Consider the following 57671-nt stretch of genomic DNA (forward strand, 5'->3'; position numbering starts at 1 on the left):
GGAGCGGCTGGTCATCGCCGGCCCCAACGGCGCGGGCAAATCCACCCTGATGCAGGTGCTGGCCGGACGGCGCAAGCCCAGCGGGGGAATGGTGCGTCTGGGCGCCGGGGCAAAGGTGAGCGTGTTCGAACAGCAGCAGCTGCGCCGGGGCGGCCGGGCCATCGATGCCGTGTGGGACAAATGGCCCCGCATGACCGAGTTGGAAGTGCGCAGTCATCTGGCTCGCTTCGGATTCAAGGGTGAGGACGTGTTCAAGCCCTGCACGGCTCTGTCCGGCGGTGAGCTTGCACGCCTGCGCCTTTCTGAGATCGTGCTGGAACGGCCCAACCTTCTGTTCATGGACGAGCCCACCAACCACCTGGACATCTATACCCGTGACAGCCTTTCCGAGGCGCTTGCCGCTTACGAAGGAGCGCTTCTGCTCATCACGCACGACCGGTTCTTGATGAACAGCCTGGCCTGCCCCATCCTCTACATCGAGGACGGAAAAGCCACCTTGTATGAAAGCTATGAGAAGATGATGGGCCGCGGTCAGGCGGCGCCCGAACCGGCCCCTGCAGCACAGAACGGTACCGGAGGAAAAGCGTCCTACGGCAAGGAACAGCGCCGCCGCCGCGCGGAGCTGCGGGCCCGCATCAAAGCCGTGGAAGACGAGCTCGAGGTCATCGGTGCGCGGGTGGTGGAGCTGGAAAACTCCATCAACGACCCGGAAGTTCTGCGGGATCATATCCTTCTGCGAGACACCTGTGACGAACTGGAGGACACCCGATTCCACCAGCAGGAGCTGTTTGACGAATGGGAAAAGCTGCTGGAAGAGCAGGAGCAGTACGAGCAGGAAGAAGAGTAAAAAATCCCCCGGCAAGCAGTTTGGCTTGCCGGGGGATTTTTGCGTTTAGAGGGCGGCGTTTCTGGGGAAGATGATGCGAATGGTGGTGCCCTTGTCCGGCACGCTTTCCAGTTCGACCTGCGCGTGGTGGAACGCGGCGCCGTGCTTCACGATGGAAAGGCCCAGGCCGGTGCCGCCGATCTCTTTGGAATGGCTCTTGTCCACCCGGTAGAACCGCTCAAACACCCGGCTGTGATGTTCCGGGGCGATGCCGATGCCGGTGTCAGCTACTTCCAGCGTGACATGGGAAGCGTCCGGACGCACGGTCACGGTGACGCTTCCGCCGGGACGGTTGTACTTCACCGCATTCTCGCAGAGATTGTACACCATCTCGTCCAGAATGGCGGGGACAGCCTGGATGACGGCTTCTTCGCCTTCCAGATGCAGGGTGACGTCGGCGGCGTCGGCGGCGCTCTCCAGGAGAGAAAGGGTGCGGGAAGCACATTCCTTCAGTTCCACCGGCACCGGGGTGTCGTGGATGTTGTTTTCATCCAGCTGAGAGATACGGATGATGTCCCGCACCAGCTGAATGAGTCGCTGGGATTCATCATAGATTTTGCCGGCGAAGTGGGGGATATCGGCGGAAGCGATCATGCCGCTTTTCATGATCTCGGCGATGCCGGCAATGGAGGTCAGAGGTGTTTTCAACTCGTGGGACACATTGGCGCTGAACTCACGCCGCAGGCCCTCTCGTTCCTGCTGCTCGGTCACGTCCAGCAGCACCAGCACAATGCCGGTGAGGGTGCTTTCCTGATAGACGGGGTTGGCAAACAACTGGCAGATGCGGCCGTGCAGCGGCACAAGGCACTCCACATGCTCGCCTTCCTGCGCGCCGTGCAGACCTTCCAGAAAGTCCGGCTCGTCGGTCAGTTCATTGATGTTGCGGCCATCCAGCGGCTTTTCCGGCTGCAGCAGACGGGTGGCACTGGAGTTGTAGGAGAGCACGGTTCCATCCGCATCCAGCACCAGAAAGCCTTCCCGCATATTGTCAGTGATGGCGGTGAACTGACGCTTTTGCGCCTGCAGCTGCTGGATCTGCTCCCGGATCTGGCGATTCTGATGATGCAGGCGGCGCAACAGGGGCTTGAGTTCATCGTAAGGCGCCTGATTCACCTGCGGATGCTCCAGGTCGATCTCATTCAGAGGACGGGTGAGTCGCTGGCTCAGCTTGTAGGCGATGGACACGGCCACCAGCGCCGCAAAAATCAGAACGAGAAGAAGCGACGGGGTGAGGCTGACCAGCAGCGCCATGCTGGAATATTGGGTGCTGGAAATCCGCAGGATCTGACTGTTTTCCAGAAGAACGGCACAGTTGATGGTCTTTTTTGCCAGTGTTTCAGAATACCGGCAGCTCTCACCGAAGCCTGTGGCAATGGCCTGAATGACTTCCGGCCGGTCGGAGTGGTTTTCCATCTTCGCGGGGTCGGCGTCGCTGTCGAACAGCACGGTGCCGTCGGCGTCAATGAGCGTCAGACGGTTCTGACCGTCGGGAAGACGCTCCAGATAGGAAAGACCGTCCCGCTCCACATTGGGGGCGAGGTATTCCAGCTCGTTTCTCAATTCGTTGGAGAGCTGTGTTTCAAAATAGGGAAAGAGGATGGCAATGAACAGCGCCATGCACACCAAAAGTGTGGTGAGGGTAACGGCCATCATTGCCTTGAAGATCCGTTTGCTCATTGGTCATTCTCCCGAATGCGGTAGCCGGAGCCCCGCACAGTCTCGATGCAGCTGCCGCATTCGCCCAGCTTTTGACGCAGCGTGCGCACATGCACGTCCAACGTGCGGCTCTCGGCATCAAAGGTGTAGCCCCAGACTTCCCGCAGCAGCTGTTCCCGGGTGAACACGATGCCGGGCGATTGAATGAGCAGGCTTAACAGTTCGAATTCTTTGTGGGTCAGAGTGACCGGCTGGCCGTTGGCCAGCACCTGATGACGGGCAGGGCAGACGGAAAGCCCGCCGGCTTTGTATTCCACAGCCTGTTCGCCGGGGGCCGTACGGCGCAGCAGCGCGTTGACCCGAGCCACCAGCTCCATCATGCCAAAGGGCTTGGGGATATAATCGTCGGCACCGCTGTCCAGCCCCAGCACCCGGTCATACTCGCTGCCTTTAGCGGTGAGCATGATCACCGGCAGCTTTCGGGTGGCGGGCTGAGAACGCAGCTGCTTGAGGATGTCGATGCCGTCCTGCTCGGGCAGCATGATGTCCAAAAGGAGAAGATCGGGCGTGGATTTTGCCATCTGTGCCCAGAACTGGCTGGGCAGGCCGAAGCCCTGGGCTTCGTGTCCCGAGTGGTTCAGCGTATACACCACCAGCTCGCGGATGCTGTTGTCGTCTTCCAAAACGTAGATCACGGACATGGACGCTCTCCCTTCAAAACCGGTCTGAACCGCTTCGATATGCCGCCATAAAAGGCCGGCACCGGCGATGAGACCGGACAAATCTCATTCGATTCAAGTATAAAGCATTTGCGCCGATTTTCCCACCCCGCAATGTAAAATGTCCGTAAAAAGTGGGCTCTTTCCGGGAAAAATCGAAGCCCCCGCACGGCTTATGCAGGGGCTTCGGTGTGTCAATCGGCGCTGGCCGAGGCAGCCAGATAGCTGGCAATGTTGGTAGTGGAATAGGTCTGGAAGCTGAACAGCAGCAGCACCTGGTCGAACTGTTCCCGCTGCATCAAAGCGTCGATGCTGTTGCGGTAGCTGCGGGGATCGACCATACAGATCTCGGCGTAGTTCGACGTGAGATAGGGCACAAAGCTGTTGGCGTAGCTGTCCTTCACCACCAGCACCCGGCCCTCGCCGTTGCCCTCGATTGTGGTGTAGCCCTGGTTGCCGTAGAGGAACATGGCGTATTTGTCGGCCGTCTCAGCCTTCTCCATCTCATACAGGCCGCTGGTGAACTTGGGCTCCGAGGGCTCGCCCACGGCATTCGTCTGCCACACGGTCAGCTGGTTGGGAATATCCAGGTAGGCGATGGTGTCCGGCGTCTGGTCCCATCGCAGGCATTTGGAGTAGGTGGTGCCCCAGAAGTCCTCCACATGCTTGAAATCCTCTTTGCTCACCTCCATGGGGGTGAGGCCAAGGCTGCGGCAGTATTCCTGGTAGGCCAGATAAGCGCCACCGTCGGTGGTCCAGTGGTGGTCGGTCTTGTAGTAGAGCTGTGTGTCTTCTGCGGCTGCGCCGAAAGTCTCCCGCAGATCAATGCAGTTGGTACCCTCGTGCATCTCAAAAATAGTGTCCAACAGGGCATTTTCGTCCAACATAGGGGCGTTGGCGGGCAGCAGATCCGGGTAGATCGTACTGGCAGAGGGCGTGAGCATCAGCGTCACCTGCCCGGGATACCGCATGGCAAACAGGGAGGTCTGCTGGATGTTGCCCTTCAAGATGCGTTCTTCGGTGGGTTTCAGCGCCAGCGTCTGGGTGAAGAGCATTTCATCGTCGCCCAGCAGCGCGCCGCCGATCTCCTCTTTCTGGAACACGAGGCTCTCGCTACGGCTCTGCAGGCGCAGCCACATGTCGCGGCCCGCCACCTGATCCTTGGTGTATTTATCGTATTCGCTGGTCCACACGTTTTCGAAGAGTTTTGTCAGGCTGAAATCGGGCACCTGTGCAAGATCGCGGCGCTCCAGGTCACTGTAAGCCCGCTTGGGCCAGGCCATGTCCAAAAACATGAACCCGAACAGGAACACGAAAAACAGAACCAGCAGGGGATACTTTTTGAGTTCATTCCATTTTTCTTTCATCAGTCTCGCACCCCCTTAGAAACGGAAATAGAGGAACGGCGTGTTGGTGGACGCCACGATATACGCGATGCACAGGATCAGCAGCAGGCCTACCAGCGCGATGCGCATGAAGGTGTTCTCTTTGATCTTGTCGTAGATCTTCAGCGGCAAGGGAGTGCAGCAGGCGATGCACACCGCCAGCAGCACACCGTAATTGCGCAGGAAATACAAGCAGCCCACGCCGCCGCTGGGGATGAACAGCTTCTGGAACAGCAGAGAAAGGCCCACGCCGCTTTCATTGCCCACGAACAGCGCCCAGCCCACGGCCACCAGGAACAGGGTGTAAACGTGGGGCCAGACCTTGCCCTTTTTCAGCTTGTCCAGCAGGAATACCTTTTCGATGGTGAGAAGCACGAAGTAGTAGATGCCCCAGAGCACGAAGTTCCAGTCAGCGCCGTGCCAGATGCCGGTGAGGGCCCAGACCACGAACATGTTGAAGATCTGGCGCTTGATGCCGCGGCGGTTGCCGCCCAGAGGGATGTACACATACTCTTTGAACCAGCTGGAGAGGGTGATGTGCCACCGGCGCCAGAAGTCGGTGATGCTGGAAGCGATGTAGGGCAGGTTGAAGTTCATGGGGAAGTCGAAGCCCAGCATCTTGCCCATGCCGATGCCCATCAGCGAGTAGCCGGAGAAGTCAAAGTAGAGCTGCAGGCTGTAGGCCAGAAGACCCAGCCACACAAGGGGAGTGCTGGCGTTTTCCAGGCCGATGCCCGCAACATCCAGCGTTCCGCCGGACCACTGGCCAATGATGTCGTACCACAGCTGGCTGATCATGTCCGCCAGCAGCACCTTTTTTGCCAGACCGAACACGAACAGGCAAATGCCGTCCTGGATCTGGGCCAGGCGATAGCGGTCTTTATATACGTGTAGCTGAGCGGCCACGTCCCGGTATTTCACAATGGGGCCGGCGATCAGCTGGGGGAACATGACCACATAAGCGCCGAAGTCGATGATGTTGTGTTCGGCGGGCACGTCCCGACGGTAAACGTCGATGGAGTAGCTCATGGTCTGGAAGGTGTAGAAGCTGATGCCCAGCGGCAGTACGGTGGCCGCTTCGATGAGGCCGATGGACAAACCGAACAGGCTGTTCACGGTGCTGATGAGGAAGTTGGAGTATTTGAAGAACACCAGCATGGACAGGCTGCCCACGATGGAAAGCACCAGCAGCACCCGGCGCGCCTTGACGCTGCTGTCGAATTTCTCCATAAGGAGGCCGCAAGTGTAGTTGATGAGGATAAGCACCACCATCACGGGGAAGAACTTGACCTCGCCCCAGGAATAGAACACCAGGCTGCACAAAAACAGCGCCAGGTTCTTCAGCTTGGCCGGCGCAAGGTAATAAAGCGCCAGCGTGATGGGCAGAAAACGGAACAGAAACAGAACCGTGCTGAAGATCAAAAAACGACCCTCCCTTTCACACAAAAGGCCGGTACCTGGAAAACGCAGGTATCGGCCTTATTTTTCAAAGCTCAGCGCGATACGCCTTATTTCAGAGCCTCGTCCAGCGCGGTGTCGATCTCGGCGTAATCGGCGCCCTCGGTGTTGGCGACAACCATCACCAGATAATCGCCCTTCACAACGATGCGGGCGTCGGCAGCCATAGCCTCCATATCCGCAAACTCAGCGTACAGGCCGCCGGTGGAGATGCTGGTCTTGTAGGCGTTCAGCTCTTCCTCAACGGCGGAAGCTTTGCCCTCCACCGCCTTGATGGCCACGATCAGAGCGCTGTTGCCCTGGTCATTGCTCACCTTGCCGGCGTATTCTTCGATGTTGTCGGCGGTCAGCAGCATATCCAGCTGGATGAAGTTGTCATCCACGTCGCGGGGGTTGCTCACCGGGTTGGCCTTTTCAACCGCGGCCACGATGTCGTTCAGATTATATGCAGCAGTCTCGGAGCCGCCGCCGCAGCCGACCAGAGCGAAAACACAAAGGGAAGCTGCCAGAAGCAGCGAAACGATTTTTTTCATTTGTTGTACTCTCCTTTTTTTGAAAAGCTTATGAAAATTTTATACTATATCCCCATGGATTTCAAGCCTCAGTGCAAGTGTGTGCCAAATTTTAACACATTATTCACTGTTGCTGGCGGAGGGCAGAAATTCCGGGATGTCTTCGGCCACAACAGGTGCCGTTTCGCCCTTTTTCATGGGCGTTTGCAGCGCCTGCCAAAGAGCTTCAAAGTGCTGGGCAGACACCGTTGCGCCGCTGACGCCGTCCACTTCCAGATCCTTCGGATTTTTCAGCCCCACCAGGGCCTCGCTGTAATACTGGCGGATGGCGGCGGGGTCAGTGCCGCAGAGCGGCCGCATGCGGTTCGCATAGGCTTCGTCTTCGCTCTTGAGGCCGCCTGTTTCATTTACTCCGTCGAACTGGGCGTCGGTGATGACGCCGTCAGTAACGGTGATCGTGAGACAGTCTTTGTAGCCGAGGCTGTCATAACTTTTGAACTGGGCGCTGTATGTTCCGTCTTTAAAGCCGCACCCTGCCAGAAAAAGGACGAGAGTGCAGCAGGCTGCTGCCGAAAAAAATCTGCGGCGCATGAGCCCACCTCCGATGCTTTGCCTCCGTAAAGAGGCGATACTTATACATATTATATGAAAAAACGACGGTCAGGTCAAACCGCAGGGCGCGTTTTTCTTGACAGAAGGGGCAAAGCGGCTTAGACTGTTAACCAGCCAGAACCTTATTATTAAGGAGAGAATACCATGCGAAACAACAAAACCCGCCAGGTGGCGCTGTCCGGCCTGCTGTTTGCGCTGGCGATGGCGCTGTCCTTCATGGAGAGCGCCATCACGCCGTTGCTTGGGCTCATCCCCGGCGTGAAGATCGGCCTGGCGAACATTGTGGTCATGTACGCGCTGTTTTTCATGGGCCTTCCCCAGGCGCTTACCCTCAACATCCTGAAAGCCTTTTTTGTAGGTCTGACCCGCGGCGTCACCGCCGGCCTTTTGTCCCTCAGCGGCGGCCTCGTCTCGCTGCTGGTGATGTGGCTGCTCTATAAGTTGCCCCGCCGCCCCACCTATTTTATCCTGTCGGTGTGCGGTGCGCTGGGGCACAACATCGGCCAGCTCATCGCCGCCAGCTTTTTGCTCAGCAGCGCGCTGGCCCTCACCTATGCGCCTATCATGATCATCTGCGGCCTCGGAATGGGCTTTGTGACCAGCTCCAGCCTGGCCGCTCTGCTGCCTGCGCTGGGGAAAATGGGCTTTTCCACCCAACCGAAAGATGAACGCAAAAATTCATAGGTTTTTCATGATTTTCCTGTTGACGAAACCAAGTGGCTGTGCTATACTGTGAGTGTAACAGAGAATGATTCCTATTTACGGGAACCGTTTCAGTGAGAAACAATATAACGATTTGGAGGAAGAGAAAATGTCTAAGTTCGTTTGCACCGTTTGTGGTTACATCGCCGAGGGCGCTGCCCCCGATTTCTGCCCTGTCTGCAAGGCCCCCAAGGACAAGTTCGTTGAGAAGACCGAGAACACCTACGTCACCGAGCATGTTGTCGGCATCGCCAAGGAGGGCGTGCCCGAGGACATCATCGAGGGCCTGCGCATGAACTTCAACGGCGAGTGCAGCGAGGTCGGTATGTACCTGGCCATGAGCCGCGTGGCTGACCGCGAGGGCTACCCCGAGATCGCCGAGGCCTGGAAGCGCTACGCCTTTGAGGAGGCCGAGCATGCTGCCAAGTTCGCCGAGCTGCTGGGCGAGGTCCTGACCGACAGCACCAAGAAGAACCTGCAGATGCGTGTGGACGCCGAGTGCGGCGCCTGCAGCGGCAAGATGGACATTGCCAAGCGCGCCAAGGAGCTGGGCCTGGACGCCATCCACGACACCGTTCACGAGATGGCCAAGGACGAAGCTCGTCATGGCCGCGGCATGCAGGGCCTGCTGGAGCGTTACTTCGGCTAAGCCGCTCAAAACACCCCCATACAGCAAGCACAAAGCCCTCCGGGTCCGCCCGGGGGGCTTTCCCGTTGAAAAATGACGAGTCCTTATACTTTCCTTAGAAACAGCTGTTACCATAGCGAAAGAACTTTGAGAGGAGAGTTTGGCTATGGAAACAACAGAAATGATGCAAAAGCGGGGCATCAGCGGAACAGGGCTGAAATGGATCGCCCTTGTCACGATGGTGCTGGATCACATCCACTACTTTTTTGGCTTTACCGGCGCTGTCCCCGAATGGTTCAGCATGGTGGGGCGGGTGAGTGCGCCGCTGTTTCTGTTCTGTCTGGTGGAGGGCTTTACCCACACCCATGATCGGCGTCGGTACTTTTTGCGTATCTGGTGCATTTCCGCCGGAATGGGTCTGCTGCAGTTCTTGATGATGTATGGCGGCATCGGTGTTCGTCCGGATGGCTTTATCCCTATGAACGCGGTGTTCATGAATTTTGTGATCCTCATTATTGTCTGGCAAGGCATTGACTGGCTGAAGAGCAAACGCATTCTGCCTGGTCTGCTGGCGGTGGTGCTTCCTCTGGCCTGGCCGTTCCTGTTCGCCTTTTTGTACAGCATGGCAGATGCCACGCCGATGGCCTGGCTGCTGGATTCCGTTCTTGCGGCGCTGGCCTATACCGCGCTGCCGGTCTGGTTCTTCATCGCGGACGGCGGCGTGTTTTTCATTCTCATCGGCATTGCGCTGTATCTGCTGCATGGCCGCCGCGGGCTTCAGGCGGCCGTCTATGTGGTCTTGACGATGGTGTTCTACTTCGTCTTGCCCTGCATACAGTTGTCTGCTGTGCCGGGCTTCCGCTTTTCACAGATGTTCACGGTGGCCTATGAATGGTTTGGCGTGTTGTCGGTGGTTCCGATGCTGTTGTATAATGGGACTCGCGGGCGTGGTATGAAAAAACTGTTCTACATTTTCTATCCCGCCCATGTCTATGTTTTCTACGCCCTTTCCTGGGGACTGTATCTCCTTTTGAATTGAGGTGGCTGCAATGGCACATATCCTTGTGGTGGACGACGAGGAAGACCTGCTCGCTCTGCTTAAAAATGCTCTGGAGCGGGACGGCCATCAGGTTTCGGCCCTTCTCAGCGGGCGGCAGGTGGATGAAGCGGCCTGCCGCTGGGCGGACTGCATTCTGTTGGATGTGATGATGCCCGGTGAGGATGGATTATCTCTTTGCCGTCGTATCCGCAATTTGGTGGACTGTCCCATCCTGTTTCTTACCGCCAAAACGCGGTAAGCAGATGTGCTCACCGGCCTTGGCGTGGGAGGCGACGATTATCTGGTCAAACCCTTCCGCATTGCGGAGCTGCGGGCAAGAGTGGCTGCGCACCTTCGCAGGCAACAGCGCACGCCCCACAGCTTTTTTCGCCGAGGCGGCCTGGATTTTGATCTGCGTCAGCGGGCGGTACTGCGGCAGGGGCGGCCCTTGAAACTGACAAAAAGTGAATACGCCATCTGCGAACATCTGGCAATGCATCCGGGGCAGACCTTTTCCAAGGAGCAGCTTTATGAAGCGGCGTTCGGTTTCGACGGTTCGGCAGACACCAGTGCTGTGACGGAACATATCAAAAATATCCGGGCCAAGCTGCGTGCGGAGGGCTCAGAACCGATTGAAACCGTATGGGGAGTGGGCTATAAATGGAAAAACGAGTGAAACGCTGCTGGGGACTCGCTGCATTGTTCTGGCGATATCTGCTCACTACCGGGACGGTGATGGTGTTGCTGGCTGCTCTGTGGTGGGGGGCGCTGACCTGGCTTATGCGGTGCGGGTTCGTTTTTTCGGCTTCCACGGCGGCAACCGGACTGGAAGTTGTGGTGCCGGCGTTGGAAAACGGTTCCCTTGCCCCGGAACAGCTCCCATATTATTATCGGTGGGCGGTCTTTGACGAAAACGGGGAACTGCTGCGTTCTGCCGGAATGGACGAGCGCCGCTTGGGCTATGCCTGCCAGGCGCTGGCAGGGGATGTGCGCCCCAAAGGGATTTTCTATTCCCAATACCACCGGGTGGTGTGGCTGCCGGAGGGAACGGCATGCGTTCTCCAGTATGATTACTCCATGCCCTATGGCACCGAAGAGCTGCAGCGCCGTCTGCCCGAGTTCCAGACTTGCGCCATCATACTGCTGCTGGCCTTCTGGTCAATCACCGGAGCGCTGATGACTCACCATTTTGCAGGTCTGCTCCGGAGAGATGCTGCTCTGCTCACCGGTGCGGCCCGGACCATCACAGAACGACGGCTGGACGTTCCTTTTGCTTCACGCGCCCGGGTGCGTGAGTTCGATGAGACATTACAGGCAATGGAAACGCTTCGCGGCAGTCTTGCCGCTTCACTGGAAGAACAGTGGGCGATGGAGCAGCAGCGCGGCCTGGAACTGGCTGCCTTGACGCATGATTTGAAAACGCCCCTCAGCGTCATCAGCGGCAACGCCGAGCTTCTGGCCGAAGACTCACTCACTGCTGCGCAGAGGGAGAGTGTTGACGCCATTCTGCGCGGAGCGCTGCGCTTGGAGGACTATATTGCCCGGCTTCGACAAATGGCGTATCCCGGCGCGCAGGAACAGGACCCCGAGGAGACTGTGGAGATGCGGCAGCTTGTATCAGACTGGCAGAGCATGGGGCGTGGACTTTGTGCTGCAAAGGGGATTACTTTGCATTGCGGCGATGCTCCTGAAGGGGGTGCCATAGTGCGCAGAGCCAGTCTGGACCGTGCGGTGGAAAATCTTTTGGATAACGCAGTACGCTATACACCGGTACATGGGGAAATATCTCTGAGCGTCTGTGCTACGGAAAATCACCTGACGATCGGGGTGGAGGATTCCGGCCCGGGTTTCTCCGCTGAGGCACTGGCCAAAGGAGAACAGGCATTTTTCACCAGCGATGCCAGTCGTTCCGGGAATGGTCATTTGGGCCTTGGCCTGTATTACGCAGCCCGGGTCGCACGATGCCACGGCGGGCAGCTGCGGCTTTCCAATACAGACCGGGGCGGACGGGCTGAGCTCGTCCTGCCTGTCTAAAAAAGAGAAGCGCTGTCTGCCTCCGAAAGGGGAGAGACGGCGCTATTTTTTGTTGGAATGGGCACGCATCTATGGTAAAATAGGCCCATAAAGACAGAAAGGGAGGAAATGAGCGTGATCAGCAAAGAGTTCCACGCATCCCGCCGAAAACTGTATGCAGAACGCATGGAGGATGACTCCGTCGCCTTCGTTTTTGCGGAAAACGAACTGCCGGACAAGGGCGACGAGCTTCATCCCTTTACGCCCTATGCCAACTTTTATTATCTAACAGGATTTGACCAGCCGAAGTCGATTTTGAAAATGACCAAGCGCGGCGGCAGGGTCCAGGAAGTGCTGTATATCCGGCGCACCGACGAGCGCATGAAACGGTGGCTTGGAGTGGTCAGCACCAAGGAGAGCGTGCAGGCCGAGACGGGCATCGAGCGGGTGGAGTATCTGGATTGTTTCCGCGACGAGATAACGCTGTTTGGTTGGCCCGGGGCCATCAAATGCGTCTATGTGGATATGGCGAACTGGTGCGGCGAGGATCATCTGACTCAGGCGCAGAAGTTTGCTGCAGAACTCCGCATGAAATATCCGGACATTCCCATCCGCAACACCTTCAATGACCTGGCGCTCATCCGGCAGGTCAAGACCGACGAGGAGATCGCCCTCCACCGCAAAGCCTGTCAGGTCACCGCCGACGGCGTCAAATGCATGCTGTCGCATCTGCGGCCGGGCCTCTATGAGTACGAAGCGCAGGCGTATTTTGACTTTATGCTCAAGCGGGCCAATGCCCGCCATGCCTTTGCCACCATCGCGGCCAGCGGCGCCAACGCCTGCGTGATGCATTACAGTGCCAACGATCGCCGGATGCAGGACGGCGAAATGATCCTGTTCGACCTCGGCGCTGAGTGCGGTTATTATGCGGCGGATGTGAGTCGGACCTATCCTGTCAACGGCCGTTTCACGGAACAGCAGAAAGCGCTGTACAATGTGGTGCTGAAAGGCCTCGAGGCCGCCATTGCCGCCGCCCGTCCCGGCCAGCCGAAAAACGAGCTGGCCGGCATCAGTAAGGACGTGATGGCACGGGAACTGGTGCGCCTCGGCATGATCGAGCGCCCGGAGGAAATTTCCAAATTCTATTTCCACGGTTCCGGTCACTACATCGGCCTGTATACCCACGACGTGGGCAACGACGACGCGCCGCTGGAAGAGAACATGATGTTCACCCTGGAGCCAGGCCTGTATTTCGACGATTTGAAGCTGGGCATCCGCATTGAGGATACTCTCCTGGTGACCCGCGACGGCTGCGAGGTGCTGTCCGCGTCTATTCCCAAGACGGTGGAGGAGATCGAGGCTTTCATGCAGGCGGGCGGCGAAGCGGCGGCCTGCGACCTGCCCTGAAGCGGGCGGAAATATTGAGTTAAGAGGCGCTGAAAATGAGACATGTGTTCATCGTCAATCCCATTTCCGGCAAAGCGGACGCCAGCGGGGTGCTGGTGCCGCAGATCATCACGGCGGCCAAAAGCCTGGGTGTGGACTATGAGATCCTTCTCACCGAATATCCGGGCCACGCGGTGGAACTGGCCGCGCAGCGGTCCGAAACAGGGGAGGAAGTGCGGTTGTACGCCTGTGGCGGCGACGGTACCTTCAACGAAGTGATCCGGGGCGCCCGGGGCCACGCCAACGCAGCGGTGGGATGCATTCCCTGCGGCAGCGGCAACGATTTTGTACGGAATTTCGGAGGCAGGGAACCTTTCCTTGATCTTCCGCGGATGATGTGTGGACAGGTGATGGAGATCGACCTGATCCAGACGGAGAACGGTGTGGCTACCACCATCTGCTCCGCCGGTTTGGACGCCCAGGTGGCTTATGGTATCCCAAAGTTTCGCCGCCTGCCTTTCTGCGGCGGCACGATGGCCTATAATCTCTCCATTGTGCAGTCCATCTGCGGGCCGCTGGGCCATCGCCTGCGAGTAAAAGCGGATGATGAAGTCATCACCGGCGAGTTTCTGATGCTCACCATCTGCAACGGAAGGGCTTATGGCGGCGGCTACATCGCCGCGCCCGAGGCGGATATGCAGGACGGTCTGCTGGACCTGGTGCTCATCCGCAAAATCGGACGCCTGGCCGTTGCACGGGTCATCGGCGGATATAAAAAAGGCGAGCACATCCAAAACGGCCAGATCGCGCCGGCCTACCGGGACATTGCGTTGTTCCGCCGGGTGCGCCGTGTGGAGGTGAAAGTGCTGGATGGCCGCCCCATCGTTGTTACCGAAGATGGCGAGTGCCGGGAATGCATGAGCCTGTCGGCGCAAGTCTGCCCCCTTGACGCTCGCATCCTTCTGCCTGCCAAAAACTGACGAAACCCGCCCGGCCACGAGGCCGGGCGGGTTTCCGTGTTTGGGCAAACGGCCCGGGGAAAACAGGCGGACTGTAAAAACTGTTCACAAAAATTTTTTAATTTACCCTCTTGATTTTTGGCAGACAAGTGGATAAAATATATATTAGCACTCGGGAGCAAAGAGTGCTAAACAATTTCTGACAATGCAAATTATTTTATAGTTCGAACAGGAGGCATTCTTATGCAGATCAAACCCTTGGCTGACCGCGTTGTGATCAAGACCGTGGAAGCCGAAGAAACCACCAAGAGCGGCATCATCCTGGCCGGCTCCGCCAAAGAGAAGCCCCAGGTGGCCGTTGTTCTGGCTGTGGGCCCGGGCGGCATGGTGGACGGCAAGGAAGTGGAGATGCTCGTCAAGGTGGGCGACAAGGTCCTCACCAGCAAGTACTCCGGCACTGAGGTCAAGGTGGACGGCGAGGAATGCACCATCGTGCGTCAGAGCGACATTCTTGCCATTGTGGAAGAATAAACTTTCTTTGTGAAACCAGATAAAAGGAGATAGAGCATTATGGCTAAACAGATCCTGCATGGCGAAGCGGCCCGCAAGGCCCTGAGCGCCGGCATTGACACCCTGGCGGATACCGTTAAGATCACCCTGGGCCCCAAGGGCCGCAACGTGGTGCTGGGCAAGAAGTTCGGCAGCCCCGTCATCACCAACGACGGTGTGACCATTGCCAAGGAGATCGAGCTGAAGGACGCCTTTGAGAACATGGGCGCCCAGCTGGTGCGCGAAGTGGCCACCAAGACCAACGACGCTGCCGGCGACGGCACCACCACTGCTACCGTTCTGGCTCAGGCTCTGGTGGGCGAGGGCATGAAGAACGTGGCTGCCGGCGCCAACCCCATGGACGTGAAGCGCGGCATGCAGAAGGCCGTGAAGGCTGCTGTGGAGGCCTTTGCCGCCAACAGCCAGAAGGTGAACGGCTCCAAGGACATCGCCCGTGTTGCCACCGTTTCCGCCGGCGACGCCGCCATTGGTGAGCTGATCGCTGAGGCGATGGAGAAGGTGAGCGCCGACGGCGTCATCACCATCGAGGAGAGCAAGACCGCCGAGACCTACTCCGAGGTCGTTGAGGGCATGCAGTTCGACCGTGGCTACATCACCCCCTACATGGTCACTGATACCGAGAAGATGGAGGCTGTCATCGACGACGCCTACATCCTGATCACCGACAAGAAGATCAGTGCCATTCAGGATCTGCTGCCCCTGCTGGAGCAGATCGTCCAGAGCGGCAAGAAGCTGGTCATCATCGCCGAGGACATCGAGGGCGAGGCTCTGTCCACCCTGATCGTCAACCGTCTGCGCGGTACTTTCACCTGCGTGGCTGTCAAGGCTCCCGGCTTTGGCGACCGCCGCAAGGAGATGCTGCAGGACATCGCCATCCTCACCGGCGGCCAGGTCGTCAGCGAGGAGCTGGGCTATGAGCTGAAGGATGCCACCGTGGCGATGCTGGGTCGTGCCCGCCAGGTGAAGGTCACCAAGGAGACCACCACCATCGTGGACGGCAGCGGCGACAAGAACGCCATCAAGGACCGTGTGGCTCAGATCCGCGCTCAGATGGAAGTCTCCACCAGCGACTTCGACAAGGAGAAGCTGCAGGAGCGTCTGGCCAAGCTGGCCGGCGGCGTGGCCGTCATCAAGGTCGGCGCTGCCACCGAGGTCGAGATGAAGGATAAGAAGCTGCGCATCGAGGACGCCCTGAACGCCACCAAGGCGGCTGTGGAAGAGGGCATCGTGGCCGGCGGCGGCACCGCCCCCATCAACGCCATCCCCGCTGTCAGCAAGGTCTGCGAGGGCCTGGAGGGCGACGAGCGCACCGGCGCCAAGATCGTGCTGAAGGCTCTGGAAGCTCCTCTGCGCCAGATCGCCAAGAACGCCGGCCTGGAGGGCAGCGTCATCATCGACAAGATCCTCAGCGCCGGCAAGATGAACTACGGCTTTGACGCCCAGAACGAAGTCTACTGCGACATGATCGAGGCCGGCATCGTGGATCCCACCAAGGTGACCCGCTCCGCTCTGGAGAATGCCGCCAGCGTGGCCAGCATGGTGCTGACCACCGAGAGCATCGTGGCCGACGAGCCGGAGCAGCCCGCTCCCGCCGCCGCTGCGCCCGACATGGGCATGGGCGGTATGTATTGATCCATGCCATGAACCCTGAAAGCGCCGGGTTTTTGCGCGGGTGAACGCGAGTTTGCGTCAAACCTGCGCTGTCAAACAAAGCGCATGACAGAATGATAGAAGCCGGCACTCACAGGAACTGTGAGTGCCGGCTTTTTTGTGCTTGAAATCGCATGACAAAAGAGGTCGTTTCAAATCCTGTGCGTTGCTTTCAGGCCCAAAGTATGTTTACTGAAATTATCAAGTCACACTGCATACATAAAAGCTATAAGAGAGCAAGGAGATGCGGCGATGGGAACTACCGTGAGCAATCTTCAGATCCTCGGCGCTGCCGAGAGCGCTGTCAAGGCGGCCCTGCCCAAAGCCCTGGTGGGGCAATGGTCCGAACGTTTCGTCACCGCCTGCCCCGATGATCTCAGCTTTTCACAGCTGGACCGCAAGACTGGGTGGTTCTCCCGGAAGCTGGACTGCACGGTGCTGTCCGTGTCCATGTTCGACGGCGATGCTTTGTCGCTGACGCTCTATGTCTCGGGCAAGCGCATCGCACGCCATCTTGTCTGCGACGAAGAGGAGAAACACGTGCCGGGAAATACCGCCGCATTTTGCGAAGGCCTGGGGCTGCCGCCGAAGCTTGCCCCGCTCCTGAAGCGGCTTTTCGCGGAACGGGACCAGGAGGAAAAATTGGAGATCCTCTCCTGCCTGCTGGGCGCGCCGCTCTTTGTCCGTGAGGACAGCGATCCTGAGAGGGTAGAATTTCAACCGACCGACGACAAACCGCTGTATGCCTGGATCGAGGCCCATCCGCTGCCGCCTAAACTGAAAAACCAGACCGGTATGGAACTGCTGCAGGAGATCGGGGAGCGGGGACAGGGCCTGGGCTGTGGTTCCGGGGCAATGATTTTGCGGCCCATGGGTTACCTGACGTTGGAAACGGTTGGCCCTTCCGGACAGTCTTGCGTCACTTCTCCTTGCGGAGTGGCCTGCAGCGGCGGCGAATGGGCTCATTGGAGCCAGGACGGACATCTCCTGCTTACGCCATTGCAGGAGGAGGGGCTGTGCGACCTCTGTTACGTTGCGGATGACGGACGGTTGCTGACCATTACCGAAGAGCGAAAGAAAGATGAGGGCGGCGGCCATGCGCCGAAAACGGCCCGCATTGTATCCGACTCCGCAGGAATCCTTCCCCTTCCGCTGCCGCTCATCCCCGAGGGGCAGCCCATGGGGCTCGGTTGGGGGTACCTGCTGCCGGACGGCGGCTTTTTGGCAGATCTGTACCCGCAGAATGACAAAAGCAGGGAAATGCTGTGCCGTTACAGCGCAAAGGGCGACCTCCTCTGGAGCTGGAAGGGAGAGATCACATGCATCACCGTGATCGGCGAGCGCATCTATCTGTCCACCGGGTGCAATGAGAAGGCAGTGCTGCATTGCCTTACGCTGGAAGGAGAGCACCTGCGTTCCGCAGCGACGGGCAGCAATGCGCCCATACATACAGACGGGACGTTTCTGTACCAGCTGAAAGAGGGCTGCTATCTTCAGGATGATACGCTTCTCCGGTTTACCCCGGATCTGAGGGATGCGGGAGAGATACCGGTGCCGTATATGTCCCAGCTGGCAATCGCGCCGGACGGCAGTTTCCTCGTCTGCGCCGGTTTCGGCTCCGGGTTGATGGTGATCGGCGCGGGAGATTTTTCGTTGCGGGCGGAACTGCGCAATCACGAAGATTACTGCCTGTCGGTGGTGGACGGAAAAAACCGCATATGGGCCGCCAACGGCAGCTGCCTTGAATGTTGGTCCGCCGACTTGAAACCGCTGTCCCGGCACCGCTTCGCGGGGGACATCATGGGTTACACTCTGAACCAGGCAGGCGAGGTGTGCATCGCCACGTTTCAGGACAGCAAATACCGGACCAGGGTATACCGGTTTTATGGGAAAAAGAACCCCGCTGAACCGCGAGGTTACCAGTCAACATAAGCGCCGGCTGTTCCGGCGTTATTGCGCAGGTGCCGGCGGAGGAAAGGCGTTGGAAATACAGCCTGAGTTCCGCAGGCCCACAGGGCTGCGGAAACAGGGCGGGCAGCGTGTGTTTGAAACAGCGCGCACAGGGTCATACTGTTTGTAAGACCGGGCCGCAGAAGGCGGCCCGTGGGACAGGAGGCGGCCCGTGGGACAGGAGGCGCTGTGATTTGACCACAAGACGTCTGGTGGCGCTGTTCGGGGTGTTTCTGGCGGCTTACAGTGTGGTGATGGGGAGGCTGTTCCTGCTGGCCCGTAACCGTACATTTGCCGATACGGCCCAGGCCCAGACAGTCACCACCCTGCAGTTGGATTCCTCCCGGGGCAACATTTACGACTGCAAGGGCCGCAACCTCACCGCCTACGGGGTGGAATATTATGCCCTCTCCATTCCGGGCGAGAGCAGCTATGCCCGACTGTTCAACTATGTGCCCTATGCGGGTCAGTCCTTGTTGTACAGCCGCCGCAACTCCCACGAGCCCTTTCTGGTGCCGGTGGAGGAAGACCTCTCCGCCCAAGGAATCTATACCTATGCGGTTCCGGGGCGCTATTTCCCTGTGCCGGTTGCGCCTCATCTGCTGGGTTATGTGAACGGCGAAGGGGAGGGAGTCAGCGGGCTGGAACTGGCGTTCGACGACGTGTTGGGCAGCCAGCGCACGCAGCAGAGCGTCCAGTGCGTCACCACGGCGCAGGGAAATCTCGTGACTGGCAGCGAACCGCAGCTCATTACCCGGCAGGGCCAGTCCACCGGAGTGATGCTCACGCTTGATGAGACCATCCAGCGGGCGTGCGAGGGCGTGGCCCAGAAAAACATGACCCAGGGGTGTGTCCTTGTGATGGAGGTGGACTCCGCCCGGGTGCGTGCCAGCGTCAGCCTGCCGGAGTTTGACCCCAACGCGGTGGAAAAAAGCATTGAAGCGCAGGATACCTCGCTGCTCAACCGCGTGCTCTGTCAGTACAATGTGGGCTCGGTGTTCAAGCCGGTGCTGGCGGCTGCCGCGCTGGAAAAGACCTGGGACTGGTATACCTACGACTGCGAAGGGTCTGTGGATTTGAACGGGCACGTCTACCGCTGCGCCCTCAGCCGTGCCCACGGGCAGATGAACCTCACCAGCGCGCTGGAAAAAAGCTGCAACTGCTTTTTCATCGAGCTGGGCCTCAAGCTGGGCGGCGAGGCGGTGAGCCGGGCTGCGAAGGACTTTGGGTTTGGGGACGCGGTGTATCTCGCGGGCGGCTTGCAAAGCGCGGAGGGAAACCTGCCGGACGCGCAGCGCCTTGAGGACCTGGGCCAGCTGGCAAGCGTCAGCTTTGGCCAGGGCGAACTGCTGGCCACACCGGTGCAGGTGGCGGGAGCGTTCAACGCCATTGCGGCGGACGGCGTCTGGCGTACCCCCAGCTTTCTTGAGGCGGTGATTGACGAGACCAGCGGCGCCGCCGTACAGTCCCTCTACGCGCCGGAAAGCCGGCGGGTGGTGTCGGAAGAAAACGCAGCCGCGCTGCAGGAGATGCTGGCCAGCGTGGTTGAATACGGCCTCGGCAAGGACGCCCAGCCTCTGCACGGGCGCGCGGCAGGCAAGACCGGTACTGCTCAGACCGGCGTGTTCAACGAGGCAGGGGAAGAGCTGATGAACTATTGGTTTGCCGGGTTCTGGCCTGCGGAAGACCCCCGCTACACCATTGTGGTCATGCAGGACGGCACCCCGGAACCTGCCGTCAGCTGCGGCGAGATCTTTGCTCAGATCTGCGAGTCGCTCTATTGGCTGGAGCCCGGCCGGTACGAGGGGCTGGATAACGCGCAAACAGAGGGTTTAACGGCCGAAATCGGTGTTGACAACGACGCTTGAGGGCGGTATAATTGCAACGTAAAAAACAACAAAATGGCTGTGATAGGGCCAACGGCGTGCGGGGCATGCAGAGAGGGGACCGGCTGGTGAAAGGTCCCTGCCAAAAGCGCGACATAAGCCACCCTTGAGCCCCCGGTGAAGAGCCGGGCGTACGCGCGGCGTTAACGGGCACAAAAGCGGCGGCCTTCCGGGGCTGCAATCTGGGTGGTACCACGGAGCGTTTCGGCCTTCGTCCCTGCAAAGGGGGACGAAGGCTGTTTTTTTGCCGCGGCGCCCAAAATTCATCAGTAAGAGGAGATTTGAACGATGCAATGGACCGGTCTGAATGAACTGCGGGAGAAGTACCTCTCCTTCTTTGAGAGCAAGGGCCACCTGCGGCTGGGCAGCTTCCCGCTGGTGCCGAAAAACGACAACAGCCTGCTGCTGATCAACAGCGGCATGGCCCCCATGAAAAAATGGTTTCTGGGCCAGGAAGAGCCTCCCCGTCACCGGGTGACCACCTGCCAGAAGTGCATCCGCACCCCGGACATCGAGCGTGTGGGCATCACCGCCCGCCACGGCACCTATTTTGAGATGCTGGGCAACTTCAGCTTCCAGGATTACTTCAAGACCGAAGCCATCAACTGGGCCTGGGAATTCCTGACCAAGGTGCTGGAGATCCCCGCCGACCTGCTGTACATCTCTGTCTATGAGGACGACGACGAGGCCTGGGACATCTGGACCAAGCAGGTGGGCATCCCCGAGGACCACATGGTCCGTTTCGGCAAGGAGGATAACTTCTGGGAGCACGGTTCCGGCCCCTGCGGCCCCTGCAGCGAGATCTATTTCGACCGCGGCCCCGAGCACGGCTGCGGCAAGCCCGGCTGCAAGGTGGGCTGTGACTGCGACCGCTACATGGAGGTCTGGAACCTGGTGTTCAGCCAGTTCGATTCCGACGGCAAAGGCACCTACACCCGGCTGGAGAAGCCCAACATCGACACCGGCATGGGCCTGGAGCGCCTGGCCTGCGTGATGCAGAACGTGGGCAACCTCTTCGAGGTGGACACCGTGCGCGCCATCCTGAACCATGTGGAGCGCATCAGCGGCCACATCTATGGTCAGGACGAGAAGACCGACATCTCCATCCGCGTCATCACCGACCACATCCGCTCCACCACCTTCATGGTCAGCGACGGCATCCTGCCCTCCAACGAGGGCCGCGGCTATGTGCTGCGCCGCCTGCTGCGCCGTGCCGCCCGCCACGGCCGGATGCTGGGCATCGACCGCCCCTTCCTCACCGAGCTGGTGGACACTGTTATCCATGAGAACAAGGCCGGCTATCCCGAGCTGGAGGAGCACGCCGACTACATCAAGAAGGTCATCGGCACCGAGGAAGAGCGCTTCTACAAGACCATCGACCAGGGCCTGAACATTCTGAACGGCCTGATTGACAACATCACCAAGGCGGCGCTCTCCGGCAAGGAGAAGATCCTCTCCGGCATCGACGCCTTCAAACTGAACGACACCTTCGGCTTCCCCCTGGACCTCACCCGTGAGATCGCCGCCGAGGCGGGCATCACCGTGGACGAAGAGAACTTCCAGGTGGAGATGAAAAAGCAGAAGGAGAAGGCCCGTCAGGACCGTCTGTCCCGTGACATTTCCGGCTGGAGCGCCGACCTGTTCGGTGAGCTGAACGCCGAGCCTACCGTGTTCACCGGCTACGATGTGCTGGAGGACAAGGGCACTGTGCTGGCCCTCTCCGACGGCGAGGAGCTGTTGGAGGCCGTTTCCACCGACGACGGCGCCAAGGAAGGCGTCCTGGTGGTTCTGGACCGCACTCCCTTCTACGCCGAGAGCGGCGGCCAGGTGGCGGACACCGGCACCATCGTCACCGCCTCCGGCGCGCGTCTTGAGGTCAAGGCGGTGAAGAAGACCCCGAAGGGTTACTTCGTCCACACCTGCACCCTGACTGAGGGCACTGCCATCGTGGGCGAAAGCGTCACCGCCAGCGTCTCCAAGGGCCGCCGGCGCGCCGTTGCCCGCAACCACACCAGCGCCCACCTGCTGCAGAAGGCGCTGCGCGAGGTGCTGGGCAGCCACGTGCACCAGGCCGGTTCCTACGAGGACGACGAGCGTGTGCGTTTCGACTTCACCCACTTCAGCGCTGTGACCCCCGAGGAGCTGGCGCTGGTGGAGCACATCGTCAACCAGAAGATCTTTGAGGCGCTGGACGTGAATGTTCAGAATATGCCTCTGGCCGAAGCCAAGAAGATGGGCGCCATGGCGCTGTTCGGCGAGAAGTACGGCGACATCGTGCGCGTCGTGGACATCAACGGCTGGTCCACCGAGTTCTGCGGCGGCACCCATGTGAGCAACACCGCTCAGCTGGGCTGCTTCAAAATCCTCAGCGAGTCCAGCGTGGCCGCCGGCGTGCGCCGTATCGAAGGCACCACCGGCATGGGTGTGCTGCGTCTGCTGGACGAGCGCACCGAGATGCTGCACAAGGTGGCCGGCAGCCTGAAGGTGAACAACCTGAAGGATCTGCCCCTGCGTGCCGAGGGCATGGCTGCCGAGGTCAAGAGCCTGACCAAAGAGCTGGAGCAGGTCAAGGTCGAAGTGGCTGCCAGCAAGATCGACGGCCTGTTTGAAAATGCCGCCGAGGTCAACGGTATCCACATCGTTACCGCCTATCTGTCCGGCACCGCTCCCGAGGCGCTGCGCGGCATGTGCGAGAAGATCCGCGACAAGGCTCCCAATGTGGTGAGCGCTCTGGTTGGCAGTTCCGACGGCAAGATCTCGCTGGTGGTCTGCTGCGGCAAGGGCGCCCAGGATGCCGGCCTCAAGGCGGGCGTGCTGGTCAAGCAGATCGCCGCCATCGCCGGCGGCAACGGCGGCGGCAAGCCGGATCTGGCCATGGCCGGCCTGAAGGACGCCACCAAGATCGACGAAGCCCTGAACGCTGTGCCCGGCATCGTCTCCGGTATCCTGCAGGGCTAAGAATGTTTTACAAAAGCGGTGCGCCGAGCAAAAGTCCGGCGCACTGCCCCTTGGAAAGGAGGAACCCACCGATGGATGACTGCCTGTTCTGTAAGATCGCGGCAGGCCAGATCCCCTCGAACAAACTGTTCGAGGATGACAAGATCCTGGCGTTTTATGACATCGAGCCTCAGGCTCCTGTCCACTTTTTGGTGATCCCCAAAACCCACATCGACTCCGCCGCAAAGCTGGGGGAGGAGGACGGCGCTCTGCTGGCCCATGTTTTCGCCACCATTGCCCGCCTTTGTGAAGAGTTGGGCTGCGAAAAGGGCTACCGCGTTGTCACCAACGTGGGAGAGGACGGCGGCCAGAGCGTTCGCCATCTGCACTTCCATGTGCTGGCCAAACGCAGCCTTGCCTGGCCTCCGGGCTAAGCAAGATTTGTTTCGCCTCTTCAAACGTGATACAGGAGGAATTTTGAATGTCTCAGGAAACTTATACGCTGCATGTGGCTGGCCTCACGCGTGAACTGCCCATCTGCGCCATCAACGAGCATCTGGATATCGCGGCTTTCATCATGTTCAGCGACGTGGAGCTCACCGTTGCCTGCGCCGAGGAACTGCTGAAGCGCTGCCCGGAATTTGATGTGATCGTCACTGCCGAGGCCAAGGGTATCCCGCTGGCTTACGAGATGAGCCGTCAGAGCGGCAAGCTGTATATCCCTGCCCGTAAAGCTGAAAAACTTTACATGAGCGACCCGGTCATTGTGGAGGACGAGTCCATCACCACCAGCGGCAAGCAGAAGCTGGTAATCGACCACAAGGATCTGGAAGCCATGAACGGCAAGCGGGTGCTCATTGTGGATGACGTGATCAGCACCGGCGGATCGCTTCATGCGCTGGAGGCTCTTGTTGCCCGCAGCACCGGCACCGTTGTGGCCCGCGCTGCCGTTCTGGCGGAGGGCGACGCCGCAGACAGAACGGACATCGTTTATCTGGAAAAACTGCCTCTGTTCCTGCACTGAGCGCCATGCGCCGCCCGGCTGCCGCCTTTGGCGGAGTATACGTTTTCACTCAGCTGGCTGCTGTCATGCTGCCGCCGGCGGCTTTTTTGCCGCTTGCGGCAGTTTTTGTTTGCGCCGGTATCATTGGCTGGGCGCGGGGAAGACACGGCTACCATTGTGTTTTTCCATTGGCGATACTCACAGCGTTTGCTATGCAGTGTATTGGCTTTACACTACAGGCACAGCCTGCTTTTTCCCTTGGGGGCAGGCGGATCGACGCGCTGGCGGAGGTCGTGAGCGCAGAACCGGGATTTGCCGAGGACACTGCGAGAGTGTGCCTGCGATTGCTGGAAACAACGGATTCGGGAGAACCATTGCCCCATGCCCTTGTTTCGGTGGATGTCTTTCCCGACTGTGAGGAAGGGCAGAGGTTCCGTGTTGTGCTTCGTTTGGAGCAGCTGGAGAAGGACGAATATTTTTATTCCAGCCTGGCAGACGGCGTGTATTTGCAGGGAGAATGCGTGGAAACACCCGAACCCGCTGGGCAGAGCGGAAGCGTTCTTTACGCGTTCCGCCGCTTTCAGCAGCGCTTTGCCGCAAATGTGGCCCGGTATCTGCCACGAAACGAAGGCGGAGTGCTGGCGGCAATGGCCAGCGGCGACAAGAACCGTTTGACGGAAGATGTGATCGAAAACTATCGTGCGGCCGGCATCTCCCATCTCCTGGTGGTATCCGGTCTGCATCTCAGTCTCGTATGCGGTGTGTTTGGGGCGAGGACCGGGCGGTTTTGGCGGCTGCGAGCCGTGACGGCGATTGCAGTGGTGCTGTTTATGATGGCGCTCACCGGCTTCTCGCCGTCGGTGCTCCGGGCGGGCATCGGCGCACTGATTTTGCATCTGGGCAGTTTGTTCCTCCGCTCGGCTGACCCGCTTACCTCCATGGGCCTCGGGGCAGTGCTCATCAGCCTGCAAGGGCCTTATGCAGTGTGCGACATCGCATTTCAACTTTCCTTTGCCGCCGCGCTTGGTGTGGTGCTGGCGGGGGAAACACTCCGGCCTCTGCGCCCGAATGAAGAAGAACAGGAAGCTGTGCCCTTGCGGCAGCATCTGTGCTATCGCGGGGCAGCGCTCCTGCTGCCCACCGTATTTGCGGCGCTGTTCACACTGCCCGTGCAGCTGCTGGGTGGTCTTTCGGTCAGCGGAGTGACAGTACTTTCCAATTTGCTGGCCCTTCCGGCAGCAGGGTGCAGCGTGGTGTTCGGAATGTTGGCCGGTGTGTGCGGCTTTGTTCCGTGGCTGGAATTTGCCGCACGCGCTTTCTCGCTTTTGGGAGGCCTTTTGGCCAAATACCTGAACGGTGTTGCTGCTCTTTGTGCCGGGCTCCCGCTTGCCCAACTTCCGCTGCCGCGGGAGTATACGCTCATTGTGCTGGCTGCGTCAGCGGGGGCAGTGTTCTGTGCATGGCGGCTCGGATTCAAGCGCCGGGCGTGGCTGGTTGCCCCGCCTTTGGTGGTGCTGGGCGTCGTTTGGGCAATGGCGCTGGAGCAGGGCACGGTGGAGATCGCGGTGCTGGGCAGCGCGTCCAGTCCTTGCGTTGTCACTGTGCAGGAGGGGCAGGCCGTGGTAGTGTTCCGGGGCGGCGAGGCCAATGCGGAGCAAGTGCGGGAATATCTTGAAAGCAAAGGGGTCAGTCGACCGGAGTGGGTGATAGATCTGCGCACCGGCGCGTCATCCACGCCGCCCGAAGCAATACATACTCTTTCTGTCGAGGATTTTGCGGTGAACCAGGCCCAAACCCTGTCCGTTTGTGATATAATGACAACAGTCATTCGCCTGCAAAAGGGAAGCCTTGTGGTGCTGGATGTGGCGGGCTGCAAAATCGCCGTGCCCTCAGGAACTGCAAATACCGGGACCCCGGTACAGGTGGATTTTGCGGTGACATCAAGCGTCGAGCCGGCCAACCTGCAGGTGGAAACCCTGATCGCACGAAAGGCATACGATTGGCAGACCCGGCGTGACTGCGATGTGTACTACGCGCCCCGCGGCGCCCGGCTTCTGATCCGTCCGGGCCGGTCGGCGGTGTTGAAAGGAGGAAACTATGCTCTACAATAAAACGCAGTGGCGTGAATCGCTGGAAAAGAACGCCTCTGTTTACTATTTCTATTCCTCCGATCCGTTCTTGGCCCGCACAGCCGCAGAAAAGACTCTTGCGGAGCTGGCCGCCGCCACCGATGGGGAGATCACCGTCCTGGACGGCCCGGCCCCCGGTGTGGAAGAATTGGTGATGGCTGCGGGTACGATCTCCTTCTTTGGTACCCGGCGCATCGTCTCGCTGCCCAATCTGCAGCCTTCCTCCTACGGCGAAAAGGACCTGGAGGAAGTTTGCGACGTACTGGACAGTGCGGAGAACGCTACCTTTGTAATGTTCAGCGTTTTCACCGAGGAACGCGGTCAGCTCAAAATCGGCAAACAGGCCAAAAAGCTCATCGCCCTTTGCGAAAAAGAGGGCTACGCGGCGCAGATGGTCCATCCCGGTCCGCAGCAGCTGCGGGCGCTTTTGCGCCAGCGTGCCAAGGAACAGGGTACTGAGCTTTCGGAAAACGCCGCGGCGGCCATGCTGGAGCGGTGCGGCCAGGACATGTTCCTTTTAGAGAACGAAGTGGACAAGTTGGCAGCCGCCAGCGGTTATACCGAGATCACCCCAGCGCTGGTGGTGGAGATGGGGACCCGCAATCTGGAAGCGGATGTCTTTGACATGGTGCGCTGTGTGACCTCCCGCAACGCTGCCCGTGCCTGCGAGATATTGGAGGTACTGCTGCGCCTCAAGACCGACCCCATTGCCATCACTGCGGCGCTGAGCAGCAGTTTTGTGGATATGTACCGCGTCAAGGCGGCGCAGGCGCAAAAGCTCGACTATAATCGTGTGTACAAGGACTTTGGCTACACCGGCAAACCTACCCGCCTGCAGATCAGCGGGCGAAACGCCGCCAGCTATACCCTCGGTCAACTGGGCGCATGCCTTGAGGTGCTGGCGGAACTGGACGACGACTTGAAGGGCGGCTCGCCCACGGCTCCGGAAGTGCTGCTGCAAACGGCGTTGTGTCGGTTGTCCGCCGCGGGCGCGGGAGGACGGCGATGACGGGCGTGCGGCCGCGCATCCGTCAGGTGTTGGTGGTGGAAGGGCGCTACGATGCGGCAGCTCTCACCAACGCTGTGGATGCGCTGATTTTGACCACCGATGGGTTCGGCATCTTCAAGGACAAGGAGACCCAGAGCCTGCTGAAAGAGCTGGGCCGGCAAAGGGGCGTTATCGTTTTCACCGATCCGGATGCCGCGGGCTTCCGCATCCGCCGCTTCGTCGCCGACCTGGTAGGCCTGGAATATGTGCGCCATGCCTATGTGCCGGCGGTGGAGGGCAAAGAGAAGCGCAAGGAAGCCCCCGGCAAGGAAGGACTCCTGGGCGTGGAAGGCTTTGATGTGGAAGCATTGCGGCAGGCCGTACTGAATGCCGGCGGGCGGGAAACAGCGCAGCGCGCCGGACGTGCCATCACCTACGGTGACCTTTACGCCTGGGGCCTTTCCGGAACGGCGGGCAGCAGAGAAGAACGTTACGATTTTTTGAAGCGCTTGGGCCTGCCGCCGCGCCTTTCCAAAAAGGCTTTGTGCGATGTTCTTAACAGCCTTTATACCTGGGAAGAAATCAATGAAATGCAAAACGGACCGCAGCGGGGCTGACGCCCGCGCCGCGGTCCGTTCTTTTATTTCAATTCGCCGTCCAGAAGCTGGCGGCAGTACCAGGGCTTTTCGAGTGTAAAGCTTTTTCCGCACACGGACGAAAGAGAGGGAGGGCAGTCCGCCGGGAAAGTGAGCCTCCAGGCGCACAGTGCCTGATACTTGAAGTGAAGCAGCCGGTTCACGGCATTCTGACCGTATTTTCCGTCCCCCAGAATGGGGCAGCCGATGCTGGCCAGATGGGCGCGTATCTGGTGGGTGCGCCCTGTGACCAGATCCACTTTCAAAAGGGCCAGCCGTCCGCTGACCGCCATCGTTTCGTAGCGGGTCTCGATGGGCACCGCGTCCGCCGCCGGGTGGTCTGCCACTGTGACCCGGCCCCTTGCCGCATCTTTTTTCAGCCAGCCGTTCAGTGTGGCCGCCGGGGGTTCCGGGCGGCCAAAGGTGACGCAGAGGTATTCCTTTTTCAGCCGCCGGGTGCGAATGAGCTCAGTGAGGTCCGCCAGCGCCTGGACGGTTTTTGCTACCAGAACAAGGCCGCTGGTGCCGGTGTCAAGCCGGTGGCACAGCGCCGGAATAAATCCCTCGCCGGGGCGGTACTCGCCTTTGTTATAAAGATACAAATGGACCCGGTGGATAAGGGTGTCCGGGTCATGCTCATCGTTCACCGGCAGACCGGCAGGCTTGTCGGCAATGAGAAGATGGTCGTCCTCATACACCACTTTGGCGGGATGCTTTGCCTGCAGAAACGCGGGCCCTTCCGCAGGTGGGGCGGCGCTCAGCTGGTCGGGCAAAAGGAACAGCTTGATCTCGTCGCCCGCCTGTACCCGGGTGGAGAGAGGCTGCTTTTTGCCGTTCAATTTTATTTTGTTCTCCCGCAGTGCCTTGTTCAGCCGGCCCGGCGTCAGCACGGGGTACTGCTGCATGAGATACTTATCCAGCCGAATGGGCAAAAGGTTGTTTACACGGAGCACTTCCATTTATTGAATCACCAGATCCTTTCCTGCCAGTGGCCGGGCGTCCTGGGTGTCCAGCGACACCATCAGCCAGCCCGCGTCGCTGTCGTCCACGTCCAGAATGGAATATCGCTGCCCTTCGCAAAGAATGGCCGCGCCCGGAACGAGCCGGCGGCGGGCAAGGGGCGTGTCGTAAAACAGCACTACCTTGTTTTCATCCGCCTCGCGGCCGATGTCGGCCAGATTCAGGCTTAAAACGCCCTCAAACCAATAGTCGTCGGAGTAATCTGCAATGCGCAGGGGGAACGCTTCGCTGTAGGGCACAGCAAGGTCATGGCTGTAATTGTCCAACCCCGGTGCGATCACATACAGCGCGGGCTCCGGCTCGCCGTTGCCCACCCGGGCATACAGAGCGCCGCACCAAGCGCCCTGCTCTGCAGCGGCGTCGGCCAGCTGCAGGAACGTTTCGGGCCGTTCGGTCACATACAGGCAGTCGGCGCGCATCCCGCCGGAAAGCAGTTCGTTGACGAAGCCGGCGCGCAGGGCGGCCACGGCCTCCTCATTGTATCGGGCCACCACCGAGGTGTCGGTGCTGTTCATCCCTTCGTCAGCTGCGTACAGGGCCAGTTCCATGCCGGTCTGCGTCAGCGGATCCAGTGCGACGAGGGTGCTGTAACGTCCGCTCGTTTTTTCAAAGAAATCGGTGGTGGAGCTGAACGCCGGGGTGGTGCCGGTGACAAGGTCGGTCTCGGTGGGGGTGTACTCCCGCAGAGAGGCGACCTTTTGCGCCAGCGCCGGGCTCAGATCAACCAGCTGAACAATGCACAGGCAAGCCAGAGCCGCAATGCCCGCGTGCATGAAACGCACTACGCTGCACAGGCGCAGCAGGCCTGCCACAGCCGCCAGCATGATGAGATAATACACCGGCCAGAAGAGCCGGCCGCTGCTACGCAAGGTGGTGGCAAGCCGGATCAGGGCCTGGGGCAGGGGAATGCGGAACAGGGTCGCGCCATTGGCTGTGACCACATGGCTTATCGCAAAGGCGGCGAGGCAGACGCAGACGAATAGCAGCCAGCCGTGGCGGCGGGCAAGTGACAGCAGGCGGGCACGCAATGTCCAGACGCCCCACACCGCAACTACTGCAGCGGCAAGCAGAACCCCCAGACCAAGATAGTTGAAACCGTCGTAGTTTCCGCCCGTCTGATTCTGAACAGGCAGGAACAGGCTCCAGACAACGCCGCGGCTGGTGGGGTTCCACAGGGCGTTCAGATTCATGGAGAAATAGCCGTACTCATTGCCCGCGCCGCCCGCGCCGGAGCCGGCGGAACTGAATACGCCGAACAGCCAGCCCACACAGGCAGTGGCCGCAAGGTTTACCGCCAGAAAAGCGGCGGGGCGGGCAAAACGGCGGCTTTGCCAGGCTTGTCCGGCCAGCAGCGCAAAGGTGACGGCATAAGTCATGGGAACAAAGTAAGGATGCAGGGCGATGGCCAGAGCGTTGACGGCAAAAAGGCCTTTAAAAGCGAATCGGTTTTCGCGCATGCCCAGCACATAATAATATAGAGCGGCAAGAATGAGAAAATGCGCCGCCAGTGAGGTGTGACGGAACGCACGCTCCAGCAGGATGGGGCTGAACACAAAGGGCACCGCACCCAGCAGCGCTGTCAGGTCCGAGCGGGCAAAAAGCCCCACAAGCAACGCGGCAAACCCGCCTTGCAGCGCAAAGCACAGCGCGGTGTAAAGCCCGAAGTACTGGAACGTCTCGGGCAAAAGCGGATTCAGCAGGCGGAAAAAGGCCGCAAAAAGCGGGATGGAATCGGTGAAGGCGATGCTGGTGCCGTCCGGCCAGTTCAGGTGGTCCGTCTCACACAGAGGCAGCGAAAGGGGAGACTGGCGGTAAAACAGCCAGCCGGCGTAATGCTGCTGCACATCCTGTTCAATGTAGCCGCCGCGCAGGAATGCATCGTTGGTCACATCCAGCGCAGAGACGCCGTATATACACAGAAAGGCGGCAAACCCCAGCAGGGCTCCCAGCCAAAAAAGACGAATGTTACGCTTGTTGTTCGGGGTCATCGCAGCCTCCGTTTAAGGCCGCCCGGCTTTGAGCGGGCGGCGTGTTTTCATTATTATAAGGCATTGACCGCAAAAATACAATTTCCCGCCTGTGTTGTTGACTTTGCGGGGTGGGTATTGTATTATAAAATAGCTTTTTAGCTGAGCCGCTGTGGCGGAACTGGCAGACGCAAGGGACTTAAAATCCCTCGGTGGCAACACCGTACCGGTTCGATCCCGGTCAGCGGCACCACGCCGGAGCAAACATTTGTTTGCTCCGGCGCTTTTGCTTTTGCAGCGGGGCATTTTAAATTTCCGTCAAAATGGAAGAAAAAGGGGCTTGCATTTTGTAAACGGAATTGATATAATGTAAAAAATTTGCGAGGGAGGCGGCAGACATGCGGATGAAAAAATTGTTTCTGAAGAACGAGCTGCTGGCTTTTTCGCCGGTTTTGTTTCCAGTTTTCAAAGAGGCATTGGTGCTTTAACACCAATGCCTCTTTTTTGGGCTTTCTATGCGTCGGCGGGTCTCCCGCAGGCTTTTAGAATAGAGCAGCAAAGAGCAAGAGGAGGAAATGTAAATGAACGAGAAAGTGAATGAGGGTATTTTTGACGCCCGCCAGCTGGGTGTGCCCAAGATGATCATCCTGGGCGTGCAGCACACCTTTGCCATGTTCGGCGCGACCGTGCTGGTGCCGCTGTTGACCGGCCTGAACGTGTCCACCACGCTGCTGTGCGCGGGTCTGGGCACCCTGCTGTTCCACCTGATCACCAAGGGCAAAGTTCCCGCGTTCCTGGGTTCTTCTTTCGCCTTCCTGGGCGGCTTCGCCATCGTGGCTCCCATGGCGGCGGACGGCACCCCCAACACCGAGATGCTGCCCTACGCCTGCGGCGGCGTAGTATTCGCGGGTCTTGTGTATCTGGTGATGAGCCTGCTCATCAGCGTGTTCGGCATCGGCCGCATCATGCGCTTCTTCCCGCCTGTTGTGACCGGCCCCATCATCATCGCCATCGGTCTGATCCTGGCCCCCAGCGCCATCACCAACTGCGCCACCAACTGGCTGCTGGCTTTTGTGGCTCTGGGCACCGTTGTGGTCTGCAACATCTGGGGCAAGGGCATGGTCAAGATCCTGCCCATCCTGCTGGGTGTTCTGGTGTCCTACGTTGTTGCGCTGGTCACCAACGCAGTGGACTTCGCCCCCATCGCTCAGGCCAGCTGGTTCGGCATCCCCGTGCACACCAACGCTCTGGCCAAGTTTGACATCTCCGCTATCCTGACCATCATGCCCATCGCTCTGGCCACCATGATGGAGCACATCGGCGACATCGCCGCCATCAGCGCCACCACCGGCAAGAACTACATCCGCGAGCCCGGCCTGAACAAGACCCTGCTGGGCGACGGCCTGGCCACCACCATGGCCGGCTTCCTGGGCGGCCCTGCCAACACCACCTACGGCGAGAACACCGGCGTGCTGGCCCTGACCAAGATCTACGACCCCCGCGTGATGCGCATCGCTGCCGTGTTCGCCATCCTGATGAGCTTCAGCCCCAAGTTTGATGCGGTCATCAACACCGTGCCCACCGCCATCATCGGCGGCGTCTCCTTCATCCTCTACGGCATGATCAGCGCCATCGGCGTGCGCAACGTGGTCGAAAACCAGGTCGACTTCACCAACAGCCGCAACCTGATCATCGCCGCGGTCATCCTGGTGAGCGCTCTGGGCTTCAACAGCCTGGGCGGCCTGACCTTCCAGATCGCCGGCGTGAGCATCACCCTGTCCGGTCTGGCCATCGCTGCCATCGTGGGCATCCTGATGAATGCCATCCTGCCCGGCAACGACTACCAGTTCGACAAGGTCGACAGCGAGAACGCCGAGAACCCCATGAACATGCAGGTGTGAGCCCTTCGGCCACGCTGAAGCGAGCAGCCCCGCCGAAAGGCGGGGCTGTTTCAGACTTACAGGGGCGGGCTGCCGGCGAAAAGCGCCCACAGACGCTTGTTTCCCGAGGAAAATTGTACTATAATATCCGCATACGCTTTTGCAGTTCGGGCTGTGCGGCAGGGGAAAGGCCGCAATGCGAAGAGCAACCGGTCCGGAACCTGCATAAAGTGAAATAAATGAATAGAGGGGAATGGATGCAATGAAGGAGTACGGTTCCATGGACCGGGCCGCGCTGGAGGCAGAACTCAGCTTTCAGCAGAGCCAGTACGACGCGTTCAAGCAAAAAGGGCTGAAGCTGGATATGTCCCGCGGCAAGCCCTGCCCGGAGCAGCTGGACCTTTCTGCCGACATGATGAAGCTGGAGAACTACATCGGAGAAAACGGTGTGGACGCCCGGAACTACGGTTATCTGGAGGGCATGCCCGAGGCCCGGCGCTTCTTTGCCGACCTGATGCAGGTGCCCAGCCCTGAGCAGGTGCTGGTGTGCGGCAACTCTGCTTTGTCCACCATGTATTATCTGATCGATTTGGGTTGGCGCGTGGGCTTCTCCGATTCGATCCGCCCCTGGCGCTTCTGCACCAACATCAAGTTCCTCTGCCCGACCCCCGGCTATGACCGCCACTTCAAGGTCACCGAGTATTTCGGCTTCCAGCTGATCCCGGTGCCCATGCTGGAGACCGGTCCCGATATGGACGTTGTGGAGCGGCTTGTGAAAGACGACGACAGTGTCAAGGGCATCTGGTGCGTGCCGGTTTACTCCAACCCCGACGGATACTCCTACAGCGACGATACCGTGCGCCGTCTGGCGGCCATGAACACCGCCGCCCCGGACTTCAAGATCTTCTGGGACGACGCCTACTGTGTGCACACCCTCACCGACAAGGTGTATGAGGTGCTGTCCATTCTGGATGAGTGCGAAAAAGCCGGACATCCCGACCGGGCAATGGTCTTCTGCTCCACCAGCAAGATGACCTTCCCCGGCGCCGGCGTGGCGGCCGTTGCCTCCAGCCGCAGAAGCATTGAGCACATTCTACGGAACATGAGCTCGATGATCATCAGCTACGACAAGATGAACCAGCTGCGCCACGTCCGCTTCCTGAAGGACCGCAAGGGCGTGTTGGAGCACATGGCAAAGCATCGGGCCATCATTGCGCCGAAGTTCGACCTGGTGAAGGAGATCTTTGGCCGCGAGCTGGGCAGCTGCCCCGGCATCGCCCACTGGACGGACCCCCAGGGCGGCTACTTCCTGAGCCTGTATGTAATGGACGGCTGCGCCAAGCGCACGGTGGAACTGTGCAAGCAGGCGGGCGTTGTGCTGACTCCCGCCGGCGCCGCTTATCCTTACGGCATCGATCCCCACGACCATCACCTGCGCATTGCGCCCACCTATCCCAGCCTTGTGGAACTGGAGCAGGCTGCGACGCTGCTGTGCATCTGTGTTCGTATCGCCACGCTGGAAAAACTGCTGGCCGAATAAATTCATACCTCAAAAGCCGCCCTCTGAAAAGAGGGCGGCTTTTTGCATTTGAAGGAACGTTGACAAAGGTGTAGAGGAGTGCTATATTTCAATTAACAATTAAGTAAAATGTTAAATGAGGTGAAGCCATGGCGATGCAGGACACATTGCGTGCTCTCGCGGACCCCACCCGCCGGGAGATATTGACACTGCTGCGGGCCGGCCCGCTGACAGCGGGGCAGATCGCCGAGCGGTTCCCGGTGTCGGCGGCGGCCATTTCGCGGCATCTGTCTGTGCTCAAGGATGCCGACCTTGTGCGGGACGAACGGGACGGCAAATACATTCGTTATGAACTGAACGCGTCGGTGCTGGAGGAGATCCTTCTCTGGCTGACCACGCTGAAAGGGGAGGGAAACGATGGAACTCTTGAATAAACGCAAGACACTGGCCGGGTCTGTGCTCATTTTGCTGCCTGCGCTGGCGGGTCTGGGGTTATGGACACGCCTGCCCGGTGAGAACAACCTCGCAAAACTGGCCTTTTGCCTGGGGATGCCCGCCGCCATGCTGGCGACCTACTGGCTCTGCCTTTTGCTCACTTTTCACACCAACCGAAAAAACGGCCAGAGCAAAAAGGCGCTGGAGCTGATCTACTGGCTGCTGCCCTGTATCTCGTTGTTTTACTGTGCCGGCACCTGGGCAGTGGCGCTGGATGTGAAACTGGGTTGGGAGCGTCTGCTGCCCGCAAGCCTGGGCCTGATGTTCCTTGTCATCGGAAATTACATGCCCAAGATGAAGCAGAATCCTACCTTGGGTATCCGTCTGCCCTGGACGCTGGCCAATGAAGAGAATTGGAACCGCACCCACCGCATTGGCGGCAAAGTGTGGGTGGCGGGCGGCCTTGTTCTGCTGCTGTGCTGCCTTTTGCCCGGGGCCGCCATGGCCGTGGGAATGCTGGTGTCCATTGTCGTTCTGGCGGTGGTGCCTTGTGTCTATTCCTACCGATTGTACCGCAAACAAGTTCGGGATGGAAGCTGGAACGGATGCCTGTTCAGATCCAAAGCAGACCGTGTAGTAACGGCGGTGGCCCTCGTGATTTTGGCTGTCGCCGTGGTGGGCACACCGGTACTTCTTTTCACAGGAGACATCCATTATACGGTGGGCGAGAACGCATTGCAGATCGAGGCAAGTTATTGGAATGATGCCGAAATAGACTACGCAGATGTGGAAAGCATCGAATATGCCGAGGGCATCCAGGCCGGCAGCCGCACCAACGGGTTCGGATCGCCCCGACTTTCCATGGGAGCATTCCGCAACGATGCCTTCGGCAGTTATACCCGCTATGCCTACACCGGCTGCGATTCCTGCATCGTGATGCAGGTGGAGGGGAGGACCGTGGTGCTCAGCGGCGCGGATGAGGCCGCCACAAAGGCGTTCTATGAAGAGCTGAATGACAGGATTTTTGGCTGAAAATCTTTTCTTTGCGGGAAAATATGCTATACTGTTTGTATAGTGATTTGACGGCGGCCCAATGCCCGCCTACCGCCCAAGGAGGAAACTGCCATGAAATGTCCGTACTGCGGCGAACTGGATTCCAAGGTGATCGACTCCCGCCCCACAGAGGACGGGGAAAAGATTCGCCGCCGCCGGGAATGCCTGAGCTGCGCCAAGCGATTCACGACCTACGAGATCGTGGAGACCGTGCCTCTGATGGTCGTCAAGCGGGACCGTTCCCGGGAGGCCTTTGACCGCCAGAAACTGCTGGGCGGCATGCTGCGCGCCAGTGAGAAACGGGAGGTCAGCTACCAGACGCTGGAGGCGGCGGTGGACCGCATCGAGCAGACGCTTCTGAACAGCTACGAGCGGGAAGTAACCTCCATGCACATCGGTGAGCTGGCCATGGACGAACTGAAGAAGATCGACGAGGTGGCCTATGTGCGCTTTGCCTCGGTCTATCGGCAGTTCAGCGACATCAACACCTTCATGGACGAGTTGAAGGATATGCTCAACGGCCACTCCTCAAAGCATACTGAAAAATAAATGACCGGTCATCAGGATCTGCGTGCGGGCCTTTCCAAGCTCGCTTTGCAGGTCCTGTTGATTATCCGGGCCAACATAGGCCGACAACCCGCCCAGGCACATGGCGATGCCGCTGAGATAGTCCCGCTTGATGAACAGCGCCATCCAGTGCTCCCGGCGGGCAAAAAAAGCGTTCATCTCGTCGATGGTTCTAAGGGCGGCCTCGTAGTCGCCGCCGGCGCTCAAGATACCGATGCGGTCCAGGTCCTCCAAAAGAGTGTTGTTGGTGGTCCGCACCAGGATGCTGCTGACAACGATCAGCAGCGCAAGAAAAACCAGCAGCCCAAAGGCTGCCCGCACACGTTTCATTCGATCATCCTTTCAATCGGAGAGCCGCTGGTTTCAGCGGCTCTCTTTTTTGACCAGCTGCACCTGGCCGGAGTCGTCGCCCAGCAGCAACAGGACCTGCCGCCGGGCGCACTTGTGCTGACGCAGAACTTTGTCCAGCCATTGCTCGTTCCTGCCGCACCAGGCGAGATTATCCGCCAGCACCCGCCCGTCGATGATGAGGGGCACTATGGGGGTGCGGGCCTCGGGCGGCGGCAGCTTCAAGTCCTCCCGCGTGGGCGTATCCTTCTGCGGCATCCGGCTGACGCTTAAAGTGCCGTTGGTCTCCACCAGTGCGTAGTTCACCTCGGAGGGGTCAAAAATGTCCTTGCCCCGCAGCGCTTCCAGCAGGTCGCTGGCGCTGAACCGAAGTTCCCGCAGGGTCTTCTGGTCGATTTTTCCGCCCCGTATCACTGCCACCGGCGTTCCGGATAAAATCTTTGCCGCGGTGGGGCTCATGTAGCACAGAGCCGAGGAAAACAGTTCCAGCACCACGATCAGGCAGACGGGCGCGAGGCTTGCGGCCAGCGGAACTTCCGGGGACTCGATGGAGATGGAGGCCAGATTGGAGATGAGAATGGTAGACACCAGCTCCGAGGGCTGCAGTTCCCCCAGCTGGCGTTTGCCCATCAGCCGCATGGCCGCCACGATGAGAAGATAGATCATCAATGTGCGAAGCACCAGCACCAGCATACAAAACTCCTCCAGGCAAGTGGTTTTGAAAGGACGGCTCCGGGGCATACTAACCGGCGAGGTGAAAAACGATGCCGATGCCCCTGACCCCTTCGCTGGGCGAAAACATCGCCCGTCTGAAAGAGATGTTTGGCAATTCCGTCGACCTGTATGCAAAAACCGTCAACGTGCGTGGCGTGCCCTGCTGCCTGTGCTTTTTCGAGGGCCTTTCCACCCTGGAGCGGCTGTGGGTGGTGATGCTCTCCATGCTCAACGAGACCCGGTTTGAGCCGGCGAACGGGCTGGAACTGTTCGATTACATTCAAAATCAGACCGACCTGCCGGTGGAGAACACACCGGTGGAGGATTTCGATGCGTTGCGCACCCAGCTGACCGCGGGAACAACGGTGATGCTCATTGACGGCTGCCGTAAAGCGATTGTTCTTTCCACGCAGAATATGCAGTTCCGCTCGGTACAGGAGCCTTCCGGCGAGGGAGACATCCGTGGCTCCCGGGAAGGCTTTTGTGACCTGCTGCGCATCAATGTCAGCCTTGTGCGGCGGCTGGTTCGCACCGAAGGCCTCACAACGAAAATTTTCCCGGCCGGCGAACGCACCGGCACCGAAGTGGCCATGCTGTACGACCGCACCCTGGCGAAGCCGGAGTTTGTCGCCGCCATCGAGAAAAAGCTGAAGTCGGTGGATCTGCCCGTGCTGTTCGACAGCGGATATCTCGCGCCCTATCTTCACCGGGGCAGCTTCAGCTTTTTTCAGGAGGTGGGCTACACCGAGCGGCCGGTCACTGCCGCCGCCAAGATATGCGAGGGAAAAATCATTGTGCTTGTGAACGCAAGCCCCTTCGCGATGATCGTGCCCTACTTCTTCAACGAAAACTTTCAAAGTCTGGACGATTACGCCGGCAAGGCCTACTTTGCCAGCGCCGTTCGACTGCTCAAGTATACGGCTTTTTTTCTGTCGGTGCTGCTGCCGGGGGTGTTTGTCTCCATTGCGGAGTACACACCGGAGCTGTTCCCGCCGGAACTGCTTTATAAAGTAACAGCGGCGGCGACCGCAACGCCGCTGCCACTGTTCATGGAGATGATGCTGGTCATCGTCCTGTTGGAGATCATCCGGGAGGCCGGCCTGCGGCTGCCAAAGCCCATCGGCCACTCGGTGAGCCTTGTGGCGGCCCTCATCGTGGGCGATGCAGCCACAAAGGCGGGTATCATGAGCACGCCGGTGCTCATCGTGGCGGCACTGACCACCATTTCCATCTTTGTCATTCCGTCGCTGTACGAACCGGCCACCGTGCTGCGGGTGCTGTTTGTGCTGGCAGGCGGTTTGTTCGGGCCGTTCGGCCTTGTGACGATGTTCTTTCTGATGCTGGTGAGCATCTGCGGCATGCACTCCTTCGGCGTGCCTTACACTTCGCCGCTGATACCCTTTGGGCGGGGCGCCCTGCGGGACGGCCTTGTGCGCATGCCCTGGCAGCGGCTGGCAAGCCGCCCCTTCGATGTGAACGACCTGCCCGGTGGAGAAGAAAACTATGGATCGTGAGTCGCTTTTTGAACAAAAGCAGGCGGCAACGCTGGTGCTTGCCGCCTTTTTGACCGACAGCTTCATTCAGCCCTTTGGGCGGCAAATCGAGGTCCTTCCTGCCCGGACGGCCATCCTGTCGGGCGCGCTGCGGTTTGCTCTGCTGTGCGCAGTGATGCTCGTGTACCTCCGCTGGTGCGGCAGACAGCGGCCCGGCCCGATGCTCTCGCTGCTTTTGTGCGGTGCGCTGGTGCTCTCCGTTGCGCTGGAGGTCATTCAGGGGGAGCGTTTTTACAACTACGTGATGCAGCAGCAGCTTCCGGCGCTGCTGTTCCTCATCCTGGTGTTCGGTGCGGCATATTATGGTGCGTTTGCCGGTGTACAGGCGCTGGGACGGGCGGCCTGGCCGGTACTGACGCTGGCGGCAGTCTCCGTTCTGGCGCTGGGGTGGTCGGTGGCGGGGCAGATGCAGTTCAGCCATCTTCAAACGCCCGAAACAGATATCAAAACGCTGGCCGGGCTTGCCGTAACGCGTTTTTATCTGCCGCCGGAACTGATTTTGCTGCCTTTTTTGTCCCGGAGCGGGGGCAGCGGACGGGACGCGGCAAAAATGATCGGGGCCGTGTTCCTGGCGGACAGCCTGCTTGCCCTTTTGGGTGAGATGACTCTGGGGGCCGCGTATACCAGCGAGACCCAGCCGGTGTACACCATCGCGCGTCTGGGCGGGCTCTCAGTGTTCCGCCGGCTGGACGCGCTCCATGTGGGGGTATGGCTGCTGCTGTTCCTCATCAAGATCAGCCTGTATTTTGCCGCATTTGTGAAACTGTGGCGTAACGCAAAGCCGTGTAAAGGACATTGCCCTTACTGGATCGCGCTGGCTGCCGTTATGGTGGTATTTCTGGCGGTGTGGAACCAAAATGAATCGCTGGCGCTGATCGTGCAACAATGTTTGTTGGCGCTGGCACTGCTGACTGTGCCGCTGCAACGGTTTTTCCGGGAGAGGAGGAAGGCCCCATGAAGCGATGGTTGGTTTTAGGGCTGCTGCTGGGAGCGGCTTTGCTGACAGGCTGTTCCGGCAGCGGCCTGAGCGACAGGGTGCCGGTGAAAGCAATTTACGTGGAAAAGGAAACGCGGTTCGAAGCGCGGCTCCTGGTGCTGGACGCTGCGCCCAATGCGGACACAGGCCAGGTGAGCGAACAGGCTCTATGCCTTTCGGGCAGCGGCGACACCGTGTACGAAGCGATGCTGAACGCGGAACAAAGCGAAAGCCGGCGGCTTTTCTACGGACAGGGCGAACTTTTGTTCATCGGGCCCGGCTTGATGGAGGAGGGAGCGTTCGACGCCTGCCGTTATCTTGCCAGCAACACCAGCGGACGGCCGAACATGGCGGTCTACGGCCTGGACACCGACCCCGCCGGATTTGAGCAGCTACAGGAAAAGGGGACGGATTTTCTGTGCAGCGTGCAGCAGCTGGAAAAGCGCGGCATCTTCAAAACCTATCTTTATCAGTTCGGCGCGGACTCTGACTGCGGGCTTATCCCCGGTTTGTCGGTGAAAGAGGGGAGTGCGTCCTTTGAAAAGCTGACGCTTTACAAAGACGGGACGCCGGATGCCGTCTGGAAGGGGGCAAAAGCGCAGCTTGCCCGGCTGCTGGCGGGGCAGGCGGACGCGCTGGAACTCACGCTGGAGCCGCTCTCGGTGAGCTTTCAGCTTCGCTCACCCAAGCTGCGCTTTCAGCCTTCCTACAGCGAGCAGGGAATGGAGCTTGCGGTGAATTTCAGCGGCGCCATCCATCGGCTCGTCAGCCCGGAAGGCGCGGCGCTTCCGGGGAAAGACAAAGGGCTGGAACAGGCCATCGACAAAGAAGTGCGGGTCCTGCTGGAAGAGCTTGTGGCTGACACGCTGGGCCGGGGCAACGACGTGTTTCTTCTGAGCAGCCGATTGGCGAATCTGGACGAGGGCCTCTGCCGGGCCATGGGATCCGACGGCCGCCTCGCTCGGCCGGGAACGGTCAAATTTCATTGTCTGCTGCGAATGGTATAAAAATGCACCCGGAGAAAAATCAATTTTGCCCGGATTGGAAATTGCCAATCCGGGCTGTATATTATATAATATCATATGTATGCAGTCCGGCGGGCAAAGCTGTGCCGCCAGGGAAAGACGGGGGACAGGCTCTGCTGCGTCCGGAGGCTGCGAATCAAAGAGAAAGGGTGTTCTTATGCCAGCGTTTTCCGTACCGTTAAGTGAACTTGCGGCCACCTTGAAAATGGATACCATCTACGCCCCGAAAGAACTCTCCGACATCCCCATCTATACGGCGGACGTGAACCGTCCGGGCATTATGCTGGCGGGGTACTACCAGTATTTTGACGCGAGCCGGATCCAGATCTGCGGCATGGTGGAGATCTCCTACCTGAAGGAGCTGCCCGAGGCCGACCGACGCCGGCATCTGGAGAAGATGCTTTCGCTGAAGCCGCCTGCCGTCATCATCAGCCGCGGGCTGGAAGTTCTGCCGGAATTTTTGGAATTTGCCCGTCAGTATGAGGTGCCGCTGCTGGTTTCCACCGAGAGCACATCCACGCTGCTCAGCTCCCTCATCAACATCCTGAACGTGGAGCTGGCCCCCCGCGTGACCCGTCACGGCGTGTTCGTCGAGGTCTACGGCGAAGGCATCCTGATCCTGGGCGACAGCGGCGTCGGCAAGAGCGAGACCGCCGTGGAGCTGGTGAAGCGCGGCCACCGTCTGGTGGCAGACGACGCGGTGGAGCTGCGCAAAACTTCCAACCGCACCATCGTTGGCACCGCACCGGAAAACATCCGCCATTTTATCGAGCTGCGGGGCATCGGCATCGTCAACGTGGCCCGTGTGTTCGGTATCGGCGCGGTCAAAGTGAGCGAACGGGTGGACCTTGTGGTCCAGCTGGAGCCCTGGGACAAAACCAAGAACTATGACCGCACCGGTCTGGAAAACGACACCTATGACATTCTGGGCGTGCAGATCCCCTGCACGGTGATCCCGGTCATGCCCGGCCGAAACCTTGCAGTCATTCTGGAAACGGCGGCCATCAACAACCGCCAGAAAAAGATGGGGTATAACGCGGCCAAAGAGCTGCTTGCCCGCCTCGGTCTTGAGGACGATGTGGGCATTTAAGGGGAAAGGAAGCATAGAATTTTGTATCGCCTCATTGCAGACCTGCACACGCACACACTTGTGTCCAACCATGCCTTCAACACCATCACCGAGATGGCGCGGGCTGCAAAGGAAATGGGGCATTGCGCCATCGCTGTGACCGACCACGGGCCGGCCATGCCGGACTCGCCCCATCTCTGGTATTTCTACAATCTGCGCCGCCTGCCGGACGTGCTGGAAGGCATCCCGGTGCTGAAAGGGGCGGAGGCCAACGTGACGGATTTGGAGGGCACTCTGGACCTTCCCTCCGATTTTCTGGCCGGGCTCGACTGGGTCATCGCCTCCATTCATTCCGACTGCCTGCCCGGCACGCTCACGGTGAAACAAGCCACGAACCTGTGGCTGAAGGTCGCCGAAAATCCCGTGGTGGATATGATCGGTCATTCGGAACAGGCGAAGCACGTGTATGATTATGAAAGGGTCGCCCGGGCATTTGCCGAACACCACAAAGTGGTGGAACTGAATGGTAATTCCTGGGCGGTGCGCCCGGAGGGGGCGGGGAATATGAAAGCGCTGGCGCTGGCCTGCAAAAAAGCGGGCTGCCCGATCGCGCTGAACACCGACGCCCATTCCATTTATCAGATGCAGGCGGGAGTGGGGCATCTTGTCCGTCTTTTGGAGGAGATTGACTTCCCTGAAGAATTGGTGGTCAACGCATCTCCCCGCCGGCTTCTGGAAGAACTGAAACAGCACAGCAAATCTGTTGCGGAACGTATAGGAGGATCATTATGAAAAAATATACCATCGGCGTCGACTTGGGCGGCACCACCATTACTGCCGGCATTGTGGATGAAGATTGCCACATCATTGCAAAATCTACCTGCGCCACTGAGCTGCCTCAGCCGCAGGAGGTCATCGAAAAGAAAATTGCGGACCTGTGCAAGCGGGTGCTGGAGGAAAACCAGCTGTCTTTCGATGACATTCTGTGGGTGGGCATCGGCACTCCCGGCAGCGTGAACAGCCAGCTGGGTGTGGTGGACTTCAACGCAAACTTCGGCTACCGCGACTGGGAGCTGCAGAAGCACATGGAGGAGCTGCTGCCCTGTCAGGTGTTCATTGAAAACGACGCCAACGCGGCGGCCTACGGCGAATACATAGCCGGCGGCGCAAAGGGCGCCCGCTATGCCGTGGTCATCACTCTGGGCACCGGTATCGGCGGCGGCATCATCATCGACGGCAAGATCTTTGCCGGCTTCAACTACGCCGGCGCGGAGCTGGGCCATATGGTCATCCAGAAGGACGGCCGTCCCTGCATGTGCGGCCGCAACGGCTGCTGGGAGAAGTACGCCTCCGCCCGCGCGCTCACCGAAGACACCAAGGCCGCTCTGCTGTCTCATCCGGACAACATGATGTGGAAGCTGGTGGACGGCGATGTGAACAACACCAACGCCAAGACCGCCTTTGAAGGCATGCGTGCCGGCGACGAACTGGCCAAGCGGCTGATCGACAAGTACGTGGAGTACATCGCCTGCGGCCTGACCAACGTCATCAACATCTTCCAGCCGGAGATCATCTGCATTGGCGGCGGCGTCTCCCGCGAGGGTGAGACCCTGCTGGGCCCGGTGCGCCGTCAGGTGGACTGGGAGGACTACGCCCGCGACGGCAAGCGCCGTGTCAAGATCAAATCCGCCGAGCTGTTCAACGATGCCGGTGTGGTGGGCGCTGCCCGGCTGGGCGATCAGGTCAAGACCTGAAATAAGCAAAAAACATTGTTCGGAGGCTGATCCCTGTGGAGCAGATGCAGGCCCTGTGTCAGGCATTGAAGGACGCATCCATTGATTTTCTCTGCGAAGAACCGCTGTCGAAGCACACCAGTTTTCGCATCGGCGGCCCGGCCAAGGTGTTCTGTACCCCGGCCGACGCCGGTCAGATGGCCCGCGCGGCGGAACTGTGCCGTGCCCACGGCGTTCGCAGCTACATTTTGGGCAAGGGCTCGAACATCCTGTTCGCTGATGCCGGATTCGACGGCGTTGTGCTCAGCACTGCCGCCATAAGCGGCGAGCCCTGCTTTGAGGGCGATGTCGTCCGCGCTCCTGCGGGTTTGGGGCTGAACACATTGTGCAAGGCCGCGGCGGCCCGGGGGCTCTCGGGCCTGGAATTTGCCTTTGGAATTCCCGGCAGCGTGGGCGGCGCGGTGTACATGAACGCCGGTGCTTACGGCGGCGAGATGCGGGATGTGCTTGCAAGCGTGACCTTCCTGGATGAAAACGGCGCGGTGCGCACGCTGCCCGCCGGCGAACTGAAACTGGGCTACCGCACCAGCATTTTTGAGCGCACCGGCTGGTGTGTGCTCAGCGCCGAACTGCGCCTTTCTCCGGGCAAACGCGAGGAGATCGAGGCCGCCATGCAGGAGCTGATGGCCCGCCGGGTGGAAAAGCAGCCTCTGGAATACCCCAGCGCCGGCAGTGCGTTCAAACGGCCTCAGGGCGCCTTCGCCGGCGCGCTGATCCAGCAGTGCGGCCTGCGGGGCGCACGGGTGGGCGGCGCCGCCATCAGCGAAAAGCATTGCGGATTCATCGTGAATCTGGGCGGGGCCACCTGCGCCGATGTTCTTGCACTGGCGGACCGTGTTTGCAGGACTGTGAAGGAACAGACCGGCTACACGCTGGAAAAAGAGATACGCGTGGTGGAATGAACCGCGCGGAAAAAGGGTAGAGCGAAGATGGAACTTTTGATCGTGACCGGCCTGTCGGGCGCCGGCAAGTCGCTGGCGATGAACGTGCTGGAGGACATCGGCTATTTCTGCATCGACAACATTCCGGCGGGGCTGATGCCCCGCCTTGTGGATTTTGCCCAGCAGGGCGAGAATATGCTGCAAAAGGTGGCCGTTGTGCTGGATGTGCGGGGCTGCCGCAGCGCCGCCGACGTGGAGGAAGCGCTGGACGGTCTGGACGAATGCGGAGTTGACTACCGCATCCTGTTCCTGGACTGCTCCGATGAGATCCTCCAGCGGCGTTATAAAGAAACGCGGCGCATCCATCCGCTGACGAGCTATGAAGGGGTGCCCACCGCCCGGGCCATCGCCATGGAACGGGAAGTGCTTCACCCCCTCTTTGAACGGGCGGATTTTGTGCTGGACACCTCGCTCTTGTCGCCCGCGCAGAACAAAGAGCGCATCTGCAGCCTTTTCTTGCAGGAAGAAAAGGCAGGCATGGTGCTGAACATTGTCTCCTTTGGCTTCAAATACGGCCTGCCGAAGGAAGCAGACATCGTTTTGGACGTGCGCTGCCTGCCGAATCCGTTTTATGTCCCGGAGCTTAAACCCCTGACCGGCCTCGACCAGGCAGTGGTGGACTATGTGATGGGGTTCGAAGAATCGAAAGAGCTGCTGCGCCGCATCCAGTCGATGCTGGAGTATTCGCTGCCGCTGTATGTCAAAGAGGGCAAAAGCCAGCTGACCATTGCAGTGGGCTGCACCGGCGGCAAACACCGTTCCATCACCTTTGCCCGCATGATCGGCAAGTTCTGCGAGGAACAGGGGTATCATCCTGCGCTCCATCACCGGGACGCGGGCCGCACTTCCTGAGCGGCGGAGTTCCATTGTTTTGAAAGGAGGTGCAAGGCATGAGCTTTTCTCAGGATGTAAAAAACGAGATCGTGCAGAAAAAGATCACCCGGGAGTGCTGTGCCCTGGCCGCAAGCTACGGAATCGCCTGCTTTGGCCGGTATTTCGATAGTAAAGGCCTTGTGCTTCACACCGAGCTCCCGGGCGTGGCGCAGTATGCAAAGAGGCTTTTCAGCATCTGCGGGCTGCACGGCGAGATCATTGTCAAGGAACGGCCCAGCGGGCCGCTCTATGAATTCAAAATCGACGAGCCGGCGGAGGTGGAAAAGATGCTGGCGCTGTTCCACTGTGAGGAGGAACAGGTCAGCCGCCACATCGATCCCCGGCTCATTCGCTGCGGGCATTGTTTTTCCGCCTTTGTGGCGTCGGCCTTCCTTTGCTGCGGCACCATGACCGACCCAAGCAAAGAGTACAATCTGGAATTCCTGTGCCCGCGCTATAACCTGGCCAAAGACCTTGAAGGCATTTTGGCGGAGCACGAATTTACTCCCCGGCGCACGGTGCGCAAAGGGGTGAATGTTATTTACGTTAAAGCCAGCGAGCAGGTGGCTGACCTGCTCACATTTATGGGCGCGGGCGGTGCGGCCATGCAGATCATGGACCACAAGATGTTCAAAGAACTGCGGAATAAGACAAACCGCCTGAACAACTGCGAGATGGCCAACATCGACAAGGTGGTCACCGCCAATGTGGCGGCGAAAAAAGCCATCGAGTACTTACAGCAAAAGGGCGACTTCGACGCGCTGCCCGCCCCGCTGCGGCAGGCGGCGCAGCTGCGGCTGGACTGGCCGGACCTGTCGCTGGCACAGCTTGTGGAAAAAAGCCCGGAGCCCATCAGCAAGTCGGGTCTTTCCCACCGGCTGAAAAAGCTGGAACATCTGGCCGACGAACTGCGGCAAAGGAGAAACGATGTCTGAAAAGCAATTCGTGCATCTGCATGTGCACACGGAATACAGCCTTCTGGACGGCGCCTGCCGCATCGACCGGATGTTCGACCGCCTCAAGGAGTTGGGGCAGACCGCCATTGCCATCACCGACCACGGCGTGATGTACGGCTGTGTGGATTTTTACAAGGCCGCGAAAAAGGCCGGCGTAAAACCCATCATCGGCTGCGAGGTCTATGTGGCCACCCGTTCCCGGTTCGACAAAGTGAACCGCATCGACGGCTCCAACCATCTGGTGCTGCTGTGCAAAAATGAGACTGGCTATAAAAACCTCATTAAGCTGGTCTCTGCCGGCTTCATCGAGGGATTTTACTCCAAGCCCCGCGTGGACAAGGAGCTGCTGGAGCAGCATCACGAGGGCCTGGTGTGTCTTTCTGCCTGCCTTGCGGGCGAGATCCCGCAGGCGCTGCTGGCGGGGGACTACGACAAGGCAAAGGCCACCGCGCTCTATTTCAATGAGCTTTTCGGTCAGGGAAATTTCTTTATCGAGATCCAGGACCACGGCATCGACGCGCAGCAGCAGGTCCTGCCGCTGCTCATCCGGCTTTCCCGGGAGACGGGTATCCCTCTGGTGGCCACAAACGACGCCCATTACCTCCGCAAGGAGGACAGCAAGATGCAGAGCATCCTCATCTGCATCCAGACCGGCAAGACTGTGCAGGACGCGGACAAGCTGGAATTTGAGACGGACGAATTCTATCTCAAAAGCACCGAGGAGATGTACGACCTGTTTTCCATTGCGCCGGACGCCTGCGAGAACACGGTCAAGATCGCCGAGATGTGCAACTTCGATTTTGAGTTCGGCGTCACCAAGCTGCCTTATTTCGAAGCGCCCGACGGCATGGAGAACCAGGCCTATTTTGAAAAGCTCTGCAGGGAGGGCCTTGTCCGCCGATACGGTGACGGCGTGGCCGATGAGATGCGTCAGCGGCTGGAATATGAGATCGACGTTATCCGCCGCATGGGCTACACCAACTATTACCTCATCGTCTTCGATTTCATCAACTATGCAAAGCAGCAGGGCATCCCTGTGGGCCCCGGCCGCGGCAGCGGCGCGGGCAGCCTTGCGGCCTACTGCGTGGGCATCACCAACATCGACCCCATCCGTTACAACCTTCTGTTTGAGCGCTTTCTGAACCCCGAACGGGTGAGCATGCCCGACTTCGACGTGGACTTCTGCTATGAGCGCCGGCAGGAGGTCATCGACTATGTGAACGAGAAATACGGCCACGACCATGTGGCCCAGATCATCACCTTCGGGACCATGGCGGCTCGTGCGGCCATCCGGGACGTGGGCCGGGTGCTGGGTATGCCCTACGCTCAGGTGGATGCCGTCTCCAAAATGGTGCCCATGGAGCTGAAGATGACCCTGAACCGGGCGCTGGAGGTCTCGCCGGAGCTGAAAGCCCAGTACGAGGCGGACGCCCAGGTGAAGGAACTCATCGATACGGCAATTAAAATCGAGGGCATGCCCCGCCATGCCTCCACCCATGCGGCGGGCGTGGTCATTACCCGCGAGGCGGCAAACGAGTATGTGCCGCTGGCCTCCAACGACGGTGTGCCGGTGACTCAGTTCACCATGACCACCATCGAGGAACTGGGCCTTCTGAAAATGGACTTTCTGGGCCTGCGCACCCTCACGGTCATCAAAAATGCCGAAGAGATGGTGCGCCGCCGCCAGCCGGACTTTTCCATGGACAACATCTCTTACGACGACGCGGCCACCTATGAGATGCTGGGCCGCAGCGAGACGGAGGGCGTGTTCCAGCTGGAAAGCACCGGCATGAAGCAGGTGCTCACCGGGCTGCAGCCGAAGAATCTGGAGGACATCATCGCCCTCATCAGTCTTTACCGACCGGGCCCCATGGACTCCATCCCCACCTATCTGCGCAACCGCCACGAGCCGGACAAAGTGCGCTATAAGACTCCGCAACTGGCCCATATCCTGGATGTGACCAACGGCTGCATCGTTTACCAGGAGCAGGTGATGCAGATCTGCCGTGAGCTTGCGGGATTCACGCTGGGCCAGGCAGACCTGGTGCGCCGTGCCATGAGCAAGAAAAAGCACGACGTCATGGAGAAGGAGCGCCAGCACTTCGTTACCGGCTGCGCCGCCAACGGCATCAGCGAGCAGGCTGCCAACGATATCTTCGACGATATGAGCAGCTTTGCGTCCTACGCCTTCAACAAATCCCACGCGGCCTGCTATGCCTACGTGGCCTTCCAGACCGCCTACCTTAAATGCCACTATCCCAGCGAGTTCATGGCGGCGCTGCTCACCAGTGTGCTGGACAACACCGACAAGGTCATCGAGTACACCGGCGAATGCCAGCGGCTGGGAATTAAGGTGCTGCCGCCCAGCATCAACGTCAGTGACGGCGGCTTTACCGTGGACGGCAAGAGCATCCGCTTCGGGCTGAACGCTACCAAAAACGTGGGCCGAAACCTTATTGCCGCCGTGGTGCGGGAGCGCAAGGAAAAGCCTTTTGCTTCGCTCTATGACTTCTGCCGCCGTCTGCACGGGCAGGAGCTGAACCGCCGCGCGGCGGAGAGCCTTGCCAAATGCGGTGCGTTCGACGAGACCGGCGTCAGCCGTAAGGCCATGCTGGAAAACGTGGACGCTATCTTCAAGAGTGTGGAGACCGACGTGGGCCGCAACGTGGAGGGGCAGTTGGATCTGTTCAGCCAGATGTCCGACACGAGCACCGGCGCAGGGGAGGACTTCCACATCGAGGACCACGGCGAATTCAGCCTGTCCGAACTGCTGAAGATGGAAAAGGAGGTCAGCGGTCTGTACCTTTCCGGTCACCCGCTGGACGGCTACCGTCAGCAGATCCAGAAGATCGGGGCTTGCCGCATTGCTGACCTGATGGGGGAGGAAGCCCGCCGCTACGACGGCAAACATGTGAACATCGTCTGCGCGGTCATCAAGACCAAGTTCATGACCACACGCTCCAATACCATGATGGCTTTCACCAACGTGGAAGATCTGAGCGGCACCATGGAGATCATTGTGTTCCCCAAAGTGCTGGCGGACTGCCGCAGCGCCCTGCAGGACAACGCTGTGGTGGTGATAAACGGGCGGGTTTCGGTGAAAGAAGAAGAAAACGCCAAGCTGGTGGCGGAGCGCATCACCCTCATCGATGAGTATTCGCCGTCTGCTCCGAACGCGCCGCGTCCGGCAAAGGAAAAAACGGCCCGCAAGGGGATGTATCTCAAGGTCCCCAGCCAGAGCAGCCCGCAGTTTGCCAAGGTGGAAAATCTGCTTTCTATCTTTGAGGGGCAGCTTCCGGTGTATATCTATTTCGAGGATCGGGCTCAGCTTACCCTCGCGCCTCGGAATCTGTGGAGCATGGAACATGAACTTTTGACGAGTGAGCTGAAACGCATCCTGGGCGACGAAAACGTGGCCTTCAAGTGAAAAAACGCTTGATAAAGCCATTCGCACAATTTGATTGAGGTCAGTATGGCAAAATTTGTGAACATTTGGCCCCATCTTTCTTTTGCGTTTTTGTTGCACCGATGGTATAATAGCCCTGTGGTAATCCACAGTTGCGTCTCTGCGGTTTTTTATGCAGCGGAGACATGCAGTTTTTGATATTAGAATCGTTTTTTGGGGGGCTTTTTTATGGCAAAGGAAGTCAAGACGATTGGCGTACTTACCAGCGGCGGCGATGCACCCGGCATGAACGCTGCTGTGCGCGCCGTTGTGCGTACCGCCCTTAGCCACGGCATGCGTGTGATCGGTATTGAACGCGGTTACAACGGCCTGTTGAACGGCGAGACCTATGAGATGAACCTGCGCAGCGTTTCGGAAATCATCCACCGCGGCGGCACTGTTCTGTACACCGCCCGCTGCCTTGAGTTCAAGACTGAAGAGGGGCAGAAAAAGGGCGCCGAAATGTGCAAGAAGCTGGGCATCGATGCGCTGGTGGTCATCGGCGGCGACGGTTCTTTCCGCGGTGCAAAGGCTCTTGCCAATCTGGGGATCCCCTGCATCGGTATTCCCGGCACCATTGACAACGACATCGCCTGCAGCGAGTACACCATTGGCTATGATACTGCCATGAATACCGCAGTAGAGATGGTGGATAAGCTGCGTGATACTACCCAGAGCCACGACCGCTGCAGTGTTGTGGAGGTCATGGGCCGCAACGCCGGCTACATCGCCCTGAACGTGGGCATTGCCACCGGCGCCATCGCCACCCTGATTCCCGAGCGTCCCTACGATCTGGAGCGGGATATTCTGGATCGGATGCAATTCACCCAGAAAACCGGCAAAAAGCACTTCATCGTAATCGTTGCTGAAGGCGTCGGGCATGCCCAGGATCTGGCCAATGAGATCCAGGCCCGCACCGGCATCGACTCCCGTGCTACCGTTCTGGGCCATGTACAGCGTGGCGGCTCTCCCAGTCTGCGGGACCGCGTCACCGCTTCCCGCATGGGCTATCAGGCGGTCATCCTGCTGGAAAAGGGTATCTTCAACCGTGTTGTGGCTGTTTCTGCCGACAAGATCGTTGACTACGACATCAACGTGGCGCTGTCTATGCACAAGAGCATCGACACCACCCTGCTGGATGTTGCGGAGACCATCTCCATCTGATAATTTGTCCTTTCGGGCTCGCCCTGTGCGGCGAGCCCGTTTTTCTTTTCCTGTGCATCCCATACTTTCTGCAGTGCGCAACCCCGGGTTGACAAATTTCAAGCCGCCGTTTGGTGGTGCGCAACCATGATTTCGGGTATGCTTGACTCAGACGGGCGGCCTAAAACGCCGCACCGCACTCAAAACATGGAGGAACAAGCGATGATTTTTGCCGACAAACTGATTCGCCTACGAAAGAAAAATGGCTGGTCCCAGGAAGAGCTTGCGGAAAAGCTGAATGTCTCCCGCCAGGCGGTGTCCAAATGGGAAAGCGCGCAGACTGTACCTGAACTGGAAAAGCTTCTCCAGCTGAGCGCGCTGTTCGGTGTGACCACTGATTATCTTTTGAAAGACGAGCTGGAACTGGAAGAATACACTCCGGGCGGGGGAGAAACAAGTGTAAAGCGCATTACCCTTGCACAGGCTCAGGAGTTTTTGCATTGGCGCCGAAAAGCCGCTGAGGTCATTGCTGCAGGCACATTTCTCTGCATTGTTTCCCTCATTCCGCTTCTTATGCTTGGGGCTGCTTCGGATGCAGGCGTTGCCGGCATTACGGAGGAGATCGCCGGTGCTGCCGGGTTGTGTGCTCTTGTGGTGCTGGTAGCCGCAGGTGTGTCACTCTTTATCTGGTGCGGCTTTAAAAACGCCCCCTATGAATTCATCGACAGCGAGCCCTTTGAGACGGAATATGGCGTACATGGCATGGTGACTGAGAAAAAGAAAAATTACCGCGGCACCTATGCGGCCTGCAACATTGTGGCCACCTGCATTTGCATCCTTTCGATCATTCCGCTGTTTTTGAGCATCCTGCTCAAAGGCGACCTGTTCCCAACGGTCCTGCTCTTGTGCCTGACCATCCTGCTGGCCGCTGTCGGCGTGGTTTTATTCATTTTGTGCGGCGTGCGCTGGGCCAGCATGGCAAAACTCCTCCAGGAAGCGGACTACGCCTATTGTGAAAAAGAAAAAAACGGCGCGAAAGAGGCTGTTGCCCGGGCTTATTGGTCCCTTGCCGTAGCGATCTATCTTGGCTGGAGTTTTCTGAGCGGCCACTGGGCGATCACCTGGGTTGTCTGGCCGCTGGCCGGGGTGTTGTATGCCGCGCTGGACGGTATTCTTCGTTTGACTCTTTGGCGCAGCGAAGATTCGGAATCCTGAATTTTCACGTTTTTGTCCCCCTTTGAATATCTTTTTAAGAGAAAAAGGTAAAATGGGGGAGAGTTCATGCAGCGGCGCGGGTTTGTGAAAGACGTCAAAAAACAGAAAAGAAGCAGGTTCGGCCTGTGCGTTCTGCTTTTGGCTGCGCTGCTCGTGTTCAGCCTTGTGAAGCTGGAACAAAAGATACGCCCGGTAGCCCGGGTGATGGCGGAATATGAGTGTAAGGAGCGTGCGGTGCGCTGGATGCAGTCGGCGGTGGCGGACTGCTTGCGGGATACGCCGGAACTGCTGGAAGATCTCTATCTTCTTCAATATGATTCGGCAGGCCGGGTGCAGAGCGCCGAGGCCGACGCCTCCCGCCTTGCGCAGCTCCAATACATGCTGGAGAGCGATCTGACCCAGTCGATGGAGGAGGGGGCGGCAGATTTCTCCGTTCCACTGGGCACGCTGCTGGGCCTGCAGCTCTTTTCCGGACGCGGCCCGGATGTTAATGTAAAGGTAATTCCCCTTTCACACGTGGAGACTCGGGTAGAGACCTCCTTTACCTCCGCGGGAGTGAACCAGACCAAACTGCAAACGGACCTGGTGTTTTCGGTGCAGCTTTGCGCGGTGTTGGCGGGGATGCAGGTGGAGACCACCGCCGAGAGCACCATCTGCGTGTCGCAGCTGCTGATCGTTGGCCAGACACCTCAATTTTATGTAGAAGGGGCAGCCTGATTGTGGTATAATAACCCGAGACGACCAGCCGTCTGCGGGCGGCTTTTGCAGAGGTGAAAAACATGGAACTGGAACAGGCAAAGGCGCGTGTCGCCGCCCTTCGGCAGGTGATCGAACGCAACAATCGCCTTTATTATGAACAGGACGCCCCCGAACTGGAGGACTATGAATACGACGCTCTGACCCGGGAACTCAAAGCGCTGGAGGCGGAATTCCCCCAGCTGGTCACGCCGGATTCGCCTACTCAGAAGGTAGGCGGAGCGCCCTCCGGCCGGTTTGCCAAGGTGACCCACCAGGTCAAGATGGAGAGCCTGCAGGACGCCTTCAGCTTTGACGAACTGCGGGAGTTTGACCGCCGGGTGCGGGGCGAGGGCCTTGAGCCGCTGTATGTGGTGGAGGTCAAGATCGACGGCCTTTCGGTGAGTCTTGAATACGAAAACGGCCGCTTTGTGCGCGGATCCACCCGGGGCGACGGCGTGGTGGGCGAAGACGTCACCGCAAACCTGGCCACCATTGCGGACATTCCCAAGCAGCTGGAAAACGCGCCGGAATATCTGGAAGTGCGGGGCGAGGTCTATATGTCCCACGCCGCCTTTGAAAAGCTGGTGGAGGAGCAGGAACTCAGCGACAAGCAGCCCTTCAAGAATCCCCGAAACGCCGCCGCCGGTTCGCTGCGCCAGAAAGACAGCAGCATCACTGCGAGCCGCGGGCTTTCCATCTTTGTGTTCAACATCCAGCAGATGCGCGGCGGCCCCGCCATCACCAGTCACCGCCAGAGCCTGGACTATGTGAAATCGCTGGGCTTCCCGGTGTCGCCCCGCTACAACAGTTTTACTGATATCGAGGACGCCATCGGCGAGATCGAGGCCATCGGCCGCAGCCGGGGCGAGCTTTCCTTTGATATGGACGGAGCGGTCATCAAGGTGGACGACTTCAGCCAGCGGGAACGGTTGGGCAGCACCAACAAATTCCCCCGCTGGGCCATCGCCTTCAAGTATCCGCCGGAGGAGAAGCCCACCACGCTGCTGCATGTGGACGTGACGGTGGGCCGTACCGGCGTGCTCACCCCCACGGCGGTGTTTGAGCCGGTGCAGCTGGCAGGCACCACCGTGAGCCGTGCCATCCTTCACAACCAGGACTTCATTGACCAGCTGGGCGTTTGCATCGGCGACACCATTCTGGTGCGAAAGGCGGGGGATATCATCCCTGAGGTGGTAGCGGTCACCGCCCACGCCCAGGAGGGCGCGGCGCCGTTCCGCCTGCCGGACACCTGCCCCAGCTGCGGCGCAAAAGCGGTGCATCTGGAGGGGGAGGCGGCCCTGCGCTGCATCAACCCCGAGTGCCCGGCGCAGACCCTGCGCAATCTCATCCATTTCGCGTCCCGTGCGGCCATGGACATCGACGGTCTGGGCAAAGCGGTGGCGGCTCAGCTGGTGGAGAAAGGCTATGTGCGCTGTGCCGCCGACCTCTATGACCTTTCTGCCGATCAGCTGCTGACGCTGGACAAATTCAAGCAGAAGAGCGCCGACAATCTGCTGCGGGCCATTGAGGCGAGCAAAGAGAACAATCTGGATAAGCTGCTCTTTGGCCTTGGTATCCGCAACATCGGCGACAAGGCCGCCGCGCTGCTGGCGGAGCATTTCGGCTCGATGGAGGCGGTGCAGGCTGCAGACGCCGAGGCGATCAGTGCCATTGACGGATTCGGCGGCGTAATGGCCCAGAGCGTGGTGGAGTTTTTCGCCCGGGAGGGTACGGCGGACCTGGTGGACCGCCTGCGCCGCGCCGGCGTGAACATGACCTGGCACGGCGAGGAAAAGACCGACAAGCTGGCGGGCAAGACCGTCGTGGTCACCGGCACGCTGGAAACCATGTCACGCGCCGAGGCCGAGGCGCTCATCGTCAAAAACGGCGGCAAGGCCAGCGGATCCGTCTCCAAAAAGACAGCCTATGTGGTGGCAGGCGAGGCTGCCGGTTCCAAGCTCACCAAGGCCCAGCAGTTGGGTGTGCCTGTTCTCACCGAACAGGAGTTCCTGCAAATGCTGCAAGGCTGAATAACTTTACAGATAAAAAGGAGCGTTCGTTCCCAAGGGAGCGGACGCTCCTTTTTGTTCTATCCGGCGCCGGGGGCTCATACCATAGAAAGCAAAGGACGGTGAAACAAAAATGGACGAGTATTATACCGCGATCCGGCGGCTGCCGGGATTTCTGCGCCGCCCGCTGGAGGACCTTTCGCCCCGGCAGGCGCAGACCATCCATGAAATACATCTTCGCAGCGGGCGTCCGGTGGTGCTGACCTGCGCGGACGGTCAGTTCTGTCTGCCGGGTCAGGGCCCGGCGCAGGCGCTCACTCACGCCCAGTTGCAGGAATGTTTTTATTCGCTGTGTGAGCATTCGGTGCACAGCTATGAACAGCAGCTGGCGGAAGGCTTTTTCACCCTTCCGGGCGGCCACCGTGTGGGGGTCGCGGGCCTGTTCCGCAGGCAGGGACAGACGATGAAGGGCCTCTCCACCGTCACCTCGCTGAACATCCGTATTGCCCGCACCGCTACGGGCGAACTGCCGGTCGCCCTGCGGGACCATCTTCTCGGTCCCTTCCGGGGGTTTGTGCTGGTGGGGCCGCCGGGCAGCGGCAAAACCACCCTTCTGCGGAGTGTGTCCGCGCTGCTGAGCCGGGCGGGCAGAAAGGTGGCGGTGGTGGACGAGCGTATGGAGATCTGGCCCTGTGGCGCGGGAGGATTTGCCGCTCCGGCGCCGCTGCACTGCGACGTACTTAGCGGCTGCGAAAAACGGGAGGGCATCATAAGCGCCCTGCGCAGCCTGGGGCCGCAGGTCATCCTTTGCGACGAGTTGGGGGACGAGGCGGATTTTGAGGCGGTTTGCGCCGGTTCAAAGGGCGGAGTGAGCTTTGTCTGCACGGTGCACGGTGACGCGTTCGAGGCGGTGGAACAGCGCTTCGGCGCGTCCAGAGAGCAGCTGTCAAAAAGCTTTTCCTGCATCGGGCTGCTGGCAGGCGCGTCTCATCCGGGGGTCGTGAAGCAGGTGAGCTGGCTGTGAGCGTGATGCTGCGTCTTTTTGGGGCTGCGCTGGTCGTGTTTACCGGCTGGGCCGCCGGCTGGCATCTGGCGGAGAAAAAGCGGCGGCGGCTGGCGGTTCTGGAACAGCTGGAACGCCTCATCGCTCTGGTGCAGGATGAGATCGTTTACCGTGCCGCGCCGCTGAGCGACATACTTATGCTTTTAAAAGAGCGGCGGGACATGCCAGGCCTGTGCCTTGCGGACTGCGGCCAGCTGCAACGGCTTGCCTGCCCGCCCGACTTGGACAAGCCCGCCTGGAACCAGCTGGAGGGCTTTTTCACCCGGCTGGGCAGCGCGGCGGGGCAGGAGGAAGCGCGCCACTGCGCCTACTATCTCAGGCGCTGCGCCGGGCTGCGGGACGAAGCCCGGAGGGAGTATGAACAGGCAAAACAGTTGTATGCAAAGGCGGGCCTGTGTTGCGGCGCGCTGGCGGCGCTGCTGCTGTTTTGACCGGGGAAAAGGAGCTGAAAATGGATATCGACCTTGTGTTCAAGATCGCCGCCATCGGCATCATTGTGGCGGTGCTCAATCAACTTCTGATCCGTTCGGGCAGGGAGGATCAGGCCATGATGACCACCCTTGCCGGTCTGATCGTGGTGCTCTCGATGCTGGTGCAGCAGATCAGCGACCTGTTCGTCAGCATCAAGGCGCTGTTCGATCTGTGATGGGCCATGGAGATTTTCGGGATCGCGGCGTTCGTGCTGGTGGCGGCTCTGCTCATCACGCTGCTGCGGCAGTATACGCCCGCCTATGCGGCCGCCTGCCTGACCCTGTGCGCCGTACTGCTGCTGGGGCGCATCCTGCAGTTGGCGCAGCCATTGGTGGCCTGGTTCACCGAAGCCGCCGGATACCTGGATGGCGAGAGCTTTCTGGTGGTGCTGAAGGCCGCCGGCATCGCGCTGGTGGCCCAGAACATGCAGGACGTGTGCAAAGACGCCGGGCTTTCCTCCCTTGCGGGCAAGGTGGAGCTGGCGGGGCGCTGCCTCATTCTGGTGTGCGCACTGCCGCTGTTCGAGAACATTCTGGGGGCGCTGATCGCGTTTTTGCAATGAGACGAATCCTTTGTGTCATTCTCCTTCTTCTGATGCTGCCCGCCGTCGTTTTTGCCGAGGGCGATGCTTTGCCGCCGGACGTGCAGCAAGCGCTGGACGAGCCGGGCATCACCGCGGAAGAATTTCAGCAGGCCTCCCTGGGTGATATGCTGGGAGCGTTGCTTGAAACGGCCCGGCAGCAGCTGGAAAAACCGGTGCGGCTGCTGGTGCAGCTGCTGGGTGCAGCGGTGCTCGGGGCAGTGGCGCTGGCCCTTGCGCCCCAGGGCGACTGGTCCGGGCCGCTGGAGAGCGTCTGCGTTCTGGGCATGTTCACCGTGAGTCTTGCTCCGGCGCTGGAACTGGTGAACGCGGTGAGCGAGAGCATCGCCCAGTGGCAGGTGTATCTTGTGAGTTTTGTGCCGGTGTTTTCCGGGGTGATCGCCAGCTGCGGCCAACCTACACAGGCCATGGTCTACAGCGGCATGTTCCTTACCATGGCCAATTTCAGCGCCCAGGTCATCTGCGCGGCGGCGCTGCCGGTGCTGCAAGTGTATCTGGCCCTCAACGCTGCCGGCAGCCTGTGCGGCGTGGGAGGCGTTGCCGACGGATGCGAACTTTTGGCCAAGACTGTCAAATGGCTGCTGGGCCTGGTGT

51 protein-coding genes, 1 tRNA gene and 1 pseudogene (2 of these 53 only partly in view) are annotated in these 57671 nt (G+C 59.6%); 43 read left to right on the forward strand and 10 right to left on the reverse strand.

Annotation, left to right across the window (positions count from 1 at the left end; genetic code table 11):
* A protein-coding gene (locus tag ACMNAY_RS07385) for an ABC-F family ATP-binding cassette domain-containing protein (RefSeq protein WP_418718960.1) crosses the window boundary here: on the forward strand, positions 1-847 show its end. 1046 nt of this gene lie to the left of the window's left edge; the window shows 847 of its 1893 coding nt (coding positions 1047-1893); its start codon lies beyond the left edge, outside the window; its stop codon occupies positions 845-847.
* Positions 848-892: 45 nt separating this feature from the next.
* Here ACMNAY_RS07385 and ACMNAY_RS07390 read toward each other — a convergent pair whose 3' ends face one another.
* The 6 genes from ACMNAY_RS07390 to ACMNAY_RS07415 form a co-directional block, all read right to left on the reverse strand.
* Positions 893-2563, reverse strand: a complete 1671-nt coding sequence (locus tag ACMNAY_RS07390) for an ATP-binding protein (protein WP_418718961.1) — start codon at positions 2561-2563, stop codon at positions 893-895.
* Positions 2560-3237, reverse strand: coding sequence for a response regulator transcription factor (locus ACMNAY_RS07395; protein ID WP_394966408.1), 678 nt, complete (start codon positions 3235-3237; stop codon positions 2560-2562). Before ACMNAY_RS07395 ends, ACMNAY_RS07390 begins: the two co-directional genes overlap by 4 nt.
* Before the next feature lie 218 nt (positions 3238-3455).
* Positions 3456-4628 (reverse strand): DHHW family protein, encoded by a 1173-nt coding sequence (locus ACMNAY_RS07400; protein WP_418718962.1) that lies wholly within the window; start codon positions 4626-4628, stop codon positions 3456-3458.
* Positions 4629-4643: 15 nt separating this feature from the next.
* Positions 4644-6068: an MBOAT family O-acyltransferase gene (locus ACMNAY_RS07405; protein WP_325285179.1), complete on the reverse strand. Its 1425-nt coding sequence runs from the start codon at positions 6066-6068 to the stop codon at positions 4644-4646.
* Between the two features lie 86 nt (positions 6069-6154).
* Positions 6155-6637, reverse strand: coding sequence for a DUF4358 domain-containing protein (locus ACMNAY_RS07410; RefSeq protein WP_325285180.1), 483 nt, complete (start codon positions 6635-6637; stop codon positions 6155-6157).
* Between the two features lie 99 nt (positions 6638-6736).
* On the reverse strand, positions 6737-7207 hold the full coding sequence (locus tag ACMNAY_RS07415; protein WP_325285181.1) for an FMN-binding protein: 471 nt from the start codon (positions 7205-7207) through the stop codon (positions 6737-6739).
* 165 nt (positions 7208-7372) lie between these two features.
* On the opposite strand from ACMNAY_RS07415, the gene ACMNAY_RS07420 reads away from it, so the two are divergent.
* From ACMNAY_RS07420 to ACMNAY_RS07500, 17 genes and pseudogenes are all read left to right on the forward strand, one after another.
* Entirely contained in the window at positions 7373-7912 is a 540-nt protein-coding gene (locus ACMNAY_RS07420) for a Gx transporter family protein (protein ID WP_394966320.1), read from the forward strand.
* Between the two features lie 127 nt (positions 7913-8039).
* Positions 8040-8579, forward strand: coding sequence for an NADH peroxidase (locus tag ACMNAY_RS07425; RefSeq protein WP_394966318.1), 540 nt, complete (start codon positions 8040-8042; stop codon positions 8577-8579).
* A gap of 145 nt (positions 8580-8724) precedes the next feature.
* Positions 8725-9597 (forward strand): TraX family protein, encoded by an 873-nt coding sequence (locus ACMNAY_RS07430; RefSeq protein ID WP_418718963.1) that lies wholly within the window; start codon positions 8725-8727, stop codon positions 9595-9597.
* Between the two features lie 10 nt (positions 9598-9607).
* A pseudogene (locus tag ACMNAY_RS07435) lies at positions 9608-10273 on the forward strand (response regulator transcription factor).
* Positions 10258-11631, forward strand: coding sequence for a sensor histidine kinase (locus ACMNAY_RS07440; protein ID WP_418718964.1), 1374 nt, complete (start codon positions 10258-10260; stop codon positions 11629-11631). The pseudogene ACMNAY_RS07435 and the gene ACMNAY_RS07440 overlap by 16 nt, the downstream one beginning before the upstream one ends.
* 114 nt (positions 11632-11745) lie before the next feature.
* Positions 11746-13017 carry a Xaa-Pro aminopeptidase gene (locus tag ACMNAY_RS07445; RefSeq protein WP_325285187.1) on the forward strand — a complete coding sequence of 424 codons (1272 nt, stop codon included), beginning with the start codon at positions 11746-11748 and terminating at the stop codon, positions 13015-13017.
* A 35-nt stretch (positions 13018-13052) separates the two neighbouring features.
* Positions 13053-13976: a diacylglycerol/lipid kinase family protein gene (locus ACMNAY_RS07450; protein WP_418718965.1), complete on the forward strand. Its 924-nt coding sequence runs from the start codon at positions 13053-13055 to the stop codon at positions 13974-13976.
* 222 nt (positions 13977-14198) lie between these two features.
* Positions 14199-14486: a co-chaperone GroES gene (locus tag ACMNAY_RS07455; RefSeq protein WP_177521251.1), complete on the forward strand. Its 288-nt coding sequence runs from the start codon at positions 14199-14201 to the stop codon at positions 14484-14486.
* A gap of 39 nt (positions 14487-14525) precedes the next feature.
* A complete protein-coding gene (groL, locus tag ACMNAY_RS07460) occupies positions 14526-16157 on the forward strand; it encodes a chaperonin GroEL (protein ID WP_418718966.1) in 1632 nt (543 codons plus the stop codon).
* Positions 16158-16427: 270 nt separating this feature from the next.
* Entirely contained in the window at positions 16428-18107 is a 1680-nt protein-coding gene (locus tag ACMNAY_RS07465; protein ID WP_418718967.1) for a hypothetical protein, read from the forward strand.
* A gap of 212 nt (positions 18108-18319) precedes the next feature.
* Entirely contained in the window at positions 18320-19993 is a 1674-nt protein-coding gene (locus ACMNAY_RS07470; RefSeq protein WP_418718968.1) for a peptidoglycan D,D-transpeptidase FtsI family protein, read from the forward strand.
* A 306-nt stretch (positions 19994-20299) separates the two neighbouring features.
* Positions 20300-22969, forward strand: coding sequence for an alanine--tRNA ligase (gene alaS, locus ACMNAY_RS07475; protein ID WP_418718969.1), 2670 nt, complete (start codon positions 20300-20302; stop codon positions 22967-22969).
* Positions 22970-23040: 71 nt separating this feature from the next.
* Complete coding sequence (locus ACMNAY_RS07480; RefSeq protein WP_325285193.1) at positions 23041-23382, forward strand: histidine triad nucleotide-binding protein; 342 nt, start codon at positions 23041-23043, stop codon at positions 23380-23382.
* Between the two features lie 47 nt (positions 23383-23429).
* Positions 23430-23972: a phosphoribosyltransferase family protein gene (locus ACMNAY_RS07485; protein ID WP_394966299.1), complete on the forward strand. Its 543-nt coding sequence runs from the start codon at positions 23430-23432 to the stop codon at positions 23970-23972.
* 65 nt (positions 23973-24037) lie between these two features.
* The gene (locus ACMNAY_RS07490) at positions 24038-26062 is read left to right on the forward strand and encodes a ComEC/Rec2 family competence protein (protein WP_418718970.1); all 2025 of its coding nucleotides are present in this window, start codon (positions 24038-24040) and stop codon (positions 26060-26062) included.
* Positions 26049-27089, forward strand: a complete 1041-nt coding sequence (gene holA / locus ACMNAY_RS07495; protein WP_418718971.1) for a DNA polymerase III subunit delta — start codon at positions 26049-26051, stop codon at positions 27087-27089. The genes ACMNAY_RS07490 and holA overlap by 14 nt, the downstream gene beginning before the upstream one ends.
* Positions 27086-27685: a toprim domain-containing protein gene (locus ACMNAY_RS07500; protein WP_418718972.1), complete on the forward strand. Its 600-nt coding sequence runs from the start codon at positions 27086-27088 to the stop codon at positions 27683-27685. Before holA ends, ACMNAY_RS07500 begins: the two co-directional genes overlap by 4 nt.
* A 23-nt stretch (positions 27686-27708) precedes the next feature.
* Here the strand turns inward: ACMNAY_RS07500 and ACMNAY_RS07505 are convergent, their stop codons facing one another.
* Together ACMNAY_RS07505 and ACMNAY_RS07510 are read right to left on the reverse strand one after the other, a co-directional pair.
* Positions 27709-28662, reverse strand: coding sequence for an RluA family pseudouridine synthase (locus ACMNAY_RS07505; RefSeq protein ID WP_418718973.1), 954 nt, complete (start codon positions 28660-28662; stop codon positions 27709-27711).
* Positions 28663-30711 carry a DUF6311 domain-containing protein gene (locus ACMNAY_RS07510; protein WP_418718974.1) on the reverse strand — a complete coding sequence of 683 codons (2049 nt, stop codon included), beginning with the start codon at positions 30709-30711 and terminating at the stop codon, positions 28663-28665. It lies immediately after the preceding gene.
* A gap of 145 nt (positions 30712-30856) precedes the next feature.
* Between ACMNAY_RS07510 and ACMNAY_RS07515 the strand changes: the two genes are divergently transcribed.
* The 6 genes from ACMNAY_RS07515 (at position 30857) to nrdR (ending at position 36126) form a co-directional block, all read left to right on the forward strand.
* A tRNA-Leu gene (locus tag ACMNAY_RS07515) sits at positions 30857-30943 on the forward strand.
* A 328-nt stretch (positions 30944-31271) separates the two neighbouring features.
* Entirely contained in the window at positions 31272-32591 is a 1320-nt protein-coding gene (locus ACMNAY_RS07520; protein ID WP_418718975.1) for a uracil-xanthine permease family protein, read from the forward strand.
* Between the two features lie 241 nt (positions 32592-32832).
* A complete protein-coding gene (locus ACMNAY_RS07525; protein WP_418718976.1) occupies positions 32833-34110 on the forward strand; it encodes an aminotransferase class I/II-fold pyridoxal phosphate-dependent enzyme in 1278 nt (425 codons plus the stop codon).
* 128 nt (positions 34111-34238) lie between these two features.
* The gene (locus ACMNAY_RS07530; RefSeq protein WP_418718977.1) at positions 34239-34523 is read left to right on the forward strand and encodes an autorepressor SdpR family transcription factor; all 285 of its coding nucleotides are present in this window, start codon (positions 34239-34241) and stop codon (positions 34521-34523) included.
* Positions 34507-35556, forward strand: coding sequence for an SdpI family protein (locus ACMNAY_RS07535; RefSeq protein WP_418718978.1), 1050 nt, complete (start codon positions 34507-34509; stop codon positions 35554-35556). Before ACMNAY_RS07530 ends, ACMNAY_RS07535 begins: the two co-directional genes overlap by 17 nt.
* Before the next feature lie 93 nt (positions 35557-35649).
* Positions 35650-36126 (forward strand): transcriptional regulator NrdR, encoded by a 477-nt coding sequence (nrdR, locus tag ACMNAY_RS07540; protein WP_177521291.1) that lies wholly within the window; start codon positions 35650-35652, stop codon positions 36124-36126.
* Here the strand turns inward: nrdR and ACMNAY_RS07545 are convergent.
* A complete protein-coding gene (locus ACMNAY_RS07545; RefSeq protein ID WP_418718979.1) occupies positions 36106-36474 on the reverse strand; it encodes a DUF4363 family protein in 369 nt (122 codons plus the stop codon). The two genes, nrdR and ACMNAY_RS07545, sit on opposite strands and share 21 nt — an antisense overlap.
* 33 nt (positions 36475-36507) lie before the next feature.
* Entirely contained in the window at positions 36508-37185 is a 678-nt protein-coding gene (locus ACMNAY_RS07550; RefSeq protein ID WP_418718980.1) for a DUF421 domain-containing protein, read from the reverse strand.
* A gap of 71 nt (positions 37186-37256) precedes the next feature.
* Between ACMNAY_RS07550 and ACMNAY_RS07555 the strand changes: the two genes are divergently transcribed.
* The 19 genes from ACMNAY_RS07555 to ACMNAY_RS07645 all read left to right on the forward strand — a co-directional run.
* Positions 37257-38720 carry a spore germination protein gene (locus ACMNAY_RS07555; protein ID WP_394966277.1) on the forward strand — a complete coding sequence of 488 codons (1464 nt, stop codon included), beginning with the start codon at positions 37257-37259 and terminating at the stop codon, positions 38718-38720.
* The gene (locus ACMNAY_RS07560) at positions 38710-39717 is read left to right on the forward strand and encodes a GerAB/ArcD/ProY family transporter (RefSeq protein ID WP_418718981.1); all 1008 of its coding nucleotides are present in this window, start codon (positions 38710-38712) and stop codon (positions 39715-39717) included. Before ACMNAY_RS07555 ends, ACMNAY_RS07560 begins: the two co-directional genes overlap by 11 nt.
* On the forward strand, positions 39714-40742 hold the full coding sequence (locus tag ACMNAY_RS07565; RefSeq protein WP_418718982.1) for a hypothetical protein: 1029 nt from the start codon (positions 39714-39716) through the stop codon (positions 40740-40742). The genes ACMNAY_RS07560 and ACMNAY_RS07565 overlap by 4 nt, the downstream gene beginning before the upstream one ends.
* Positions 40743-40917: 175 nt before the next feature.
* The gene (gene hprK / locus ACMNAY_RS07570) at positions 40918-41850 is read left to right on the forward strand and encodes an HPr(Ser) kinase/phosphatase (protein WP_177521538.1); all 933 of its coding nucleotides are present in this window, start codon (positions 40918-40920) and stop codon (positions 41848-41850) included.
* Positions 41851-41871: 21 nt separating this feature from the next.
* Positions 41872-42621: a phosphatase gene (locus ACMNAY_RS07575; protein ID WP_418718983.1), complete on the forward strand. Its 750-nt coding sequence runs from the start codon at positions 41872-41874 to the stop codon at positions 42619-42621.
* Positions 42618-43583, forward strand: coding sequence for an ROK family protein (locus tag ACMNAY_RS07580; RefSeq protein ID WP_394966269.1), 966 nt, complete (start codon positions 42618-42620; stop codon positions 43581-43583). Before ACMNAY_RS07575 ends, ACMNAY_RS07580 begins: the two co-directional genes overlap by 4 nt.
* Before the next feature lie 44 nt (positions 43584-43627).
* Positions 43628-44524 (forward strand): UDP-N-acetylmuramate dehydrogenase, encoded by an 897-nt coding sequence (gene murB, locus ACMNAY_RS07585; RefSeq protein ID WP_418719046.1) that lies wholly within the window; start codon positions 43628-43630, stop codon positions 44522-44524.
* 27 nt (positions 44525-44551) lie between these two features.
* A complete protein-coding gene (gene rapZ / locus ACMNAY_RS07590; protein ID WP_394966268.1) occupies positions 44552-45415 on the forward strand; it encodes an RNase adapter RapZ in 864 nt (287 codons plus the stop codon).
* Positions 45416-45453: 38 nt separating this feature from the next.
* Positions 45454-46371 (forward strand): DNA-binding protein WhiA, encoded by a 918-nt coding sequence (gene whiA, locus ACMNAY_RS07595; protein ID WP_394966266.1) that lies wholly within the window; start codon positions 45454-45456, stop codon positions 46369-46371.
* Positions 46364-49819, forward strand: coding sequence for a DNA polymerase III subunit alpha (locus ACMNAY_RS07600; protein WP_418718984.1), 3456 nt, complete (start codon positions 46364-46366; stop codon positions 49817-49819). The genes whiA and ACMNAY_RS07600 overlap by 8 nt, the downstream gene beginning before the upstream one ends.
* Positions 49820-50026: 207 nt before the next feature.
* Positions 50027-51001 carry a 6-phosphofructokinase gene (gene pfkA, locus ACMNAY_RS07605; protein ID WP_394966263.1) on the forward strand — a complete coding sequence of 325 codons (975 nt, stop codon included), beginning with the start codon at positions 50027-50029 and terminating at the stop codon, positions 50999-51001.
* Positions 51002-51202: 201 nt separating this feature from the next.
* A complete protein-coding gene (locus ACMNAY_RS07610) occupies positions 51203-52195 on the forward strand; it encodes a helix-turn-helix domain-containing protein (protein WP_418718985.1) in 993 nt (330 codons plus the stop codon).
* A gap of 84 nt (positions 52196-52279) precedes the next feature.
* Positions 52280-52912, forward strand: a complete 633-nt coding sequence (locus tag ACMNAY_RS07615) for a sporulation protein YunB (RefSeq protein ID WP_418718986.1) — start codon at positions 52280-52282, stop codon at positions 52910-52912.
* Positions 52913-52974: 62 nt separating this feature from the next.
* The gene (ligA, locus tag ACMNAY_RS07620) at positions 52975-54963 is read left to right on the forward strand and encodes an NAD-dependent DNA ligase LigA (protein ID WP_418718987.1); all 1989 of its coding nucleotides are present in this window, start codon (positions 52975-52977) and stop codon (positions 54961-54963) included.
* 112 nt (positions 54964-55075) lie between these two features.
* The gene (locus ACMNAY_RS07625) at positions 55076-55966 is read left to right on the forward strand and encodes an ATPase, T2SS/T4P/T4SS family (protein ID WP_394975623.1); all 891 of its coding nucleotides are present in this window, start codon (positions 55076-55078) and stop codon (positions 55964-55966) included.
* 5 nt (positions 55967-55971) lie between these two features.
* Positions 55972-56436, forward strand: coding sequence for a stage III sporulation protein AB (locus ACMNAY_RS07630; RefSeq protein ID WP_394975648.1), 465 nt, complete (start codon positions 55972-55974; stop codon positions 56434-56436).
* Positions 56437-56456: 20 nt separating this feature from the next.
* On the forward strand, positions 56457-56651 hold the full coding sequence (spoIIIAC, locus tag ACMNAY_RS07635; protein WP_394966253.1) for a stage III sporulation protein AC: 195 nt from the start codon (positions 56457-56459) through the stop codon (positions 56649-56651).
* 6 nt (positions 56652-56657) lie between these two features.
* Positions 56658-57038 (forward strand): SpoIIIAC/SpoIIIAD family protein, encoded by a 381-nt coding sequence (locus tag ACMNAY_RS07640; RefSeq protein ID WP_394966251.1) that lies wholly within the window; start codon positions 56658-56660, stop codon positions 57036-57038.
* Positions 57035-57671, forward strand: partial view of a stage III sporulation protein AE gene (locus ACMNAY_RS07645; protein WP_418718988.1) — the 5' portion only. 419 nt of this gene lie beyond the right edge of the window; only the first 637 of its 1056 coding nucleotides appear in the window; its start codon is at positions 57035-57037; its stop codon lies beyond the right edge, outside the window. Before ACMNAY_RS07640 ends, ACMNAY_RS07645 begins: the two co-directional genes overlap by 4 nt.

It is taken from the genome of Candidatus Allofournierella merdipullorum, assembly GCF_048426865.1.
In the GTDB taxonomy this organism is placed as follows: Bacteria; Bacillota; Clostridia; order Oscillospirales; family Ruminococcaceae; genus Allofournierella_A; species Allofournierella_A merdipullorum.

What these genes read in the sequence shown, in the direction of transcription:
- spoIIIAC (WP_394966253.1), top strand. Translation starts at nt 56,457, where the DNA reads ATGGATATCGACCTTGTGTTCAAGATCGCCGCCATCGGCATCATTGTG.
- nrdR (WP_177521291.1), top strand. Translation starts at nt 35,650, where the DNA reads ATGAAATGTCCGTACTGCGGCGAACTGGATTCCAAGGTGATCGACTCC.
- ACMNAY_RS07545 (WP_418718979.1), bottom strand. Translation starts at nt 36,474, where the DNA reads ATGAAACGTGTGCGGGCAGCCTTTGGGCTGCTGGTTTTTCTTGCGCTG.
- ACMNAY_RS07410 (WP_325285180.1), bottom strand. Translation starts at nt 6,637, where the DNA reads ATGAAAAAAATCGTTTCGCTGCTTCTGGCAGCTTCCCTTTGTGTTTTC.
- ACMNAY_RS07530 (WP_418718977.1), top strand. Translation starts at nt 34,239, where the DNA reads ATGGCGATGCAGGACACATTGCGTGCTCTCGCGGACCCCACCCGCCGG.
- pfkA (WP_394966263.1), top strand. Translation starts at nt 50,027, where the DNA reads ATGGCAAAGGAAGTCAAGACGATTGGCGTACTTACCAGCGGCGGCGAT.
- ACMNAY_RS07400 (WP_418718962.1), bottom strand. Translation starts at nt 4,628, where the DNA reads ATGAAAGAAAAATGGAATGAACTCAAAAAGTATCCCCTGCTGGTTCTG.
- ACMNAY_RS07500 (WP_418718972.1), top strand. Translation starts at nt 27,086, where the DNA reads ATGACGGGCGTGCGGCCGCGCATCCGTCAGGTGTTGGTGGTGGAAGGG.
- ACMNAY_RS07550 (WP_418718980.1), bottom strand. Translation starts at nt 37,185, where the DNA reads ATGCTGGTGCTGGTGCTTCGCACATTGATGATCTATCTTCTCATCGTG.
- ACMNAY_RS07510 (WP_418718974.1), bottom strand. Translation starts at nt 30,711, where the DNA reads ATGACCCCGAACAACAAGCGTAACATTCGTCTTTTTTGGCTGGGAGCC.
- ACMNAY_RS07465 (WP_418718967.1), top strand. Translation starts at nt 16,428, where the DNA reads ATGGGAACTACCGTGAGCAATCTTCAGATCCTCGGCGCTGCCGAGAGC.
- ACMNAY_RS07505 (WP_418718973.1), bottom strand. Translation starts at nt 28,662, where the DNA reads ATGGAAGTGCTCCGTGTAAACAACCTTTTGCCCATTCGGCTGGATAAG.
- ACMNAY_RS07580 (WP_394966269.1), top strand. Translation starts at nt 42,618, where the DNA reads ATGAAAAAATATACCATCGGCGTCGACTTGGGCGGCACCACCATTACT.
- murB (WP_418719046.1), top strand. Translation starts at nt 43,628, where the DNA reads ATGCAGGCCCTGTGTCAGGCATTGAAGGACGCATCCATTGATTTTCTC.
- ACMNAY_RS07630 (WP_394975648.1), top strand. Translation starts at nt 55,972, where the DNA reads ATGCTGCGTCTTTTTGGGGCTGCGCTGGTCGTGTTTACCGGCTGGGCC.
- ACMNAY_RS07565 (WP_418718982.1), top strand. Translation starts at nt 39,714, where the DNA reads ATGAAGCGATGGTTGGTTTTAGGGCTGCTGCTGGGAGCGGCTTTGCTG.
- ACMNAY_RS07485 (WP_394966299.1), top strand. Translation starts at nt 23,430, where the DNA reads ATGTCTCAGGAAACTTATACGCTGCATGTGGCTGGCCTCACGCGTGAA.
- ACMNAY_RS07625 (WP_394975623.1), top strand. Translation starts at nt 55,076, where the DNA reads ATGGACGAGTATTATACCGCGATCCGGCGGCTGCCGGGATTTCTGCGC.
- ACMNAY_RS07450 (WP_418718965.1), top strand. Translation starts at nt 13,053, where the DNA reads ATGAGACATGTGTTCATCGTCAATCCCATTTCCGGCAAAGCGGACGCC.
- rapZ (WP_394966268.1), top strand. Translation starts at nt 44,552, where the DNA reads ATGGAACTTTTGATCGTGACCGGCCTGTCGGGCGCCGGCAAGTCGCTG.
- ACMNAY_RS07555 (WP_394966277.1), top strand. Translation starts at nt 37,257, where the DNA reads ATGCCGATGCCCCTGACCCCTTCGCTGGGCGAAAACATCGCCCGTCTG.
- ACMNAY_RS07610 (WP_418718985.1), top strand. Translation starts at nt 51,203, where the DNA reads ATGATTTTTGCCGACAAACTGATTCGCCTACGAAAGAAAAATGGCTGG.
- holA (WP_418718971.1), top strand. Translation starts at nt 26,049, where the DNA reads ATGCTCTACAATAAAACGCAGTGGCGTGAATCGCTGGAAAAGAACGCC.
- ACMNAY_RS07520 (WP_418718975.1), top strand. Translation starts at nt 31,272, where the DNA reads ATGAACGAGAAAGTGAATGAGGGTATTTTTGACGCCCGCCAGCTGGGT.
- groL (WP_418718966.1), top strand. Translation starts at nt 14,526, where the DNA reads ATGGCTAAACAGATCCTGCATGGCGAAGCGGCCCGCAAGGCCCTGAGC.
- ligA (WP_418718987.1), top strand. Translation starts at nt 52,975, where the DNA reads ATGGAACTGGAACAGGCAAAGGCGCGTGTCGCCGCCCTTCGGCAGGTG.
- ACMNAY_RS07535 (WP_418718978.1), top strand. Translation starts at nt 34,507, where the DNA reads ATGGAACTCTTGAATAAACGCAAGACACTGGCCGGGTCTGTGCTCATT.
- hprK (WP_177521538.1), top strand. Translation starts at nt 40,918, where the DNA reads ATGCCAGCGTTTTCCGTACCGTTAAGTGAACTTGCGGCCACCTTGAAA.
- ACMNAY_RS07430 (WP_418718963.1), top strand. Translation starts at nt 8,725, where the DNA reads ATGGAAACAACAGAAATGATGCAAAAGCGGGGCATCAGCGGAACAGGG.
- alaS (WP_418718969.1), top strand. Translation starts at nt 20,300, where the DNA reads ATGCAATGGACCGGTCTGAATGAACTGCGGGAGAAGTACCTCTCCTTC.
- ACMNAY_RS07640 (WP_394966251.1), top strand. Translation starts at nt 56,658, where the DNA reads ATGGAGATTTTCGGGATCGCGGCGTTCGTGCTGGTGGCGGCTCTGCTC.
- ACMNAY_RS07525 (WP_418718976.1), top strand. Translation starts at nt 32,833, where the DNA reads ATGAAGGAGTACGGTTCCATGGACCGGGCCGCGCTGGAGGCAGAACTC.
- ACMNAY_RS07455 (WP_177521251.1), top strand. Translation starts at nt 14,199, where the DNA reads ATGCAGATCAAACCCTTGGCTGACCGCGTTGTGATCAAGACCGTGGAA.
- ACMNAY_RS07415 (WP_325285181.1), bottom strand. Translation starts at nt 7,207, where the DNA reads ATGCGCCGCAGATTTTTTTCGGCAGCAGCCTGCTGCACTCTCGTCCTT.
- whiA (WP_394966266.1), top strand. Translation starts at nt 45,454, where the DNA reads ATGAGCTTTTCTCAGGATGTAAAAAACGAGATCGTGCAGAAAAAGATC.
- ACMNAY_RS07480 (WP_325285193.1), top strand. Translation starts at nt 23,041, where the DNA reads ATGGATGACTGCCTGTTCTGTAAGATCGCGGCAGGCCAGATCCCCTCG.
- ACMNAY_RS07600 (WP_418718984.1), top strand. Translation starts at nt 46,364, where the DNA reads ATGTCTGAAAAGCAATTCGTGCATCTGCATGTGCACACGGAATACAGC.
- ACMNAY_RS07440 (WP_418718964.1), top strand. Translation starts at nt 10,258, where the DNA reads ATGGAAAAACGAGTGAAACGCTGCTGGGGACTCGCTGCATTGTTCTGG.
- ACMNAY_RS07390 (WP_418718961.1), bottom strand. Translation starts at nt 2,563, where the DNA reads ATGAGCAAACGGATCTTCAAGGCAATGATGGCCGTTACCCTCACCACA.
- ACMNAY_RS07490 (WP_418718970.1), top strand. Translation starts at nt 24,038, where the DNA reads ATGCTGCCGCCGGCGGCTTTTTTGCCGCTTGCGGCAGTTTTTGTTTGC.
- ACMNAY_RS07425 (WP_394966318.1), top strand. Translation starts at nt 8,040, where the DNA reads ATGTCTAAGTTCGTTTGCACCGTTTGTGGTTACATCGCCGAGGGCGCT.
- ACMNAY_RS07560 (WP_418718981.1), top strand. Translation starts at nt 38,710, where the DNA reads ATGGATCGTGAGTCGCTTTTTGAACAAAAGCAGGCGGCAACGCTGGTG.
- ACMNAY_RS07420 (WP_394966320.1), top strand. Translation starts at nt 7,373, where the DNA reads ATGCGAAACAACAAAACCCGCCAGGTGGCGCTGTCCGGCCTGCTGTTT.